Below are 57046 nucleotides of genomic sequence, written 5' to 3' on the forward strand. Positions count from 1 at the left end.
CAGCGCCTTGCGCTGCGCCATGTCGGTGATGAGGCGGGCGTCGTTCAGCGCCTTATCGGCATCGGTATTGGCCCAGACGCTGTAGTTCTGCGGCGCGTTGCTGTGCATGAACACGTAGCTGTTGCCGTCGGGATCGATGCGGCCGCTCCAGGACAGCATGTAGGCCTGATAGTCGCCGGACTCGGCCTGCTTCAGCGAGGTCGCGAACTCCGTCACCCGGATCTTCATGTCGAAGCCGGCCTCGGCGGCCATCGACTGCACGACCTGGGCGACGGCCTCGGTCTCGGCGCCCTTCGGCACCAGGAAGTCGACCGCGACCGGCAGCGTGACGCCGGCCTCCTTCAACAGCGCCTTGGCCTTCTCGACATCGCGCGCGCGGATCGGGAACGCCTTCTGATAATAGGGGTGCGAGGGATTGACCCACTGGTTGCCCGGCATGAACTCGCCGTTGAACACGACCTGGTTCAGCGCCTCGCGATCGATCGCGAGATCCAGCGCCTGCCGGACCTTGGCCGACTGGCTGAGCGGACCCTTGGCCTTGTCCTTGCCGATGTTGAGCGTGATGCCCTGATAGCCGAGCTCGATCGCCGTCGACAGCGCGAGCTTGGAGTCCGCGCGGACGTCCTTGATGTCGGTCGCGAGCACGCGCTCGATCAGGTCGAGGCCGCCGGACTTCAGGTTGGCCAGCCGCACCGTGGCATCGACGATCGGCTGGTAGACGATCTTGTCGATGAAGACGTTGTCCTTGTTCCAGTAGTCGGCGAACTTCTCGAATACGATGCGGTCCTGCTGGACGCGCTCGACGAATTTGTACGGACCGGCGCAGACCGGGCGCAGGCCGAACTTGTCGCCGGCCTCCTTGGCCGCCTTCGGCGACACCATCATGCCGGCGCGGTCGGTGAGCTGGGCAATCAGCGGCGAGAACGGCGCCTTCAGCACCAGCTTGATGGTGAGAGGATCAACCACGTCGACATGATCGACCGAGGCGAGCTCGGGCTTGCGGAACGAGCCGGGGAAGGTGAGGTGGCGGTCGATCGAGAATTTTGCCGCTTCGGCGTCGAACGGCTCACCGTCGTGAAACTTCACGCCCGACCGCAGCTTGATCGTGACTTCCTTGCCGTCGGCGGAGGTCTCGTGCGACAGCGCCAGTTGCGGCACGATGTTGAGCTTGTCGTCGATGTCGAACAGCTTGTCGCAGGTTGCCGCGAAGACGATGCGGCCGACATAGGTGCGCGCCATCGTCGGATCGAGCACGTCGGGGTCTTCGGCGAGACCGATGCGCAACGTGGTCTGCGCCTGCGCGGCAGCAGCGCAAGAGGCCATGAGAACAGCCGCGAGAGCGGCCAAGCACCAGTTCTTCCTCAGCATACGAAGTCCCCTACGAAATGCAGCCAGTGTCGTTGCACTATCCATACCAACCCCGGTCAGAGGCGGTCCTTCCGGAACTCAAGTCGGGTTCGCGAGCGCCGCCGCGATGCCGGCATCGATCGTTGCGCGATCGGTGACGCCGGCCGGGTTGTCGCGCGTCGGCATGAACTGGCGGAACACCGCCCAATGCCTGCGGCTCACGCTCTCCAGCCGTTCGAGCTCGCTAAGCGGATCGGGATGATCGTCGACGCGCAGGTCGAGCTCCGACCATTCGTCCTTGCCGTGGATCAGCAGCGCAGCCGACTGCTTGCCGCGCTTGTCGCCGCCGGCGGCCTCGCCCGCTCTCATCGCCGCGATCAGCCGCTGCGCGAAGGGCTGGGCGCTGTTGGCGAGATACGCGTTCGCAGTCTCGTTCAGCACCTGCGGGCCGGCGAGCATGTTGCCGGCGATCGAAAAGCCCTGGCCTTCGAGATGGCCGCACCAGTCGATGCAGTCGCGGCCGGTATGCGCCGCGATCTGGCCGTTGAGATCGAGGATGTGAACCTGCCGGCTCTCGCGGCCGGGATCGGCTGCTGTGAGGAGCTGCACGATCTCGCGCGGGTGGCGGCCATCGCGCAGCAGCGTCGCGCCGTCGATGCCGTAGTAGGGATTGACCAGCGCCTGCGTGGCGATGCCGCCGCGACCGGCGACGATGAATGGCACGCGTGCGCCGACGGCGAAGAAGCGCGTGGCGACAGCGATGCCGATCCGGCCGGTGGCATCGTCCTTGGCAATGATCGACCAAGTCATCGTCGGCCCTCAGCGTCCCGCGGCGTAGCCCTGCATGCCCCGCGGATTGGCTGCGGCGCGGCGGCGGCGGCCGACTCGCGAAGCGGCCGTCAGGCGGCCCTCCGACCAGTCCGGGCCGACTTCGACGACATGGCCGCGGCGGCGCAGCTCCTCGATAGTGGCTTTGGGCACGCGGCCCTCGACCACCAGCACGCCGGGGCGCGCGGTGCGCGGCCAGAACGAGATCGGGAAATGCTCGGAGTGCCAGGCGGGTGCGTCGATCGATTCCTGCAGGTTCATGCCGGCATGGACGTGGCGCAGGAAGAACTGCGTGTTCCACTGGTCCTGCTGGTCGCCGCCGGGCGAGCCCCAGGCGACGTAGGGCTCGCCGTCGCGCAGCGCCATGGTCGGCGACAAGGTCGTGCGTGGCCGCTTGCCGGGCACCAGCGCGGCCGGATGATTCTCCTCCAGCCAGAACATCTGCGCGCGGGTGCCGAGGCAGAAGCCGAGCTCGGGGATGACCGGCGAGGATTGCAGCCAGCCGCCGGACGGCGTCGCCGAGATCATGTTGCCGTCGCGGTCAATGATGTCGAAATGCACGGTGTCGCCGCGCACCTCGCCGAAGCGGCCGACGGTCGGCTCGCCCGAACCCATCGCGCCGACCGCCTCGCGGTTGCCTGCCGCCTCGCGCAGCTTCACCTCGGCGCCGTAGCCGTCGAGCTTGCCGGGCCGCAGTTCCAGCGACGCCTTCTCCGTGATCAGCTTGCGCCGCTCGTCGTTATAGGCATCCGACAGCAGCGCCTCGATCGGGATGTCGGCAAAGTTCGGATCGCCGTAGAACGCCTCGCGATCGGCGAAGGCGAGCTTCGCAGCCTCGATCTGCCAATGGATGAAATCGGGGCCGGTCGGGTCGAGGCCGTCGAGAGCAAAGCCCTTGAGCAGCGCGAGTTGCTGCAAGAGTACCGGACCCTGGCTCCAGACGCCGGCCTTGCAGACGGTGTAGCGGCCGTACTGATAGGTCAGCGGCGCCTCGATGGTCGGCTGCCAACGCGCCATGTCGTCGGCCGTCAGCACGCCCTTGTGGCGCGACCCCGAGACGTCCATCACCTCCTGAGTCCGACAGAAGCGATCGATGGCTTCGGCAACAAAGCCCTGCGACCACGCCTTGCGGGCGCGCTCGATCTGCGCGTCGCGATCACTGCCCGCGCTCTCGCCTTCGCTGAGGATCCGCGCGTAGGTCTCGGCGAGCTTGGGATTGGTGAACAGCGTGCCGGGACGTGGCACCTCGCCGTTCGGCAAATACAGCGCGGCAGAGGTCGGCCAATGCGTCTTGAACAACTGCTCGACGGTCTGGATCGTCGCCGAGACGCGCTCGACCAGCGGATAGCCGTCGCGGGCGTAGGAAATCGCCGGCTCCAGCACGTCGCGCAGCCGCATCGTGCCGTAGTCGCGCAGCAGCAGCATCCAGGACTCGAAGGTGCCGGGGACGCAGGCCGCGAGCAGTCCGGTGCCGGGCACCATGTCGAGGCCCTCGCGCTTGTAGTGCGCGATGGTGGCGCCTGCCGGCGCGGGGCCCTGGCCGCAAATCACCTCGGTGCGGCCGCGCTTCACGTCGTGCAGGATGATCGGCACGTCACCGCCGGGGCCGTTGAGATGCGGCTCGACCACCTGCAAGGTAAAGGCGGCCGCGACGCCGGCGTCGAACGCGTTGCCGCCGCGCTCCAGCATCGCCATGCCGACCGCGGTCGCGAGCCAGTGCGTCGACGTGACGACGCCGAAGGTGCCGTCGATCTCGGGGCGGGTGGTGAAGGGATCGGGATTGATGAAGCTCATGGCGCGTTTTGATCTGTCCTAATTACGCGCCGTCATTGCGAGCGAAGCGAAGCAATCCAGGGCCGTGGGTGACGCCCCTGGATTGCTTCGTCGCTTCGCTCCTCGCAATGACGACCCATTTGAATTCCGTCGTCTCGCTTCACGCAACCGATGCCGTCGGAACGGCCGTCGCTGCCGGCTGGTTCACTGCGTGGCAGGCGACGCCGCCGATCAACTCCGGCGACTTCTGCCGGCACAGATCGAACGCGAGCGGACAACGCGGATTGAACGTGCAGCCGGACGGCGGATTGATCGGGTTCGGGATCTCGCCCTTGACCGGGATGCGCTGGCGGCCGGACATCGACAGATCCGGCACCGCGCCGAGCAGCATCCTGGTGTAGGGCATGCGCGGATCGTTGAAGAGCTGGCGCCCCTCCGCGATCTCGACGATGCGGCCGAGATACATCACGCCGATGCGGCTCGCCATGTGGCGGACGACCGCGAGATTGTGGCTGATGAACAGATAGGTCAGGCCGAACTTGTCCTGCAGGTCGCGCATCAGATTGAGGATCTGCGCTTGCACGGATACGTCGAGCGCCGAGGTCGGCTCGTCGCAGACGATGAAGTCGGCCTCCGAGGCGAGTGCGCGCGCGATCGCGATGCGCTGGCGCTGGCCGCCGGAAAATTCGTGAGGGAATTTCTGGCCGTCATCCGGATGCAGGCCGACCAGCGTCAGGAGCTCGCCGACTCGGTCCCTGATCTGGCGCTCGCCCTCGATCACGTTGAAGGCGCGGATCGGCTCGGCGATGATGGATTCGACGCGGAAGCGCGGATTGAGGCTGGCATAGGGATCCTGGAACACCATCTGAATGCGCCGGCGCAGCTTGCGCCGCGCCTGCGCCTGACGTGCTTCGCTCATCGACACGCCGTCGATGATGACCTCGCCGGAGGTCGGCGCCAGCAGCCCGACCACCATGCGCGCGACCGTCGTCTTGCCGGAGCCGGACTCGCCGACCAGCGCGAAGGTCTCGCCCTTCCGGATGCCGAAGCTGACGCCGTCGACCGCCTTCAGGAATTCCTGAGGCTGGCGTTCGATCATGCGGTTGAGCCAGGGTTTCGAGACGTCGAACACCCGGCGGAGATCCTTGACCTCGACGAAATCGCTCATGCCGCGGTCTCCGTCGCGCGATCATACAGATGGCAGGCGACCGCCTGCGTGCCCCGCTGCTGCGGATCGGGCCTGTCGATGCGGCAGCGGTCGAAGGCGGCGTTGCAACGTGGATTGAACGAGCAGCCCGCGGGGATCGCCGACAGCCGCGGCATCGAGCCGGGGATCTGCACCAGCCGCTTGTCCTCGCCCGCGAGAGTCGGGATCGCGCCCATCAGGCCCTTGGCGTAGGGGTGCAGTGGGTTCTTGATGACCTCCTGCACCGGCCCGATCTCGGCGACGCGGCCGGCATACATCACCGCGACGCGGTCGCAGGTCTCGGCGATCACGCCCATGTCGTGGGTCACCAGCATCACGGCGGTGCCGTGGTCGCGGCCGAGCCGCTTGATCAGCGAGATGATCTGCGCCTGCACGGAGACGTCGAGCGCGGTGGTCGGCTCGTCGGCGATGATCAGTTCGGGCTCGGCGCACAGCGCGAGCGCGATCACGACGCGCTGGCGCATGCCGCCGGAGAATTCGTGCGGATAGCCGTCGATGCGCTTCTCGGGGGCGGGGATGCCGACCTCGGCGAGCAGGTCGATGGCGCGCTTGCGCGCCTGCTGGTCGGTAAGGTTGGTGTGGGTCTTGATGGTCTCGATGATCTGGTCGCCGACGCGGTACAGCGGATTGAGCGAGGTCAGCGGATCCTGGAAGATCATGCCGATGCGCTTGCCGCGCACCTTGCGCATCTCCTCCGGCGGCAGGTTGTCGATGCGCAGGCCGGAGAGCAGGATCTCGCCGCCGGAGATGCGGCCGGGGCGGTCGATCAGGCCGATCACGGCAAGGCCCGTGACGGACTTGCCGGCGCCGGATTCGCCGACCACGCCGAGCACCTCGCCCTTGGCGATGTCGTAGGAGACGCCGTCGATCGCGCGCAGGGTGCCGCGCCTTGTCTCGAACTCGACCTGCAGGTTGCGCACGGACAGAACGGGGGCGGTCATGAGGTTGAGACCTTCATACGCAGGAGCGGGGTCATCGCAGTTTCGGGTTGAGCGCGTCGCGCAGCCAGTCGCCGAGCAGGTTGATCGACAGGATCAGCCCGGCCAGCGCGATGCCGGGGAAGGCGACGATCCACCATTCGCCGGCGAACAGATAGTTGTTGCCGATCCGGATCAGGGTGCCGAGCGAGGGCATCGTCTCCGGCATGCCGGAACCGAGGAACGACAAGGTCGCCTCGGTGATGATCGCGAGCGCCAGGTTGATGGTCGCGATGACCAGCACCGGGCCTGTCGTGTTGGGCAGCACGTGGCGCAGCATGATGACCGGCGCCGGCAGGCCGATCAGTTGCGCTGCCGCGACGTAGTCCTTGTTCTTCTCGACCATCACGGAGCTGCGCACCGTGCGCGCATATTGCACCCAGAAGGAGAGGCCGATGGCGAACACGAGAACGCCCAGCATGCTCAGCCATTCCAGGTGATTGCCGGAGACCGACTTGGCGATGCCGTTGACCAGCAGCGCGATCAGGATCGGCGGGAAGGTGAGCTGCACGTCCGCGATGCGCATGATCACGGTGTCGACGCGGCCGCCGAAATAGCCGGCGACGAGACCGAGCGTGATGCCGAGCGCGCCGGAGAACACGACGCCGAGAATGCCGACCAGCAGCGAGATGCGCAGGCCGTAGAGGATGGCCGAGAGCACGTCGCGGCCCTGCTCGTCGGTGCCGAGCAGGAACGGGCTCTGCCCGTCGGCGGTCCATAGCGGCGAGATGCGCGAGTTCAGCAGCTGCAGCTGCGCGGGATCGAACGGGTTCTGCGGCGACAGCAGCGGCGCGAAGATCGCGAGCAGGAAGAACACGAGCGTGATCACGGCCGCCGCCACGGTGAGCTTGGAGCGCCGGAACGAATAGAACAGGTCGCTGGCGAGCGCGCGCTTCAGCCAGCCATCCGCGGCTCTGTGCGGCGCTTCGGTGGGGGCGGGGTGGGGCAGGGCTGCGTCGCTCATGATCAGGCCGGACGGCTGATGGTCGCGCGCAGGCGCGGATCGACCACGGTGTAGAGGATATCAACCACGAGATTGATGGTGACGAAGATCAGCGACACCATCATCAGATAGGCCGCCATGATCGGGATGTCGACATTCTGCACCGCCTGCACGAACAAGAGGCCCATGCCCGGCCATTGGAACACCTGCTCGGTGATGATGGAGAAGGCGATGACCGAGCCGAACTGCAGGCCGACCACGGTGATGACCGGCACCAGGGTGTTGCGCAGGGCGTGGCCGAAATGGATGGCGCGGGTGGTGAGGCCGCGGGCGCGGGCGAAGCGGATGTAGTCGGTGCGCAGCACCTCCAGCATCTCGGCGCGCACCAGCCGCATGATCAGGGTCATCTGGAACAGGCCGAGCGTGATCGAGGGCATGATCAGCGCTTTCCAGCCCGACAATGTGAACAGGCCGCTGCTCCACCAGCCGAGCTTGACGACGTCCCCGCGGCCGAACGAGGGCAGCCAGCCGAGCGTCACCGAGAACAGGTAGATCAAGAGGATGCCGATCAGGAAGGTCGGAAGCGAGATGCCGATCAGCGACACCATCTGGAACAGCTTGGCCAGCAGCGAGTCCCGGCGCAGGGCCGAGAACACGCCCATCAGGATGCCGAAGAAGAGTGACAGGATGGTCGCGCAGATCGCAAGCTCCAGCGTCGCGGGCATCCGCTCCTTGAGGAGATCCGAGACCGGCTGCCGGAACTGGTAGGACACGCCGAACTTGAACTGGGCCGCATTGTAGAGATAGCGGCCGAACTGCACGATGAAAGGATCGTCCAGACCCAGGGATTCGCGGATGCTGGCGCGCTCCGCCGCCGAGGCATCGATGGCGACCAGCTGGTTCACCGGGTCGCCGGCGAAGCGGAACATGGCGAACGAGATGATTCCGACGGCGATCATCACGCCGATGGCCTGGATCGCTCGGCGAAGCGCGAAGGCGAGCATCTGACCCTTTCAGGACTTGCGAGACGCGGCGGCGGGTAGCACCTGCCGCAGGAAATGAAAAGTCCCGAAAAGCAGTTCTGCTTTCCGGGACTTTGGCGTGCGGTATCGACTACTCGGTCTTGGTGGCGAGGAACAGCAGCACGGCGTTGTCGGCGCGCAGCGGGATCTTCACCTTCTTCGAGACGCCCCAGGCGACGGCCTGCTGGTGCAGCGGGATGTAGCCGTAGTCCTTGATGCCGATCTCGAACGCCTGCTTGATCAGCTGATTGCGCTTGGCGGTGTCGGTCTCGACCAAGACCTTGTCGGTCAGCGCATCGAACTCCTTGTTGCAGTAGTTGCCGAGATTGGCTTCACCGCGGGTCGGATCCTTGGGGTCCTCGCGGCAGCCCATGATGTCGTGCATCACGTTGTGCGCGTCCATCGAGGAGGGGGTCCAGCCGAGCAGGAAGAACGAGGTGTTGTAGCCGCCCGGCTTCAGCACCTTGGCGAAGTACTGCGCCTTGGGCTGCGCGTTCAGGCTCACCTTGACGCCGATGCGGGCGAGCATGCCGACGACGGCCTGGCAGATCGCGGCGTCGTTGACATAGCGATCGTTGGGGCAGTCCATCGTCACCTCGAAGCCGTCGGGATAGCCGGCTTCGGTCAGGAGCTTCTTGGCGGCGTCGGGATCGTATTTTGGCCGCGTGAACTCCTTGGACAGCGGGAACAGCTCGGGGGCGATCATGAGCGCCGACGGCGTCGACAGGCCGCGCATGACGCGGGTCTTGATCAGCTCGACGTCAACAGCCTTGTAGAAGGCCTCGCGGACGCGGACGTCCTTGAACGGGTTCTTGCCCTTGATGTTCGAGTACAAGAGCTCGTCGCGGGTCTGGTCCATGCCGAGGAAGATGGTGCGCAGCTCCGGTCCCTTCAGGACCTGTGCGTTCGGGCTGGAATCGACGCGGCCGATGTCCTGCACGGGAACCGGCTCGATGATGTCGACCTCGCCCGACAGCAGCGCGGCGACGCGCGTGGCGTCGGAGGAGATGGTGGTGAACACGATCTCCTTCAGATTATGCTCGGGCTTGCCCCACCAGTTCGGATTGACCTTGAACACGGTCTTCACGCCCGGCTGATGGCTCTCGATGATGAAGGGGCCGGTGCCGTTCTCGTGCAGCGCGGCGTAGCTCGGCGTAGTTGCCGACACCGGCGTCGGCGCGACGGAGTTGTTCTCCTCGCACCACTTCTTGCTCATGATGTACCACGTGTCCCACTGCGAGATCAGGATGGGATTGGGCGCATCGAGCTTCACGTCGACGGTGTAGTCGTCGACCTTGATGAATTTCGCGTCGGGTGGAACGTTCGACAGGAAGTTCGAGCCGGTGGCGCGGACGCGTTCGGCGGAGAAGATCACGTCGTCGGCGGTGAAGGGTTCACCGTTGTGGAACTTGACGCCCTTGCGCAGGTGGAAGCGCCAGCGGGTCGGCTCGGGCGTCTCCCAGCTCTCGGCCAGCGCGGGGATGATCTTGAGATCCTTGTCGCGCGCGGTGAGCCCCTCATAGACGTGGGCGTGGTGCGCAATCGTGGTCGATTCCTTGAAGGTGTAGGGATCGAGCGACTTCAGAGTGCCCTGGTTGGCATAGCGCAGGGTCTGGGCCGAAGCCGGCATGACGGCGAGGCCGAATGCCACCGCCGCCGCGATGAGCAGGGATTTGCGTCCCGACATATGTCCAAATTCTCCGCGTTTGACGCTTGTTTTCGCGGCAGGCGCGATTGATCCGGCCTGCCTTGCTTGAAGTTCTTGACTCGAAGTTCGTGAAGTCTGCAGCGCCTCTTGCACGAACTTCAAGAAACAACAAGACGCCGGGCGATATGCTTGCAAGTCTGATGCCGCACCGGAACGGAGCGATCCGGAGACTGTCGGCTGGCGGTGCGCCGTATGACCAGCGGCACATCGATGGAATCATGTTGCCAGAGTTCATCGGCGGCACACAAGTGCAGTTTGTTTAAGCCTAAACGATATGGTTATGGGCCGGCGCCGCTGTGCAGCGCACGCGGCGACCCGGTCGCGACACGGCGGCGCCTGGATTGACCATCTCCCGGGAATTGCGCACCTGCAGCAACGCGCCGCTTGCTAGAGGGGGGCTCGCGCGGTGATACTGTACGCCTGACCTGCCGAGTCCGGGACACCTTGCGGTACCGGGACATGGCGGGAGACGGTGTGGGCGTCGTTTGAACAGCGCGGAGCGGATATGAAAGTCAATATCGAGATCGATTGCACCCCGCTCGAGGCGCGGCAGTTTTTCGGACTTCCCGATGTCGGTCCGATGCAGTCGGCGGTGATGGACCGGCTGCAGCACCAGATGACCAGCAATATCGACAAGCTGACGCCGGAGGCGATCATGCAGAGCTGGTTCACCTTCGATCCGCGCCTGGCTGAGCGGTTTCAGGACCTGATGCTGACCATGACGGGCCTCGGCGGCAGCCGGTCGAGCGACAAGAAGTCGGCCTGACCGAAAGCGGTCCTCGGCGACATCAGCGCGGAACTCGCGGGGCGAGGCGCGCCACACCAGCAGGCTCGGAGCAAGCCTCCTTGCCGTCGTCAGACTGGCCAGCATAGGCCGGCTGACCCATTCAGGGAGGTTGCATGAGCGATCCGATTGGGATGCCGCCGCTGCAATTCGCGCAGACGAACGGCATACGGATGGGATTCTACGAGGCGGGCCCGGCGACGGATCGGCCGCCGTTGATACTCTGCCATGGCTGGCCGGAACTGGCCTTCTCCTGGCGGCACCAGATCAAGGCGCTGGCGAACGCCGGCATCCGCGTCATTGCGCCGGACCAGCGCGGCTATGGCGCCACCGACCGGCCGGAGCCGGTCGAGGCCTATGATCTCGAACATCTCACCGCGGACCTCGTCGGACTGCTGGATCATCTCGCAATCGACAAGGCGATCTTCGTCGGCCACGACTGGGGCGGCTTCGTCGTCTGGCAGATGCCGCTGCGGCATCCGGACCGCGTCGCCGGCGTGGTGGGCATCAACACGCCGCATTTGCCGCGCGCGCCCGCCGATCCGATTGCCATCATGCGCAAGCGCTTCGGCGACATGATGTACATCGTGCAGTTCCAGGATCCCGCGCGCGAGCCCGACCGGATCTTTGGCAGCCGCGTCGAGCAGACCTTCGACGCCTTCATGCGCAAGCCGCTGCCGCGCAACGATCCTCCATCGACCGAGCCGCCGGCCGGCGGGATCGCGGCGTCGCCCTCGCTCAATCTGGCGTTCCCCCAGATGATCGCGGCTTATGATGCCGCCCAGGATAAGCGGCGGCCGATCCTGTCAGATGACGAGAAGCAGGTGTTCGTCGAGACGTTCTCGCGCACCGGCTTCACCGGCGGCATCAACTGGTATCGCAACATGACCCGCAACTGGCTGCGATCGGAAGAACTCGACCACACCGTGCGGGTGCCGTCGCTGATGATCATGGCCGAGAACGACGCCGTGCTGCCGCCCTCGGCCGCTGACGGAATGGAGAAGCTGGTGCCGGACCTCGAGAAGCACCTCGTCCGCGACAGCGGCCATTGGACGCAGCAGGAGCAGCCCGAAGAGGTCAGCGCCAAGCTGATCGAATGGCGAAGGCGTAGGTTCGGGTAGGGCACGGCGGTTCGTTGTCAGACGGACGGCGGGAAAGCCGCCAAGCAATTGGCGACAGCCGAGCCAAACAACCGGTGTCATCCCGGACAAGCCTGCCGACGCAACGCGTCGGCGGGCGCCGATCCGGGATCCATAGCCACCGCCCCTGATGGTGCAAGCGAGCCGGAGCCACAGCGCGTCGCAAACACCACCGCCGGTGGTTATGGGTCCCGGCTTTCGCCGGGACGACAGCTGAGCGCTTGGCGGGGAGCTTGCCCCAGACCCTTCGCGCAGCCCCACGACCCTTCGCGCTGATGCTACGCCGCCTGCGCGTTCGCGCCGTGCGCGTGCTCGGCGATCGCCTCGATGATCACGGGCCAGGTCGGCGTCGGGATGGCATGGCCCATCTTGTCGAGCATCAGCAGCCTGGCGTTCGGGATCGACTCCGCAGTGTCCTTTCCAGCCGTGTGATGCACCAGCGGATCGACCCTGCCGTGGATCACCAGCGTGGGCGCCGTGACGCTGTGCAGCCGCGGCTTGCGGCTGCCGGAGGCGAGGATCGCGCGCAGCTGGCGGCCGACGCCGGCGGGGCTGGGGCCACGGGCGAAACAGCGCTCCGCCAACTCGACGTCGCGGGCCTCGTCCTCGGGGAACGAGCCGGCGCGCAGCACCTTCCAGGTCTTGAGGAAGCGCCTGATGTATTCGTCCTTCGTCCGGGGCGGCGGCGCCATCAGCAGCATCGCGACCTCGCGGGTCGGCGGTGGAAGGCGCGGATTGCCGGTGGTCGACATGATCGAGGTCAGCGAGCGCACGCGATGCGGGAAGCTGATCGCGATCTCCTGCGCGATCATGCCGCCCATGGACGCGCCGACCAGATGCGCCGACTTGATGTCGAGCGCGTCCATCAGCCCGACCGTGTCCTTGGCCATGTCGAGAAGCTTGTAGGGCGCTGACACCGGGATGTTGAAGAAGCGCAGCTTGAGCAGCTCGAACGGAGTCAGGCGACGCCCGCCATGCAGCTTGCTGGATTGCCCGACGTCGCGATTGTCGAAACGGATGACATGGAAACCGCGGTTTGCGAGCTGTTCGCAGAACTCGTCGTACCAGATGACCATCTGGCCGCCCAAGCCCATAATCAGCAGCAGCGGGGGCGCCGTGGGATCGCCGAAGGTTTCGTAGCAGATGTCGATACCGTTGGCGCGCGCGATCTGCGGCGGCTGATGAGCGGTGATAGTCACAGGAATCCTCTTTCAGGGCCAACGGGTCTTCTATGCCACGGTTCCGCTGATGGAGAGAAGCAGACCGCGTCTCCCGCATTGCAACGTAACCGTGCTATGAGAGGTTGTGCTTTGAGTCTCCGCGTGGCCTGAAGGAGTGTGCCGATGACCAACAAATCCGGCGACCCGATCGCGTTCTGGCAGCAGATGGTCGGTGAGATGCAGAAGAGCTTCACGGCCTTCACACGATTGCGTCCGATGGGCGCGGCGACCGGCACCTCCAATGATCCCGCAACTTCTGGAAACGGACAGAAGCCCATGGCCGATCTAATGGAAAACTACTTTGCCGGCATGAATGTGCCGAGTCGTGGCCAGCTCACCGCCTTGAGCGAGCGGCTGACCTCGATCGAGAGCGAGCTGGCGGAGACGCGGGCGCTGCTGAAGGAGTTGCTGGCCGCGACCAAGGTGCCAGCACCGACGGTGAAGCCTGCCCCCGATCTCGCCCCGCAGTTGAGCGAGATCAAGGGTTTGCTCGACGTGCTGGTCGCGACGTCCAAGGTCCCGCCGTCCGTCGCCCCGGCGCCGGTGGACGTCACGCCCGAACTCCACGAGATCAAGGCTTTGCTGGGCGAGCTTGTTGCCGCATCCAAGGCACCTCGGCCGGACGTGAAACCGCCCGTCGATCTCACGCCCCAGTTGAGCGAGATCAAGGCGCTGCTCGACCAACTTCTGAACGGTGCGCCGGCGCAGGAACCTGCGGCCGCTGCCTCGATCGAGGTGGAGTTGCGCGAGATCCGGTCGGCGCTCGATGTGCTGGTGAAGCAGACCCGGCATGCGGGGGAGGGGGCCGAAGCGACTGAGGTTCCGCCTCCGACCGAGGTTCCGCCTAAAACCGAGGCTCCTGCGTCGGCCGAAGCCGCCCCGAAAGCCGCCGAGCCGGTTCGCCACGGCAAGTCGCGCAACAAGAAGCACGGCGGCGGCTGAGCCGCATTCCCTATCCTCCCGCAATGGTGCGCTGCAACATAAGTGTTGCGATGCACCATTTTTGTGGTATGGTTGAGTTACTCCGGTTTTCTTAGGGACGGAGCGAGAGCCATAGCTCAGACGAGGATGGAGACGACCATGACCACCGAGACCAACAAAGTGTTCGAGACCGTCAAGGATGCCTTCGCGCCGATGACGGACGCGCTGAAGAACCTGCAGACGATGGAAGTGCCGGAATCCGCGCGGGAGTTCGTCAAGAAGACCGCGTCGACCGCCAAGGAGCGCGCTGCGGAGGCCCTCGCCGGCTCCGAGAAGGTGACCTCGGCGATCGAGACCGCCGTGTTCGACGGCGTCACCGAGGCCGGCAAGATCAGCCGCAACATCCAGCAGGCGCTGTACCAGGACACCGAGGCGTTCTTCGACGGCCTGGACAAGCTGGCGTCCGCCAAGTCGATCAGCGAAGCCGTTGCGATCCAGGGTGAGCTGGCCCGTGCCCGCGGCGAGGCGCTCGTCGCCCGCGCCAAGTCGACCAGCGAGTATGTCGGCAAGCTGGTCACCGAGGGTGCCAAGGTTGCCCAGGAAAACATGGCCAAGGCCTACAACAAGACCGCCTGATCGCGCCTCACGCGTCAGTGGAACGATCTTCAAGGCCCGCGTCTCGCGGGCCTTTTCTTTTGTGCTTAAGCGAAACCGGCTAAAGCCATGGCCATGCCGCAGCCGCTGTCCCGCATCGTTAACGAGCTGAAGAGCGAGCCGTCGCGCACGGGCTCGCTGATCATCACCGTGTTCGGCGACGCCATCGTGCCGCGCGGCGGCAGCGTCTGGCTGGGCAGCCTGCTCGCCTTCTTCGAGGGGCTCGCGATCGACGGCAGTGTCGTGCGCACGGCGATGTCGCGGCTGACCGCGGAGGGCTGGTTCGAGCGGACGAAGAGCGGCCGCAACAGCTTCTATCGCCTGACCCGGCGCGGCGAGCAGACCTTCGCCGGCGCCACCCGGCACATCTACGATGCGCCGCCGGCCGAATGGAACGGCAGCTTCGAGCTGGTGCTGACCGGCAGTGCCGATGACCGCGAGCAGGCACGGACAGCGCTGCGCGATGCGGGCTTCGGCAGCCCGCTGCCCGGCGTGTTCGTGGCGCCATCGAGCATCGCCGTGCCCGACGCGGTGGAGGGCGCGATCCGGCTGCAGGCCTCCGCGGGCTCGGAGATGGCGCGACGGCTGGTGGCGGAGAGCTGGGCGCTGGAACGGACGGCAGAAGCCTATCGCAAGTTCAGCGCCTCCTTTGCGCCGCTCAAGGCCAGCATCGAGCGCGGCGAGGCGCTGTCCGACGGCCAGGCCTTCACCGCCCGCATCCTGCTGATCCACCACTACCGCCGCATCGTGCTGCGCGATCCGCTGCTGCCGGCGGAACTGCTGCCCGGGGACTGGCCGGGGCGGCAGGCGCGGGCGCTGTGCGGCGAAATCTACCGGCTGCTGCTGCCCGGCGCCGAGCGCTGGCTTGATGCCCATGCGATCAACGAGGACGGGTCGCTGCCGGCGGCGGATGTGGCGCTGACGCGGCGGTTCACCGACACGGATGAGGCGCGTTGATATATTACGGAATTCGATTGCATTGCTCGAATTTTGTAATATGTTGGCGGCAACCAAGTCCTGGGAGGATGCCGCCGCATGTATACGCAGGCGCTTAACTCGCCCGAGGAGGGCAGCCACGCCGAGGACGCCGTGCGCGCCCAACGCTTTCAGGCCCGCATTGATGCCGAGGAGCGCATCGAGCCCAACGACTGGATGCCGGCGGCCTATCGCAAGACGCTGGTCCGGCAGATCTCCCAGCACGCCCATTCCGAAATCGTCGGCATGCTGCCCGAGGGCAACTGGATCACGCGCGCGCCGAGCCTGCGCCGCAAGGCGGCGCTGCTCGCCAAGGTCCAGGACGAATGCGGCCACGGGCTCTATCTCTACGCCGCCGCAGAGACGCTCGGCGCCTCCCGCGAGGAGCTGGTCGACGCGATGCTGGCTGGCAAGGCCAAGTACTCCTCGATCTTCAACTACCCGACACTGACCTGGGCGGATATCGGCGTGATCGGCTGGCTGGTCGACGGCGCCGCGATCATGAACCAGATCCCGCTCTGCCGCTGCTCCTACGGTCCTTACGCGCGCGCGATGATCCGCGTCTGCAAGGAGGAGTCGTTCCACCAGCGCCAGGGCTACGAGATCATGCTGACCTTGTGCCGCGGCACGGCCGAGCAGAAGGCGATGGCGCAGGATGCGCTGAACCGCTGGTGGTGGCCGGTGCTGATGATGTTCGGTCCGCCGGATCAGGCGAGCCAGCACAGCGACACGTCGACGAAATGGAAGATCAAGCGCTTCTCGAATGACGAGCTGCGCCAGAAGTTCATCGATGCCACTGTGCCGCAGGCGCAGTATCTCGGGCTGACGAAGCCTGATCCTGAGATGACGCAGGACGAGCAGGGCCACTGGCGGCACGGTCCGATCGACTGGAACGAGTTCAAGCAGGTGCTCGCCGGCAACGGGCCGTGCAATCGCGATCGGCTGGCGGCGCGCCGTAAGGCGCATGCCGACGGCGCCTGGGTGCGCGAGGCGGCCGCGGCCTATGCCGAGAAGCGTGCGCGACGCCACATGGCGCAGGCCGCCGAATAGAACAGGGAGAGCGAGATGGCGACGCCAAACACGCCGTTGTGGGAGGTCTTCATCCGCAGCCGCAACGGGCTTGCGCACAAGCATTGCGGCTCGCTGCATGCGCCCGACGCCACCATGGCGCTGCAGGCCGCGCGCGACCTCTACACCCGCCGCGGCGAAGGCCTGTCGATCTGGGTGGTGCCGTCGAGCGCGATCACCGCGTCCGACCCCGCCGACAAGGGCATGATGTTCGAGCCGGCGGAGACGAAGATCTATCGCCATCCGACGTTCTACGAAGTGCCGGACGAAGTCGGGCACATGTGAGTGGGCACGGCTACTAGCCGTCGTCATTGCGAGCGCAGCGAAGCAATCCAGACTGCACGCTCGGATGTATCCCTGGATTGCTTCGCTGCGCTCGCAATGACGGAGGTCGTGGCGAGCCGACCGGATCTCAACCATGACCGCGCCCTCAATCACCGTCTCCGAAACGCCGCTGGTGCTGTACACGCTGCGTCGCGCCGACGATGCGCTGATCCTCGGCCATCGCCTGTCCGAATGGTGCGGCCACGCGCCCATGCTCGAAGAGGATATGGCGCTGTCCAACATGGCGCTCGACCTGATCGGCCAGGCACGCGAGCTCTATAGCTATGCCGCGAAGGTCGAGGGCCGCGACAATGACGAGGACAAGCTCGCTTATCTCCGCGACGTCAGACAGTACCGCAACCTGCTGCTGGTCGAGCGGCCCAACGGCGACTTCGCGCAGACGATGGTGCGGCAGCTGTTCTATGCGGCGTTCGCCGATCTGTATTGGCGCGGCATGATGGGCTCGACCGATGCGACCTTGGCGGCGATCGCCGCCAAGTCGGAGAAGGAGTTCGCCTATCATCTGCGCCATTCCAGCGAATGGGTGATCCGGTTGGGCGATGGCACCGACGAGAGCCATGCCCGCGCGCAAGGAGCGGTTGACGATCTCTGGGCGTATACTGGCGAGATGTTCAGCGTCGACGAAAGCGAGCGCGGCCTGATCGATGCCGGCATCGCGATCGATCCGACGATGCTGCTGCCGGAATGGCTGTCGATCGTCTCGCATGTCGCGCGCGAGGCGACGCTCGTGCTGCCCGAGAACGACTGGATGCAGCAGGGCGGCCGCGACGGCCGCCACAGCGAGCATCTCGGCCATCTCCTGAGCGAGCTGCAAACCATGCAGCGCAGCTTTCCCGGTGCGACGTGGTAGTCGCCGACACCAGCCCGGCCGAGCTGCGCCAGCGCGCCTGGGAGGCGGCGGCGTCGGTGGCTGATCCGGAAATCCCGGTGCTGACGATCGACGATCTCGGGGTGCTGCGCGCGGTCGAGGTGGTCGGCGACCGCGTCGAGGTCGCGATCACGCCGACCTATTCCGGTTGCCCCGCGATGAACATGATCGCGCTGGAGATCGAGCTCGCGCTGGAGCGCGCCGGTTTTCGCGAGGCCAGCGTCCGCACTGTGTTGTCGCCGGCCTGGACCACCGACTGGATGAGCGAGGAGGGCCGGCGCAAGCTGCGAGACTATGGCATCGCGCCGCCGCAGCCGTCGAGCGGACGCCGCGCGCTGTTCGGCGTCGCCGCGGTGGCGTGCCCGCAATGCGGCTCTGATGACACCGAGCAACTCGCCGAGTTCGGCTCGACCTCCTGCAAGGCGCTGTGGCGCTGCAAATCGTGCCGCGAGCCGTTCGATTACTTCAAGTGCCACTGATGCCGCCACATCCGTCATCGCGAGCGCAGCGACGCGATCCAGGGGCACGTCCGGAGCCCTGGATTGCTTCGTCGCTTCGCTCCTCGCAATGACGCGGGGATAGAACCGATGTCGACAACGCCACGCTTCCATCGTCTTGCCGTCCGTGACTTGCGCCGCGAGGCGCCGGATGCGGTGTCGCTGACGTTTGCCATTCCAAGCGAGCTGGCTGCCGACTATCAGTTCGCCCCCGGGCAATATCTCACGCTGAAGACCACGCTTGGCGGCGAAGAGGTCCGGCGCTCCTATTCGATCTGCTCCGGCCCCGATGACGACGAGATCCGCATCGCCGTGAAGCGCGTCGATGGCGGCGCGTTCTCCAGCTTCGTCACCGACGAGTTGAAGCGCGGCGACGAGATCGACGTGATGACGCCGACCGGCCGCTTTGGCGTGGCGCTCGATCCGGCGGCGGCGCGGACCCATGTCGGCTTCGCGGCGGGCTCGGGCATCACGCCGATCCTGTCGATCGTGAAGGCGGTGCTGGCGCGCGAGCCGGACAGCCGATTTTTCCTGTTCTATGGCAACCGCACGACCGCGGGCATGCTGTTCCGCGAAGAGCTCGAGGAGCTGAAGGACCGCTTCCTGCCGCGCTTCTCGGTGTTCCACGTCATCTCGGGCGAGGAGCAGGATCTGCCGATCCTGCATGGCCGCCTCGACGGCGAGAAGGTGCGCCTGCTGTTGCGTTCGCTGGTGCCGGCCGAGAGCGTCGATCACGTCTTCATCTGCGGCCCCACCGGGATGAGCGAGGACATCGAGGCCGCCTGCCGTGCGCTCGGCATCGCCGAGGACCGCGTCCATGTCGAGCGTTTCGTCTCCGGCGCCGGCGGCAAGCCGCGGCCGAAATTGGTTGTGCCGGACTCGGCTCCGCCCAAGGCGATCGCCGCCCTGATCATCGACGGCAAGCGCCGCGAGGTGCCTGTCGCCGAGGGCGAGGCCATCCTCGACGCCGCGCTCCGCGCCGGTGTCGATCTGCCTTTCGCCTGCAAGGGCGGCATGTGCTCCACCTGCCGCGCCAAGCTGGTCGAGGGCAGGGCCGAGATGGAGCTGAACTACTCGCTCGAGCCGTGGGAATTGCAGGCCGGCTTCGTGCTGACCTGCCAGGCGAAGCCGGTGACGGAGCGGGTGGTGGTGGACTACGATCATATGTGAGAGGGTGCGCCACCACTGATACTCCTCACCCTGAGGAGCCCGCCAGAGGCGGGCGTCTCGAAGGGCGAGGCCCGGATTGTGGCCTCATGGTTCGAGACGCGCCGCGCACGACCACTTGTGCAGAGTGGCTGCCTGATCGGCGCGGCGCTCCTCACCATGAGGGGCAACAGCAGGCGGCACTGCACACCGACCATGAACATGCCGAGAGGGGTGTGTTCATGGAGAGGGTTGAGACTGCGGCGCTCTGATCCATCACTCCAGCGGCCTCTTATCCTTGATCCGCTTCGCCTTGCCCGCCGAGCGCTCCAGCGTATCGGGCGGCACCGCCTTCACCTTCGCCGTCACGCCGATCGTATTCTTGATGTGGATCGAGATCCGCTCCGCGTGCTCGCTTAAGCCCGTCTCGTCCCAATGCTCCGGCCGCGACTCCGCGTAGATCGTCAGCTCGTCCATGCGGCCTTCGCGCGTGAGCTCGAGCAGGAAATGGCCGCCACACCATTCGGTGGTCAGCAGGATCTCCTCGATCTGTGACGGGAACAGGTTGACGCCGCGCAGGATGATCATGTCGTCGGAGCGGCCGGTAACCTTCTCCATCCGCCGCATGCCCGGCCGCGCGGTGCCCGGCAGCAGCCGCGTGAGGTCGCGGGTGCGATAGCGGATCACGGGGAAGGCCTCCTTGGTCAGCGAGGTGAACACCAGCTCGCCCATCTCGCCGTCGGGCAGCACACGGCCGGTGTCGGGGTCGACGATCTCCGGGTAGAAATGATCCTCCCAGATGTGCAGACCGTCCTTGGTCTCCAGGCACTCCTGCGCGACGCCGGGGCCGATCACCTCCGACAGGCCGTAGATGTCGGTGGCGTCCATGGCGAAGGCGTCCTCGATCTCGGCGCGCATCGCGTTGGTCCAGGGCTCGGCGCCGAAGATGCCGATTTTGAGCGAGCTCTGGCGCGGGTCCAGCCCCTGGCGCCTGAACTCGTCGAGGATCGCCAGCATGTAGCTCGGCGTCACCGTGATGATCTCGGGACGGAAGTCATTGATGAGCTGCACCTGCCGCTCGGTCATGCCGCCGGAGATCGGCACCACGGTGCAGCCGAGCTCTTCGGCGCCGTAATGCACGCCGAGGCCGCCGGTGAACAGGCCATAGCCATAGGCATTGTGGATGATCATGCCGCTGCGCCCGCCGGCGGCGCGGATCGAACGCGCCATCACGGACGACCAGGTCGCGATGTCGTTCCTCGTATAGCCGACCACGATCGGCTTGCCGGTCGTCCCCGAGGAGGCGTGTACGCGCACCAGTTGCTCGCGCGGCACGGCGAACATGTTGAACGGATAGTTGTCGCGCAGGTCGGTCTTCACCGTGAAAGGAAATTTGGCGAGGTCGGCGAGCTCGCGGAAGTCCGAGGGATGCACGCCGGCCTTGTCGAAGGCCTGCCGGTAATGGGCGACGTTGTCATAGGCGTGCTTCAGCGACCAGGCGAGGCGCTCGGTCTGCAGCGCCATGATCTCGTCGCGCGAGGCGCGCTCGGCCGCGTCCATCTCGGGCACGTAGCTGCCGGCCGATTGATGCTTGGTCATGGGTCAGGTCCTCCGGCGGATCAGCTTGCGGCCTCGTGCGTGCCGGCCGGCACCAGCGTGCCGCCGATGCTGCGGGAATGGCCGCGGAATTCTGCGATGATGGTCTCGCCCGCGGTGACGCGGACGTCGTAGATGCCGGAGCGGCCGCTGCGCGACACTTCGTGGGCGCGGGCGGTCAGGACATCGCCGAGCTTGCCCGGGCGGATGAAGCTGATGCTGCCTTGCGCCGCGACGGTGCGGTCGTTGTGGGAGTTGCAGGCGAAGGCGAAGGCGGAATCCGCCAGCGTGAAGATGAAGCCGCCATGGGCGATGCCATGGCCGTTGACCATGTGCGGCTGGATCGTCATCCGCAGGGTCGCGCGGCCCGGACCGATCTCGACGATCTGCATGCCCAGCCCCTGGCTGGCGCGATCATCCTGCCACATCGCGTCTGCACAGGCCCGGGCGAGGGCGTCGGGGGAGAGGGGCGCCGCTCCGCTCATCGGCCGGCCTCCGGCCGTGCGCAAGCCAAGACTGGCGCAACAAGGTGCGCAGGTGAAACCACGGCGTTCTCTCCCGGTGATGCTTGTTGGAACAAGCATTCTGAACTAGTTAAGCGCAATATCGTGGCGAATATTCCGCGCGCGTCAAGCGAAAGCGAAGCTTGCGCAGCCCGCGTGCCGCCGCCCTTTTTCCGCAACCAGAAGGACTCCCGCGCGTGCCGGAAGCTGCTGATGTGGCCATCATGGCCGGCCTCGGGATTGGCCTCGTCTATGGCGTGGTCGGACTGCTCAGCGGCTTCTGCATGATGAGCAGCCTGCGCGGCTGGTGGGCGGACGGCGACGGTCGGCTGGTGCGCACCTACGCGCTGGCGATGGGCATCGCGGTGGTCGCCACGCAGCTGCTCGCGGCCAACGGCGCCGTCGACCTCGGCAAGTCGATCTATCTGCAGCCGACGTTCTCGCTGCCGTTGATGTTCGCCGGCGGTGTGCTGTTCGGCTACGGCATGGTGCTGGCCAATGGCTGCGGCTCGCGCGCGCTGGTGCTGCTGGGACGCGGCAATCTGCGCTCCTTCGTCGTTGTCACCGTGCTGGCGATCGCGGCGGAGATGACGCTGAAGGGCCTGATCGCGCCGCTGCGTATTGTGCTGCTGCAGGGCTCGCAGACCAATGCGACGGCGACGTCGCTGCCGGCGCTGCTCTCGATCGGTGGCCTGCACGGCGCACCGGCGCGGCTGCTGCCGGCGCTCGCGCTCGGCGGCGCGCTGCTCGTCTTCGCCTTTGCGCATGCACCGTTCCGGCGCGCGCCGGGGCAGATGCTCGCGGGCCTCATCGTCGGTCTGCTGATCGCCGGCGGCTGGTTTGCGACCGGATATCTCGGCGCTGATGATTTCAACCCTGTGCCGGTGGCATCCCTGACCTTCGTCGCGCCGATCGCCGATGCCCTGCAATACGTGATGCTGTCGACCGGCTCGACGGTGAATTTCGGCATCGCGACCGTGGCCGGCGTATTGGCCGGCAGTCTCGTGACCGCACTCGTCACGCGCCGCTTCAAGCTCGAAGGCTTTCATTCGCCTCAGCACATGCTGCGCTCGGCCGGCGGTGCCGCGCTGATGGGGATCGGCGGCGTCATGGCGCTGGGCTGCTCGGTCGGGCAGGGGCTCACGGGACTGTCGACCCTGGCGCTGCCGTCGTTCGTGGCGATCGGCGGCATTTTCATCGGTACGGCAGTTGCCCTGCGCGGCGCGTTGCGCGTGCGGCCGTTGAAGATCGAGCCGCAGCCGGCGCATTAGTTCACTTCCGTCACCGCCACGGTCATTCCGGGGCAATCGTCGATGCGCGCTTGCGCATCGGCGATTGAACCCGGAATCTCGAGATGGTCGGACATGAACGCAAGACAAACTCGGGATTCCGGGTTCAAGGCCTTGCGGCCTTGCCCCGGAATGACGGTGAGTGGGACGCGGTCGAATGCTCACTCCACCGCGCGGGTGACGATGCGGATCTCCGAGGTGAGCGTCCGGTGCACCGGGCATTTGTCGGCGATCTCCATCAGCTTCCTGCGCTGCTCATCATCGAGCGCGCCGTCCAGGTGGATCTCGCGTTCGAGCTGATCGATCAGTCCGACCTTGGTCTCGCATTCCGCGCAGTCCTCCGCATGAATCTTGCTGTGGCGGAGTGTCACGGTGATGCGGTCGAGCGGCAGGAACTTGCGATCGGCATAGAGCCGCATCGTCATCGAGGTGCAGGCGCCGAGCGCGGCGAGCAGCAGATCATAGGGGCCTGGACCGGTATCCTGGCCGCCGACCGAGAGCGGCTCATCGGCCGTGAGACTGTGCGGGCCGAGCGCGATGCTTTGCTGCAGCTTGCTGGAGCGGGTCTCGCGCACGACGACGTCGCGCGGACCATCCGTGGTGGCGGGCTCAGGCGTTGCCGGCGCGACATAGCGGCTGGCCCAGCTCGCGATCACCTCCGCAATGTAAGCGGCATCCTGCTTGTTGCTGATCAGATGATCGGCATGGTCGAGCGAGATGAAGCTCTTCGGATGCTTGGCGGCGACGAAGATGTGGGTCGCGTTGTCGATCCCCACGGTGTCGTCGACGGGCGAGTGCATCACCAAGAGCGCCTTGTGCAGATGCTTGACATTGTCGAGCAGGCGCTGCTCGGCGACGTCGTCGAGAAACGAGCTGCTGATGCGGAACGGGCGGCCCGCCAGCGACACCTCAGCCGAGCCGTCGCGGCGGATCGCTTCGAGGCTGTCCTTGAACATGTCGGTGACATGCGCCGGATCGGACGGAGCGGCGATCGTCACCACGGCCTTCGCATCCGGGATGTCGCCGGCCGCGGCGAGCACGGCGGCGCCGCCGAGGCTGTGGCCGATCAGGATCGACGGCGCCTGCCGGGTCTCGCGCAGATGATCGGCGGCGCGGACGAGGTCGGCGACATTGGAGGAGAACGTCGTGTTGGCGAAATCGCCCTCGCTGGAGCCGAGACCGGTGAAGTCGAAGCGCAGCACCGCGATGCCATGCGCCGTCAGCGCCATCGCAATGCGCCGCGCCGCATGCGTGTCCTTGCCGCAGGAGAAGCAATGCGCGAACAGCGCATAGGCGCGCGGCGACCCGTCGGGCATGTCGAGGGCCGCGGACAGTTTGTCGCCGCTTGCGCCGTCAAACTGGAAACGTTCGGTCGGCATGATGTGGTCCCCCCTCTTGTTGTCCACTTGCGGCGATGACGCCTCACATCCTGATATAGCAGATCGGGCCTGCATGTGTCGGTGCCCGGAAACGACCGGCACCTTTCGTGCGGCCCCTGGATTGCTTCGCTGCGCTCGCAATGACGGTCGTGGCGGGCAGCGGGTGCTCCACAAACTCCGTCATCGCGAGCGCAAGCGAAGCGATCCAGGGGCTCAGCAATCACGCGATGACGTCAGCAACGACACCCCGTGCTGCGTCTGCATCAACCGCGGATATGATGGTGCCATCTCGCGGCCTGCGCGGCCCGAGTTGTGCGGATCGTCGCGCCTCTCACAAGCGAGAGGGCGCAGGGAAGGTCGGGAGCCTGCCGCCCCCATGGCCCGCCTGCGGAAAAAGTGCAGGCGGCAGGTACCACAGGTTCGGCCAAAGGACATCCCGGCCTTCCCTGCGCAATGGTTGGAACGGCTTATACGTGCTCTCTCCGGGGAACGGCTGTCTTGCCCCCGTCACCGCGATGCACGTCATTGCACCGCGATTTGACGCCAGCGCCGCGGCGTCAAGACCACACGATTTCGCCGTGCGCACCGGACCGTTCGTCCGCATGGAGACCCACGCTGCGACCCGCTACGCCCACCGCATCCCGCGCTCCACGTCCGTGACGATCGCGATCCGTCCCTCTGCAACGAGGCGGGATGGCGGGGAGTAAATCACGATTTTCAGAAATGGTCAAGAGGGAGTTTGGGCAGGGCTTGCGCGCGCCTGTCTCCGCATCGTCATGGCCGGGCTTGTCCCGGCCATCCACGTCGCTCGGAGTGCTCGGACCGACGTGGATGGCCGGGACGAGCCCGGGCATGACGGAGTGACTCACTGACGGATCGTTCGTTGAGACAGCCCGTTATCTCTCCATGCGATTGATCTGCGGTCTGATTGACCGACAATATCGCACGCGAAGCGTCACTCCCGCTCAGGGATCAGCTCGATCACCTGTTCGCCGTTCCGGATCGCCGTCGGCAGGTCCTGGGCGACGAGATCGGAAATCCATCGGACCAGCGTCGGAAGGCCTTCCTCCTTCGCCAGCTTGCGAAGCGGGGGCAGGTCGCGCTCGTGCGCGGTGCCGACCTTGATGTTGAGGCGCTCATAGGGAATGTCGCCGTCGGGCGGCCGGTAGCGCGCGTCGAACAGTCGCCTTCCGTGGCTGCGCACGAGATGGATGCGGATGCCGCCGAGATCCTGCGCGGTCAGCGCGGCGAGGATGACGGAAGGCTTCAGCAGATACCCATAGCCCTTGGGAATCTTGCCGGTCTCTGAGGTGAACTCCATGCTGGGTCTCTGGCACGTTCGGATATGACGATCAGATCGTCAGCCTGCTGGTCATGACTGCGCCCTCTCCCCTTGTGGAAGAGGGCATGTAGGAAAGTGCTGCGGGCTCGGTTGGGTGAGGGGTATGCCGCGAGCGAGGTATTCGTGGAGAGAGACCCCTCACCCAATCGAATGATTGGATAGGCCGGAGATGCCCTCTCCCACAAGGGGACAAGGCGCTGTATCGCGCAGCCGCTCTGGAATGTTAGCAGCGATTCGGCGAGTAGGGCGGGCAAAGCTACGCGTGCCACCCCACGAGTCGGTTAGGCCCATCACTCCGAATAGCGCTGCTCGGCCCAGGGGTCGCCGCGGTTGTGATAGCCGCGGACTTCCCAATAGCCGGGCTTGTCGGCCTCGAGAAACTCGATGGCCTTCAGCCATTTCGCGCTCTTCCAGAAATACAGATGCGGCACGACGACGCGGACCGGGCCGCCATGCTCTCCCGTGATCGGCGCGCCGGACCAGCTGTGCGCGAGCAGGGCGTCCTCAGCGGCGAAATCCTCCAATGTCAGATTGGTTGTGTAGCCGTCATAGGAATGCAGCACGACGAAATTGGCGGACTCGCGCGGCCGGCAGGCGGCGAGCAGGTCGCGCGTTGCGAGCCCCTCCCACTGATTGTCGTAGCGCGACCAGGTCGTGACGCAATGGATGTCGGAGACGAACTGGCGTTGCTCCTGGGCGAGGAACGCGGGCATATCCCAGAACAGCGGATTCTCGACCGCGCCGTAGACGTCGAGCCGCCAGCGCTCGCGCGTAATGGTCGGCGTCAGGCCGAGGTCGAGCACCGGCCAGTCGCGGGTCAGATGCTGGCCGGGCGGCAGGCGCTCATCCTCCGGCCGCACGATCCGGCCGGTCAGGAATTTGCCCTCGCGCGCCCAGCGCTCCTTGCTGCGGGTCAGCTTGCTCTCGGGCGGCAGCCCGGATTCGTCGGCCATCTCAGCACCTCGTCAGTCTGCGGGGATCATCCATGCAGGCTCATTCATGCCTGTGCATGGCGGACGCATGCTTGGTGTCGCGCATGGTCGCATAGATCAGCAGCGAGAGGAAGATGACGCCCGACAGGTAATAATAGAACCAGGTCTCGTGCCCGATGCTCTTGAAGTACAGCGCGATCGCAGGCGCAGTGCCGCCGAACAGCGACACGGTGATCGCATAGGGCAGGCCGACGCCGAGCGCGCGGATGTTGGTGGGGAACAGCTCGGCCTTCACCACCGCGTTGATCGAGGTGTAGCCGGCGGTGAAGATCCAGGCGCCGCAGATCAGCAGGAAGGCTGTCAACGGCTCCTTGGTGCCCTTCAGCGCGGTCAGGATCGGGATCGTCGACAGCGTGCCGGCGATGCCGAAGAAGATCAGGAGCGGCTTGCGGCCGATGCGGTCGGAGATCGCGCCGTACAGCGGCTGCAGCACGCAGGCGAACAAGAGCGAGCCGAAGATCACCATCGTGGTCTGGTCCTCGGTCAGGCCGACCGAGAGCTTGACGAAGGTCTGCATGTAGGTGGTGAAGGTGTAGAACGCCGCGGTGCCGCCGGCGGTGAGGCCGACGACGAGCAGGAGCTCGCGCGGATATCTGAACAGCGCCGCCATCGAGCTGGACGAGCCCGCCTTCTTCTTCGCCTCCACGAACGCCTCGGTCTCGTGCAGATTCCGCCGCATCACTGCGACGAAGATCGCAAGGCAGGCGCCGATGAAGAAGGGAATGCGCCAGCCCCAGGCCTTTAGTTCCTCGGTGGTGAGAAACACCTTCTGCAGCAGCAGGAGCACGATGATCGCGGTGAGCTGGCCGCCGATCAAAGTGACGTATTGGAAGCTCGAATAGAAGCCGCGATGCCTGGCGTCGGCGACCTCCGACAGATAGGTGGCGCTGGCGCCATATTCGCCGCCGAGGCTAAGGCCCTCGATGACGCGGGCCAGCGCCAGGATGATCGGCGCGGCGATGCCGATCGTGGCATAGGTCGGCGTCACCGCGATGATCAGCGAGCCGAAGCACATGCAGAGCACGGAGACGGTCAGCGACAATCTGCGGCCATACTGGTCGGCGAGATAGCCGAACAGCCAGCCGCCGAGCGGGCGCATCAGGAAAGTCGCGGCGAACACCACGGCGGCGTTGAGCTGCTCGACGACCGGGTCCTTCGAGGGAAAGAAGGCGGGTGCGAAATACAGCGCGAACGCGGTGTAGGCGTAGAAATCGTACCATTCGACGAGGTTGCCGGCGGAGCCGATCAGGATCGCCTTGATGCGGCGCTCGACGTCGGCGATCGACGTGGCGGGCTCTACGGCAGGCTCGATCGCCTGGTCTGTCATTTCCGGTCTCCGGGCAAGCATGATTTTCCGGCCCTTCTACGGAAGCCGCGGCTATTGCCAATATGGAATAAGGGCGGGGGTGGTATGTTCCTGATGGCGGAACTTTATGCGCCCGGAGGAATCGTGCGAAGGGGCCTCGCCCTTCGAGACGCCCGCCTTCGGCGGGCTCCTCAGGGTGAGGGGTGAGAGTCGTTGCGAAGATCGCAAGGGGGGAGCCGCCGGTCGCGCGGCTCTCTCTACGGGCGCTGCCTACTGCAATCCGCAGCGTCGACGTCGAACTCGACCCTCATGGTGAGGAGCGCCGAGGGCGCGTCTCGAACCATGAGGCCACCGTCCGGGCCTCACCCTTCGAGATGCTGCTGCGCGGCTCCTCAGGGTGAGGAGGTCAACATCACTTCGGCGCGCGGGGATCGATCGGGGTGGAACTGGCGACGCCGAGGACATCTTCCAGCACCTTGGCCCCCGCCAGCAGACCGGCGTCGTTGCGCGGGCGCGCGATCACCTGCAGGCCGACCGGCAGGCCGGAGGCGGTGAAGCCGCAGGGCAGCGACAGCGCCGGGCAGCAGGCCAGCGTAATGGCGTAGACGATGCCGAGCCATTGCACGTAGTTGTCGAATGTGTGCCCTGCGCATTCGGCAACGTAGCGGTTCTCGACCGGGAAGGGCGGCACGATCGTCGCGGGCGCCAGCAGCAGGTCATAGGTCGCGAAGAACTTCACCGCGCGCGCGGTGATGGCGACGCGCTGAGCCTCGGCGCGCGCGATCTGCGCGACCGTGAGCTTCAGGCCTTCCTCGATGTTCCAGATCACCTCGGGCTTGAGCAGGTCGCGCTTGGTGCGCAGCAGCTCCTGCTTGCTCATCGCGAAATCGAGCGCGCGCAGCACGTGGAAGCATTCATGCGCCTCGCTGAAATCCGGATGCGCCTCCTCGACGATGACGCCGAGCTCGGCGAAGCGCTGTGCCGCCTTGCGGGTCACGGCGATCACTTCGGGATCGACCGGCGTGATGCCGAGATCGGGTGAGTAGGCGATGCGCACCGGCTTCTTGCCCGAGCGGGCCGCCGCCAGGAACGAGGTCGCGGGCGAGGGCAGCGAGATCGGGTCGGCGGCGAGTTCGCCGCTCATCGCGTCGAGCAACAGCGCGAGGTCTTCGACGGTCCGGGCCATCGGGCCCTGGACGCCGAGGTTGCGGTCGACGGCGACCGCCGGCGTATGCGCGACGCGGCCGAAGCTCGGCCGCAGGCCGACGATGCCGCAGAAGCTCGCGGGGTTGCGCAGCGAGCCGCCCATGTCGGAGCCATGCGCCAGCCAAGCCATGCCGGTGGCGAGCGCGACCGCGGCGCCGCCGGAGGAGCCGGCGGCCGAACGGGACGTGTCCCAGGGATTGCGCGTCGCGCCGAACACCTCGTTGAAGGTGTTGGCGCCGGCGCCGAACTCCGGCGTGTTCGACTTGGCGTAGATCACGCCGCCATTGGCCTCGAGATGCTCGACCATGAGATCGGAGCGTTCCGGAATCCGGTCCTTGAAGATCGGCGAGCCCTGCGTCGTGAGCACGCCCGCGACATCGGTGAGATCCTTGATCGGCACAGGCAACCCTGCGAGCAGGCCGCGCTCACCGGCCGGCTTCTGCATCAGCGCCTTGGCATGATCACGGGCGCGATCGAAGCACAGGGTCGGCAGCGCATTGACCTTGTCGTCGACTGCCTTGATGCGCGCCTCCAGCGCGTCGAGGCAGTCGAGCGGGGTGACCTCGCCGGCCTTCAATTTGTCGACGACGGCGCAGGCGGTCTCGCGGATCAATCCCTGGTCGGCCAAAGCTTGGTTCTCCTGATTGGAAGCATCCCGGCGCCGTCTCCTAGACCACGTTTCGTCCGGTGTGGAAAGGTCGCGGCGCTCAACCCCACCCTGCGCTGATGCCGCCATCGACGGTATAGATCACGCCCGACGTGTAGCCGGCGCGGTCGGACGCCAGGAACGCCATGAGGTCTGCGATCTCGCGCGGATGGGCCGGGCGGCCGAGCGGCAGGCCTTTCTGGAATTCCGTGTAACGGCTCTCGTCGCCGAACTGCTGTTTGGCGCGGGTCTTCAGCAAGATGACGTGACGATCGGTGCCGACCGGGCCCGGATTGATGCCGACGACGCGGATGTTGTCGGCAAGGCTCTTGGAGCCGAGCGCGCGGGTGAAGGCCATCAGCGCCGCGTTGCCGGCGCTGCCGCAGATGTAGTTGGCGTCGAACTTCTCGCCCGCCGCCCCGATGTCGTTGACGATGACGCCCGAGCCGCGCGCCTTCATCTGCGCGTACACCAGGCGCGTCAGGTTGATGAAGCCGAACACCTTCAGGTCCCAGGCGTGCCGCCACGCCGCCTCGTCGATCTTGTCGATCGGCCCGCCCGGAATGTCGCCGGCATTGTTGACGAGGATGTCGATGTCGGCCGCCTCCTGCGCCAGCCGCGTGACATCCTCGGATTTGCGCAGGTCGACGACATGCGCTGCCGCATCGATCTGGTGCTTGGAGCGGAGCTGCTCGACCAGCGCCGACAGCCGGTCGGCGCTGCGCGCGGCGAGGCGGACATGACAGCCTTCCTCGGCGAATGCTTCCGCCGCCGCGGCGCCGATTCCCTTCGAGGCGCCGGTGATGAGAACGCGCTTGCCGCGCAGGTGAAGATCCATGGAGGGCTCTCGCTGAAAGGGAGGGAGACCGGATTGTCTTGCGCGATTGTCTTGCGCGTCAGCCATGCGGTCAATCCCGCACCGCAGCGTTGCACCCGGGCGTGGTTTGGTCCATTCAGGCGATCGACGATTTCGGCCGGGACCAACCGGCGACAACGCAAGGATCCGCTCGATGAGCAAGAAGCCCTATCGCATCGCAGTCATTCCCGGCGACGGCATCGGCAAGGAGGTCATGCCCGAGGGGCTGCGCGTGATCGAGGCGGCCGCCAAGAAGCACGGCGTCGCGGTGCAGTTCGATCATTTCGACTTCTCGAGCTACGACTATTACGAGAAGCACGGCCAGATGATGCCGGACGACTGGAAGACGCAGATCGGCAGCCATGACGCGATCTATTTCGGCGCGGTCGGCTGGCCGGCCAAGATCGCCGACCACGTCTCGCTGTGGGGCTCGCTGATCAAGTTCCGCCGCGAGTTCGATCAGTACGTCAATCTGCGCCCGGTGCGTTTGATGCCCGGCGTGCCGTCGCCGCTGGCGGGGCGCAAGCCCGGTGACATCGATTTCTGGGTGGTGCGCGAGAACACCGAAGGCGAGTACTCCTCCGTCGGCGGCCGCATGTTCCCGGATACCGACCGCGAGTTCGTCACGCAGCAGACGGTGATGACCCGCACCGGCGTCGACCGCATCCTGAAGTTCGCGTTCGAGCTGGCGCAGTCGCGTCCGAAGAAGCATCTGACCTCGGCGACCAAGTCCAACGGCATCTCGATCACGATGCCGTATTGGGACGAGCGGGTCGAGGCGATGGCCAAGAACTATCCCGGCGTGAAGTGGGACAAGTACCACATCGACATCCTCACGGCGAACTTCGTGCTGCATCCGGACTGGTTCGACGTCGTGGTCGGCTCCAACCTGTTCGGCGACATCCTGTCCGATCTCGGCCCGGCCTGCACCGGCACCATCGGCATCGCGCCGTCGGGCAACATCAACCCGGAACGCAATTTCCCGTCGGTGTTCGAGCCGGTGCACGGCTCGGCGCCTGATATCGCGGGGCAGGGGATCGCCAATCCGATCGGCATGATCTGGTCGGGCGCGATGATGCTGGAGCATCTGGGGGAGAAGACCGCGGCGCAGTCGATCGTCGGCGCGATCGAGCGGACGCTCGCCGAGCGGACGCTGCGGACGCGGGATCTCGGCGGGAATGCGGATACGGTCGCGTGCGGCAAGGCTGTCGCGGAGATGGTGGATTAGTTTCGTTGGCGTCGGTCGCCCCGGCGAACGCCGGGGCCCATAACCACCGGCCGTTGTTGTGGCTACCGGTCTCTGCCACCGTTCGCTCCTGATCAATCACGCGGCATGGGTCCCGGCGTTCGCCGGGACGACCGTGGTTGTTCAGGTCGCAACTCGGCCCACAGCGTCATTGCGAGGAGCGCAGCGACGAAGCAATCCAGGGGCCTCGGCGGGACTCTGGATTGCTTCGCTGCGCTCGCAATGACGAAGAGGTCGTAGGGTGGGCAAAGGCGCGGCTCTGCTGCATCTCCACACGCAGTCGCAGTGGCGCCGTGCCCACCGTCTTGCCGCGAGTGCGCTGATCGATGGTGGGCACGCTGCCGCCTGCGGCGGCTGCTTTGCCTACCCTACACGTCAACAACTACGACTTCGCGACGCGACGGCAATGCTCCCAAGCCGCATGGATCAGGTTCTCGCTCGCCTCGGGCGTGCGGAAGGCGGAATGCGCCGACAGCGTCACGTTGGGGATCGTCGTCAGCACGTGATCTCCGGGCAGCGGCTCGGTGTTGAACACGTCGAGGCCGGCGTGGCGGATGTGGCCGGAGCGGAGCGCCTCGATCATCGCGGTTTCGTCGACGATGGCGGCGCGGGCGGTGTTGATGAAGATGACGCCGTTGCGCATCTGCGCGATGCGCTCGCGCGAGAGGAAGCCGCGGGTGTCGTCGTTGAGCAGGAGATGCAGCGACACGACGTGGCTGGTCGCCAGCAACTGATCGAGTGACACGAACTCCACACCCGGATGGCTTTTCGGCGAGCGGTTCCAGGCGATCACCTTCATGCCGCTGCCGGACGCGATGCGCGCGACCTCGGCGGCGATGCCGCCGAAGCCGATCAGGCCGAGCGTCTTGCCGGTGAGCTGCATGCCGTCGTCGCGCAGCCAGTTGCCGGCGCGCATCTCGCGGTCCATCTGCGCGATACCGCGGGCCGAGGCCCACATCAGCGCGATGGCGGCCTCCGCCACAGCGGTGTCGCCATAGCCCTTGATCAGGTGGACGGTGATGCCGAGCTCGGCCAGCTCGTCCGGGTTCATGTAGCTGCGCGCGCCGGTGCCGAGGAAGACGACGTGCTTCAGGTTCTTGCACTGCTTGGCGACATCGGTCGGCAGCGCGGTGTGGTCGACGATGCCGATCTCGGCGCCGTCGAGAATGGCCGGCCAGTCCTCCGGCTTGATATCGGGATCGAGATGCACGCGCATCTCGGGATCGCCGGGCTGGCGCTGGCGGTCGAAGATCTCGGCGAGCGACGAGTTGGCGTCGATGAATACTCCGCGCACGGGGTGGTCTCCTCAGTTTGAGCCGAGCTAAAACCGCGAAGGCGGTGCGCTCCCTCCCCCCTTGCGGGGGAGGGTCGGGGAGGGGGGTGCCCCAGGCGAAACCGCCCGTGTGGACCCCCACCCCCGACCCCTCCCCGCAAGGGGGAGGGGAGCTCAGTGTGCCCGCGCGATCGAGAGCTGTGTTCGATCAATGATAGTTGGAAGACGTCAGAACTAACAGCCCGTCACGACGCCACGCCCGCGAGCGACAGCACCGTGTGCAGCAGCACGTTGGCTCCCGCCGCACAGTCGGACTGGGTGGCATCCTCCAGCTCGTTGTGGCTGATGCCGTCCTTGCAGGGGACGAACACCATCGCGGCCGGCATGATGGTGTTGAGGTTGCAGGCGTCGTGGCCGGCGCCGGAGGTGATGCGGCGGTGGGAATAGCCGAGCGTGCCGGCGGCGCGCTCCACCGCATCGACCAGCTTGGGATCGAAATGCGTCGGCGGCTTGCGCCAGACCTGGTCGATCGCGATCTCGACCTTGCGCTTCTTCGCAATCTCACCGGCCGCCGCGCGCAGGCTGGCGTCGAGCGCCTCAAGCGTATCGGCATTGGCGCTGCGGCAATCGATGGTGAAGGCGATCTCGCCGGGGATGACGTTGCGCGAGGGATTGGCGATCACGGCCTCGCCGATGGTGGCGACCGCATTCGGCCCGAGCTTGATCGCGATCTGCTCCAGGGTCAGCGCGAACTCCGACAGCGTCAGCAGCGCGTCGCGGCGCAGCGGCATCGGCGTCGAGCCGGCATGGCTCTCGAAGCCCGTGATCTTGCCGTCGTACCAGAACACGCCCTGGCCGTGATCGACCACGCCGATGGTCTTGTTCTCGGCCTCCAGGATCGGGCCCTGCTCGATATGCAGCTCGACGAACCCTGAGAATTTCTGCGTGCCGACCTTGGTCTCGCCGCGATAGCCGATGCCATCCAGCGCCTCGCCGACCGTGACGCCTTCGGCGTCCTTGCGCGACAGAATGTCCTCGACGGTGAAGTCGCCGACGTATGCGGCCGAGGCCATCATCGCCGGGGCGAAGCGCGAGCCTTCCTCGTTGGTCCAGTTGACGATGCACAGCGGCGCGTCGGTCTCTATGCCGGCGTCATTCAGCGTGCGGATCACTTCGAGCGCGCCGAGCGTGCCGAGAATGCCGTCGAACTTGCCGCCGGTCGGCTGGGTGTCGAGATGCGAGCCGAGGCCGACAGGGGCTTTCGACATGTCGCGGCCCTTGCGCACGCCAAACATCGAGCCGAGCGCGTCGACGTGCACTTCAAGCCCGGCGTCCTCGCACGCCTTCCGGAACCAGTCGCGGACCTGCTTGTCCTCCTGGCTCAGGGTCAGCCGGCGCACGCCGCCCTTGGGCGTGCCGCCGAACTTGGCGGTCTCGTGGATGCTGTCCCAGAGGCGGGCGGAATCGATCTGCAGATTGGTGACGGCGCGGCTCATGCTTGACATCCCTGTACTCCGGCATCCTGTCCATCGCGCGCCGCGACGAGCGCGTCAACCGATGCCGTGGGATGGCTGGCCGTCTGCGCCGTCCGGGCTGCCAACTCGGCAACGCGCTCGATCGCGACCATCTCGGGCGACGACAGCCAGCTCGCGGTGAAGGTCAGCGGCGGAATGCGCAGGTCGGTTTTCAGCTCCTGCAGGCGCCCGCTCTCGATCTCATGCGCCACGATCGCAGCGGGAATCACGGCGACGCCGAGGCCCTCGATCGCCATGTGGATCACCGTCGCGAGCGAGGCGCTGGCGTGCAGCCGCATCGGCGGCAGATGCGGGCGATTGAACAGCGAGCGCACATTGTCATAGGGCTGGGTGTTGCGCGGGAAGGTGATGATCGGGAAGCGCGCCATCTGCTCGGCGGTGACCACGCCCGTGCCGAAGCCCAGCGCAGGGCTGGCCAGGAAGCTGATCGGATAGTCGCACAGCACCCGGCTGCGGATGCCCGACTCCGAGGGCGCGCCGAGCGCGAAGGCGAGCTCGATCTCCTGGGCCAAAAGCCGCGCGTGCAGATGGGGCGTGACGTCGACCTCGATCTCCAGCGACAGGTTCGGATAGCTCTCGTTGACGCTCTTGATCAGCCGCGGCAGCCAGTCGTGGACGATGGTCTCGGCGACGCCGAGCCGGAGCACGCCGCGCATCGCCGAGCGGTCGCCGACCTCGGCCAGCATCTCCGCGCGCAGCCCGATCAGCTTCTCGGCATAGACCAGCATCTGTCGTCCGACGGCGGTCGGCGAGGCCACGCGGTGGTCGCGGTTGAGCAGCTTGACGCCGAGCTCACGCTCGAGCTGGGCGATGCGCTGGGAAATCGCCGGCTGGGTGGTGTTGAGGCGCTGCGCGGCGCCGCGGAAGCTGCCGAGCTTGACCACCCAGAGAAAGGTCTCGATGGAACGGAAATCCAACATCAGGCCCGCCTCGGATCAATTTGTTTTATCGATCCTGATTAAAAACGAAGATTAGACTTTATAGCATGGCTGATGTTGAGTGAGTTTGTCGAGATATTAGGCAAATGGCTCAAATGACTGTTTCTGCGGCATTGCAGCAATCGGCTGGCGAAGGGGGGCTTCTCCCGAGCCACCAGGCCCGCCTGGATTATCGCACCGGCAAGGGCTGGAGCACGGCCGGGGTTGCCAATGGCTTCGTCCAGGGCAATCTGGCGATCATTCCCGAGCAGTACGCTGGCGCCTTCCATCGCTTCTGCCAGCTCAATCCCAAGCCGTGCCCGATCATCGGCATGTCCGATCCCGGCAATCCTCATATTCCGGCACTCGGTGCCGATCTCGACATCCGCACCGACGTGCCGCGCTACCGCGTCTGGCGCGACGGCGAGATGGTCGAGGAGCCGACCGATCTGATGGCGCATTGGCGCGACGGCCTCGTCACCTTCGTGCTCGGCTGTTCGTTCTCGTTCGAAGAGGCGCTGATGGCCGACGGCCTGCCGATCCGGCACATCGAGCAGGGCTGCCGCGTGCCGATGTACCGCACCAACATCGCCTGCACGCCGTCCGGCCCGTTCGCCGGTCCCATGGTGGTGTCGATGCGCCCGTTCAAGCCGGCGCAGGCGATTCGCGCGGTGCAGATCACGACGCGATTTCCCGCCGTGCACGGCGCGCCGGTGCATCTCGGCCTGCCGGAGCAGATCGGAATCGCCGATATCAACAAGCCTGATTACGGTGACCCGGTGTCGGTGGGCGCGGACGAAATTCCCGTATTCTGGGCCTGTGGCGTGACTCCGCAGGCGGTGATCGCGGCGGCGAAGCTGCCGTTCGCCATCACGCATGCGCCGGGGCTGATGCTGATTACCGATCTCCGGAACAAGGATCTCGCCGTCCTCTAATCAGGCAGCCATGCTGCTAATTGAGCCTTTACCGCCGACCTCAACCGCTTCATCGATGCGCTTTCATCAGAGGATCTTCTCATGACCATCACGCGCCGTAACGTCCTGCTTGGAGCCACCGCTGCCGCCGCCCTCGGGCCGATCGCCGCCCGCGCGCAGACCTCCGAGGTGAAGATCGGCGTCATCTATCCGTTCTCCGGCGCCAGCGCGCAGATCGGCGTCGACGCGCAGCGCGCGTTCGAGACCGCGGCCGAGATCATCAACGGCAAGTATGATTTCGACCTGCCGCTCGCCCGCACCGAGGGCCTGCCGGGCCTCGGCGGCGCCAAGATCAAGCTGGTGTTCGCCGACCACCAGGCCGACCCCCAGAAGGGCCGCGCCGAGGCCGAGCGCCTGATCACCCAGGAGAAGGTCGCCGCCGTCATCGGTTCCTATCAGAGCGCGGTCGCGGTGACCGCGAGCCAGATCTGCGAGCGCTACCAGATCCCGTATCTCTCGGCCGACAATTCCTCGCCGAGCCTGCATCGTCGTGGCCTGAAGTATTATTTCCGCGCCGCCCCGCATGACGAGATGTTCTCGCAGGCGATGTTCGACTTCTTCGACGCGATGAAGAAGAAGGGCACCAAGATCGAGACCTTGGCGCTGTTCCACGAGGACACCATCTTCGGCACCGATTCGAGCAACGCCCAGCTCAAGCTCGCCCAGGAGCGCGGCTACAAGGTCGTCGCCGACATCAAGTACCGCGCCAACTCGCCGTCGCTGTCGGCCGAGGTGCAGCAGCTCAAGGCCGCGAATGCCGACGTGCTGATGCCCTCGAGCTACACCACCGACGGCATCCTCCTGGTCAAGACGATGGCCGAGCTCGGCTACAAGCCGAATGCGATCGTCGCCCAGGACGCCGGCTTCTCGGAGAAGGCGCTGTATGACGCGGTCGGCGACAAGCTCGAAGGCGTGATCTCGCGAGGCTCGTTCTCGCTCGACCTCGCCGCCAAGCGGCCGATGGTCGGCAAGATCAACGACATGTTCAAGGCCAAGTCGGGCAAGGACTTCAACGACTACTCGTCGCGCCAGTTCATGGGCCTGATCGTGATGGCCGACGCCATCAACCGCGCCAAGTCCACCGACGGCGAGAAGATCCGCGACGCGCTGGCCGCCACCGACATGCCGGGCGACCAGACCATCATGCCGTGGAAGCGGGTGAAGTTCGACGAGAACGGCCAGAACAACGACGCCGACCCTGTGCTGCTGCAATATGTCGGCGGCAAGTTCGTCACGATCTTCCCGACCCAGGCCGCCGTGGCGGAAGCCAGCTGGCCGATGAAGTAACGAACTCCCGCCCGAGGGGCGGGAAGACCATGACGGAGCATCTGTCGTGCTCCGTCATTGCGAGGAGCGTAGCGACGAAGCAATCCAGGGCCGCAGAGAAGGTCTGGATTGCTTCGCTTCGCTCGCAATGACGGGGGAGCAAGTGAAGTGACAGCAGAAACAATCATCCAAAGTCTCGCCAGCGGCCTGCTGATGGGCCTGCTCTACGGCCTGATCGCCGTCGGCCTGGCCCTCATCTTCGGCCTGATGGACGTCGTGAACTTCGCCCATGGCGAGTTCCTGATGATCGCGATGTATGCAACCTTCTTCCTGTTCGCCTATTTCGCGCTCGATCCGCTGCTGTCGGCGCCGATCGTCGCGGCCGGATTGTTCGTGTTCGGCGCGGTCGTCTATCTGCTGATTGTCAGATTTGCCGTCCGCGCCAAGGCCAATACCGGCATGGTGCAGATCTTCTCCACCTTCGGCCTAGCCGTCCTGATGCGCGGCGTCGCGCAGTACTTCTTCACCCCGGACTATCGCAGCATTCCGCACTCCTATCTGGGCGGCAAGACGATCTCGATCGCCGGCATCTATCTGCCGCAGCCGCAACTGGTCGGCGCGCTCATCGCGATCGCGGCGTTCGCCGGCCTCTACTTCTTCATCCACCGCACCGATTTCGGCCGCGCGCTGGAGGCAACGCGTGAGGATGCCGGCGCGGTGGCGCTGGTCGGCATCGACAAGAACAAGGTGTTCGCGCTCGGCTGGGGTCTTGGCGCGGCGCTGGTCGGCCTCGCAGGCGCGGTCATGGCGATCTTCTTCTACGTCTTCCCCGACGTCGGCGCGTCGTTCGCGACCATCGCCTATGTCACGGTGGCGCTCGGCGGCTTCGGCAGCGTGTTCGGCGCCTTCGCGGGCGGCATCGTGGTCGGCCTCGTCGAGGCCATCACCACGCTCATCCTGCCGCCGTCGCTGAAGACCGTCGGCATCTACGGCGTCTATCTCCTCGTCGTGTTCGTCCGCCCGCGCGGCCTGTTCGGATCGATCTGATGGACAAGGCATTCATTCAACGTCGCCGGCGCGACCTCATCCTTGCCGCCTTCCTTGCGGCGATCGCCGCGGCCGTGCCGTTCTTCGTCAAGGACGTGTACGTCCAGAACATCATGGTGCTGACCCTGATGTACGCGGCGCTGTCGCAGAGCTGGAACATTCTGTCCGGCTATTGCGGCCAGATCTCGCTCGGGCACGCGCTGTACTTTGGCCTCGGCGCCTATACGACCGCGATCCTGTTCACCAAGTTCGGCGTGCTGCCGTGGTTCGGCATGCTCGCCGGCGGCCTGATCTCGGCTGTGATTGCGATGGCGCTGGGCTATCCCTGCTTCCGGCTCGGCGGCCATTACTTCGTCATCGCCACCATCGTCATCGCCGAGATCACGCTGCTCCTGTTCCAGAACTGGGACTGGGCGGGGGCCGCGCTCGGCATCGATATTCCGGTGCGGCGCGACTCCTGGCTGACGTTCCAGTTCACCCGCTCCAAGCTGCCGTATTTCTACTTCGCGCTGGCGCTCGCCTGCGTCGCCTGGTTCGTCACCTGGTGGCTGGAGGATTCAAAATGGGGCTATTGGTGGCGTGCGGTGAAGGACAATCCCGTCGCGGCCGAAAGCCTCGGCGTCGACGTCTTCAACTCCAAGATGGGCGCCGCGGCCGTCTCCGCCTTCCTGGTCGCGATCGGCGGCAGCTTCTACGCGCAGTTCGTCTCCTATATCGATCCCGAGAGCGTGATGGGCTTCCAGTTCTCGCTGCTGATGGCGCTGCCGGCCGTGCTCGGCGGGATCGGCACCCTGTGGGGCCCGATGCTCGGCGCCGTGATCCTGATCCCGCTGACCGAGCTGACGCGCTCCTATATCGGCGGCTCCGGCCGTGGCGTCGACCTGATCGTCTATGGCGGCCTGATCATCGCGATCTCGCTGGCGCGGCCGCAGGGGCTGGTCAGCCTGTTCTCCCGCAAGCCGAAGCCGGCCACGCAGCCGGCGCGAGAGGCGGTGGCGTCATGACCGCGTTGTTGGAAACCCGCAACATCACCCAGCGCTTCTCGGGCCTGACGGCGAACTCCGACGTCTCGATCTCGATCGGGCGCGGCGAGATCGTCGGCCTGATCGGGCCGAACGGCGCCGGCAAGTCGACCCTGTTCAATCTGATCGCCGGCGCGTTCAAGCCGACGGAAGGCCAGATCCTGTTCGACGGCGAGGACGTCACCGCGCTGCCGGCGGCCGAACGCTGCCAGCGCGGCATCGGCCGCACCTTCCAGGTCGTCAAGAGCTTCGAGAGCATGACGGTGATCGAGAACGTCATCGTCGGCTCCCTGGTGCGCACCACCAACATGCGCGACGCCCGCCGCAAGGCGCATGAGGTGCTGGCGTTCTGCGGCCTCGATGCGCGCGCCGACGTGCTGGCGAGCGATCTCGTGCCCTCGGAGAAGCGCCGCCTCGAAGTGGCGCGCGCGCTCGCGACCGAGCCGAAGCTCTTGCTGCTCGACGAGGTGCTGACCGGCCTGACGCCGGTCGAATCGCAGAAGGGCGTCGAGCTCGTGCGCCGCGTGCGCGACACCGGCATCACGGTGCTGATGGTCGAGCACGTCATGGAGATCGTGATGCCGTTGGTCGATCGCGCCATCGTGCTCGACCTCGGCAAGGTGCTGATCGAGGGCAGCCCCAAGGATGTCGTCCGCGATCCCAAAGTCATTTCCGCCTATCTTGGAGACCGCCATGCTGTCGGTGCGTGACGTCACCACCGCCTATCAGGGCCTGGTCGCGATCTCGAACGTCTCGCTCGACGTCGAGAAGGGCGAGATCGTCTGCGTCGCCGGCGCCAATGGCGCGGGCAAGTCGACCTTGCTGAAATCGATCGCCGGCGCCGAGCGGCCGCGCGCCGGCAGCGTCACCTTCGACGGCCACCGCATCGACGGCATGGCGCAGCATCTGATCACGGGGAAGGGCATCGCCTATGTGCCGGAGAACCGCCGGCTTTTCCCGCGGCTCTCGGTGCGCGACAATCTCCGGCTCGGCAGCTACCTCTATCGCAGCGAGGCCAACCGCGAGGAGCCGCTGGAGTTCGTGTTCAAGCTGTTCCCGCGCTTGTCGGAGCGGCTGGAGCAGCGCGCCGAGACCTTGTCCGGCGGCGAGCAGCAGATGCTGGCGATCGGCCGCGCGCTGATGACCAGGCCCCGGCTTTTGATGCTCGACGAGCCGTCGCAGGGCATCATGCCGAAACTGGTCGACGAGATCTTCCAGGCCGTGAAGAAAATCCGCGACGCCGGCATGACCGTGCTGATCGTCGAGCAGCGCATGGCGGAGTGTTTGGAGATCGCGGATAGGGCGTACATCCTGCAGACGGGCCGCGTGCTGATGCAGGGCACGGCCGCGGAGATCAGCGGCAACAAGGACGTGCGGAAGGCATATCTGGGGCTGTGAGGCGCGTTGCGCTGCGCCAGGAGTCCTGTCGCAATCGCGAGTGTAGCGAAGCAATCCAGGGTCGTTCCTGTCGCCCCTGGATCGCGTCGCTTCGCTCGCGATGACGGAGTATGAGGGACGTTCGGTGCCCGCCACAACCGTCATTGCGAGCGTAGCGAAGCAATCCAGGAATGCCTCACCAGTCAAAGGTCCTGGTGGTCTCGCCGATGTCTTGGACAACGGTCTGAAGGATCAGATGACCGTGTCATACAAGTCATTCCACTGCGGATTGAGAGCTTCAATCAGCGCCAACTTCTTCCTTCGGCTGCCGGACTTGATCTGCTTCTCGCGTTCGATGGCAGCTATCATCGTTTCGTGCGGTTCGTACCACACCAGCAGCTTGCAGCCGTGGGTCTTGGTAAAGCCGGGCACGAGGCCTTCGCGATGCTGATAGGCCCGGTTCGGCAGATCGCTCGTCACGCCCACGTAGAGCGTTCCGTTCCGGCGGCTTGCCATGATGTACACGTAAGGCTGTTTCATCGGCGTATCCGATGCATCGAGCGGGAGCGACGCAGCATCAAACAAAGTCTTTGCTGCAGCCCCTGGATCGCGTCGCTGCGCTCGCGATGACGGAGTATGAGGGACATTCGGTGCCCACCACAACCGTCATTGCGAGCGTAGCGAAGCAATCCAGGGGCCAAGGTAAAGGTCTCTTTGGCGAGGATGCGAGCGACGCTGGCGACCGAACGATCAGCCGACCCGTCTCACACCATCCCCTTGCCGGCATCCGAGCCCTGCCGCCGCTGGCGGGCCTGCAGCACCAAAATGACCGACAGCGCTGCGAAGATCACCACGAAGGACACCGCCGAGGTCAGCGTGCCCAGCGCGTAGATGTCGGGCTTGGTCACGGTCGTCGTCAGGCCCTGCAATTCCAGCGGCAGCGTGTTCACCGAGCCGATGGCCTGGCTCGAACGGGCGAGTTCATCCCAGGACAGCGTGAAGCCGAACAGGCCGATGCCGACGACCGACGGCAGGATGATCGGCAGCACGACGTGGCGGAAGGTCTGCCAGGGGGTGGCGCCGAGGTCGCGGGCGGCTTCTTCGAGGCGGCCGTCGAAGCGGTTGAAGATCGCGAACATGATGAGGAGGCCGAACGGCAATGTCCACGTCAGGTGCGCCCCTAAGCCCGACGTGAACAGGCCCATCGCCGTGGTATGGCCCTCGGCCAGCCAGCCCAGGCCGTAATCGGCGGCGTGCTTGTTGATGAAATCGTCGATCAGGCGGAATTCCAGCGCAATGCCGAGCGAGGTGATGATCGAGGGCATGATCAGGCTCGCGATCGCCGTATAGAAAACAATCGAGGCGCCGCGGAACGGCTTTCGGAATGCCATGCCGGCGGCGACCGACAGCACCACGGTGATGACCATCACCACGAGGCCGAGCGCCAGCGAGCGCTTGAAGGCGGCGCCGATGTCGACGATGCCGCCGCCGGAAAACACTTTTCCGAACCAGGTCAGCGACACGCCGTTCATCGGGAACGTCAGACCACCGTCGGGGCCCTGGAACGACAGGATGTAGATCGCGATCATCGGGCCGTACAGGAACAGCACATAGGCCGTGAAGAACAGCGCGAGGATGTAGAAGGAGCGGGGGCGCTTGTCTCCCATCTCTCAGAGCTCCTTGCGCACGTCGACGATCCGCGTCAGCGCGGAGATGATGATGATGGTGATGCCGAGCAGGATCACGGCGTTGGCCGCGGCGGCGGGGAACTGCAGCGCCGACAGGCGCGCCTCGATGATCTTGCCGGCGGAGGCGATCTGCTGGCCGCCCATCACGCCGATGGTGACGAAATCGCCCATCACGATGGTGATGACGAAGATCGAGCCGATCACGATGCCGGGCTTCGACAGGGGAATGACGATGTTGACCAGAGTCTGCCAGCCGGACGCGCCGGCGTCATAGGCGGCCTCGATCAGGCGCTTGTCGATGCGGATCATCGAATTGAAGATCGGCACCACCATGAAGAAGGTGAACAGGTGCACCAGCGCCAGCACGACGGAGAATTCGGAGAACAGCAGCCATTCGATCGGCTTGTTGATGACACCGGCGCCGACCAGCCCCTGATTGACCAGGCCGTTGCGGCCGAGCAGGGGGATCCAGGCGATCATGCGGATGACGTTCGAAGTCCAGAACGGGATCGTGCACAGCAAAGACAGCACGATCTGCCAGGTCTTGCTGCGGACATGGAAGGCGAGAAAGTAGGCGACCCAGAAGCCGATCATCAAGGTCAGGGCCCAGGTCAGCAGGCACAGCTTCAAGGTCTTCAGGTAGGTCTTCAGGATGGTGCACAGCTCGGGCAGGTTGGCGACGCAGCCCTCGAACGTATCGGTGTAGCCGCGGAAGCTGAGCGCCGGAATCATCTCATATTCATTGTAGTCCCAGACGCTGACGATCACGACGAGCACGAGCGGCAGCAGGAAGAACAGCGCGAACACCAGCGTCATGGGCCCCGCTTGCAGCCAGGCGATCGAGCGCGTGGTCATCTTGCGCAGCGTGCTCTGCGCGGGCGCGAGCGTTTCGGGCGAATTGTCGATCGTCACGGCCAAGGGAGATACCTGTCGTCTGGTCGCGAATGCCTTGAGCGGCTGAGAAAATCTGCCGCGCCCACGACCAGCGCGGGCGCGGCAGTAATGGCGGTCACATCAGGCGGCGATGAACTCGTTCCACTTGCGGACCATGTAGTCGTTCTCGTCCATGACGGCGTTCCAGCACACGACGCCGCCCATGCGGTCGTCATAGGAGCCGCCGTCGCGCACCGCGCCGGCCTTCTCCATCAGGGTGCCGTCCGGCGCCTTGATGTCGCTCTTCGCCGGCTTGCCTTCCATCCAGTAGCCCCACTCGTCCTCGGTCATGTTGGCCTTGGCGGTGGAGAGCACGGCCGAGTAGTAGCCCTGGCGGTTGAGGTAGGCGCCGGCCCAGCCGGACAGGTACCAGTTGACGAACTCATAGGCCCAGTCGAGCTTCGGGCTGCCGCCGACGGCCTTGGAGACGCAGAAGCCGGAAGCCCAGGAGCGGTAGCCTTCCTTCAGCGGCTGGAAGGTGCAGGCGATGCCCATCGAGCGCACCTTGGTGACGGCCGGCGACCACATCGACTGGATCACCGTCTCGCCCGAAGCCATCAGGTTGACCGACTCGTTGAAGTCCTTCCAGAACGCGCGGAACTGGCCGGCCTTCTTGGCCTCGGTCAGCACCTTCATCGTGAGGTCGATCTCGGCCTTGGTCATGTTGCCCTTGTCGGCATATTTGTATTGGCCGGTCGCCTCGACGACGAGTGCGGCGTCCATGATGCCGATCGAGGGGATGTTGAGGATCGAGGCCTTGCCCTTGAACTCGGGGTTGAGCAGCTCGGCCCAGGAGTTGATGGGACGCTTGATGAGGTCGGGGCGGATGCCGAGCGTGTCGGCGTTGTAGACCGTCGGAATCAGGGTGACGAATTCGGTGGGCGTCGCCGAGAAGGTCTTGGAGTTCGCGCCCTCGAGATACAGCACCTTCCAGGGCGCGGTGCCCTGGCCGCCGATCTTCTTGCCGTTCGGCAGCTCGCCCTTGGTGAACACGGGCGTGATGTTGTTGAACTCCTTGATCTTGCGCGCATCGAGCGGAAAGATGTTGCCCGACGGCACCAGCTTCTTCAGCGAGAAATACTCGGTGTCGAGCACGTCGAACGAGTTCGGCTGGGTGATGACGCGCTTGGTGACGTCGTCGGTCGTCGCCGTGATGTATTCGATCTTGATGCCGGTGTCGGCGAGGCACTTCTTGGCGATCTCGTCGCCCTCGTTCACGGCGGTGCCGAGATAGCGCAGCACCTTCGGATCGGCGGCGTGCACGTAGGGCGCGCTGAGCAGCGTGCCCGTGCCGGCGAGACCGGCGACGCCGGCCGCGCCCTTCAGCAGCGAGCGGCGGCTGATGGGTGTCTTTTTCGATCGATCAGTCATGATCATCTCCTTGATCATCTTCTTGGGATAGAAAACGAGAAAGCGAAATCAGGCGAGAAAATCAGGCCACGAGTTCTGCGGCCGGTGCGGCGGCAGCAGCGGGGCGGGGCGTCAGCGCGTCGGCCTGCGCCGGATTCCAGGTCACGACGACGCGCTCGCCGATCACGTGGGTCTCGGCGTCGAACTCATCGTCGCTGAGCTGGGCCGAAATTTCAGGGCCGCCGTCGGTCGCGACCGCGATCAGCACATACGTGCCCTGATACTCGATCTTGCTGATCGTGCCGGGCACGGCAGGACCGTCGATCGCGGCGTTCGGCGCCTTCAACTGGATTCGGTCGACACGCACGGCGAATGTTTCGCCCTTCAGCGGGATGACGTTGTGGCCGCCGATGAAGCGGGCGGCGAACTCCGTGCGCGGATGATTGAAGATCTCGCGCGGGCTGCCCTGCTGCTCGATCTTGCCGCCGTTCATCAGCACCACGAGATCGGACAGCGCCATCGCCTCGTCCTGGCCGTGGGTGACGTGGATGAAGGTGAGGCCGAGCTCGCGCTGCAGCCGCTTCAGCTCGGCGCGCATGCGCAGCCGCAGGAACGGATCGAGCGCCGACAAGGGCTCGTCGAGCAGCAGGATCTGCGGCGAGGTGATCAGCGCGCGCGCCAGCGCAACGCGCTGCTGCTGGCCGCCGGAGAGCTGCGCCGGCAGGCGGCCGGCATAGCTCTGCATGTCCACGAGATCGAGCAGCTCGCGCGCCTTGGCATGGCGCTCGGGCTTCGACACGCCCTTCATCTTCAGCGCGAAGGCGACGTTGTCGATGACGGAGAGATGCGGAAACAGCGCGTAGGACTGGAACATCATCGCGGTGCCGCGGCCCGCGGGCGGCAGCTCGGTGACGTTCTTGGCGCCGACGATGATGTCGCCCGAGGTGGCGGACTCATGGCCCGCGATCATGCGCAGGGTCGAGGTCTTGCCGCAGCCGGACGGGCCGAGCAGGCAGCAATAGGAGCCGGCGGGAATCCGCAGGTCGATTGCGTCGACGGCGGTGACGTGACCGTACATCTTCGTCACCTTCACCAGTTCCAAGCTTGCGCCCGCCGCCATCCGCCCTCCACATTCTTTCATCGTGATCGAGATCCGGGCATGACTCATGGTCCGCACGTTCGGGTGCCCGGCTCCCGACCTGCGTGGTGTCTGCAACGGATATGCCAATGACCGGCAGCCGGATTGCCATGTGCATAAGGAGCGCGCGCTCGGGGCGACGCGTATGCAACAGGCCAGCGCAAGCCGCTTGCTCCGGCGGCCGTCCGGCTCACGCCGGGCGCTCCCTTCAGAAAACAGCGGCAACCACGGCGTTGTGGAGGCACTTTGCCCATTCCTGTCTGTGCACCAGGCGTGTGAAGCGGGCGTCGCTGCAATCGATGGTGGCGATGCCGGTCGCGCCGCCGCGTCGCATTCGCCGGTGTCTGCCTATCGATCGAGCGGCCGCTGCTGGCCTGCGCAGCCAAGCGTTGCCTCAATATTAGGCATTAAAGCTTTCCGGAGGCAAGGCGGACTGACGAGTGACGTCGCGTCCCACGGCCGTCGTGTCGTCTGAGTGACGGCTCATGAGCCTAGGCGGCCGCTCTCTGCCGCGATCTCAGTCTTACCCTCCCCCTCCAGGGGAGGGTGACAGCGGGGCTGGCCTCCGCGCTGCCGCCGCAGAAGCGCAAACGCGCGACAGGCTGCTTGATGTGACTTTCCAGCTAGCGCAACCTTGTCCCCAGCTTGGCGTGCGCCGCCGCCATCAGCATGCGCTCGGCGATGCCGCGCAACTCGGCGATCCCGATGCGATCGGTTTCGGCAAAGACCTCGTAGGAATCGGTCACGATGGGAAACCAGCGATAGAAGCGCGCCTCCTCGAACAGCACGCGGGCGGCGGCTTCGATCTCGGCGGGCGAAGGTGCAGGGTACTGCATGCGCGTCGGCCGCCGTTCGATCAGTGATGATCGGTGTGATCGGGCAAGGTGAGGCCGAACACCTTGATGAGGTCGTCGACCTGCTGCGGCGACAGATGGCGGGGATTGAGCCCGCGCAGCAGCAGATAGAGCTTGGCCGTCTCCTCCAGCTCCTCCATCGCGAACACCGCGGCCTCGAGCGAGTCGCCGGAGACGACGGGGCCGTGATTGGCGAGCAGCACGGAGGCGTATTTTCCGGCGAGACCCTTGATCGCGTCGGCCACCGCGGGATCTCCCGGACGATGATAGGGCACCAAAGCGGTCTGGCCGCAGCGCATCAAATAGTAAGGTGTCAGCGGCGGCAGCGCGGCGCGCGGGTCGATCTCCGGCAGCATCGAGAGCGCGACCGAATGTGTGGAGTGCAGATGCACCACGGCGCGCGCGGCCTCGCGGGTCTGGTACAGCGCCGTGTGCAGCGGCACCTCCTTGGTCGGCGCATCGCCGGAGACCAGCCTGCCGTCAGCATCGAGCCGCGACAGCTTGGCCGGATCGAGAAAGCCGAGCGAGGCGTTGGTCGGCGTCACCAGCCAGCCGCCGTCGTCGAGCCGCACGCTGATGTTGCCGGACGAGCCGGGCGTCAGCCCGCGCTCGAACAGCGAGCGGCCGAACCGGCAGATGGCCTCGCGAATCGCAGTGTCCGCCACGGAGTCTTCCTCGTTCCCTCGATGCCTTGTCTCACGCTTTGGCAGCGTGGCCAAGCCGTGATACCCAGGGACGAATCGGGCCAACCGGACCTGTCCAGGAAACGCTTCGAGGATCTGCCGCATGTCGTCGCCATCGCAATTGAACGTCGCCGTGATCGGGCTCGGCTCCATGGGCTATGGCATGGCGACCTCGCTCAAGCGCGCCGGCTTCGCGGTGACCGGATGCGATGTCTCGGCGGAGGCGGTGGCCCGCTTCGTGGCCGAGGGCGGCAAGGGCGCGAAGAGCCCGGCTGAGGCAGCCGCGGGCGCCGACATCGTCGTGAGCGTCGTCGTCAATGCGGCGCAGACCGAAGCCATCTTGTTCGGCCCCGGCGGCGCCGCCGAGACGATGCCGAAGGACGCCGTATTCGTGTCCTCCGCGACCATGGATCCGGACGTGGCGCGGCGTCTCGCCAGGCAGCTCGAGGCCACCGGCCGGCATTATCTCGATGCGCCGATCTCCGGCGGCGCGCAGCGCGCCGCGCAGGGCGAACTGACCATCCTGGCCTCGGGCAGCGCGGCGGCGTTTGCCAAGGCGCGTCCGGCGCTCGATGCGATGGCGGCCAAGCTTTATGAGCTCGGCGATGAAGCGGGCCAGGGCGCCGCGTTCAAGATGATCAACCAGCTGCTTGCCGGCGTGCACATCGCCGCCGCCAGCGAGGCGATCGCGTTCGCCGCCAAGCAGGGGCTCGATATCAGGAAGGTCTATGAGGTCATCACCGCCTCGGCCGGCAATTCCTGGATGTTCGAGAACCGCATGCCGCACGTGCTCGACGGCGACTACACGCCGCGCAGCGCGGTCGAGATCTTCGTCAAGGACCTCGGCATTATCCAGGACATGGCGCGCAACCACCGCTTCCCGGTGCCGGTCTCGGCCGCCGCGCTGCAGATGTTCCTGATGACGGCGGCCGCCGGCATGGGCCGCGACGACGATGCCTCGGTGGCGCGGATGTACGCCCAGGTCACCGGCACCACGCTGCCGGGCTCTTCCAAGTAACTTTGCAAGTAACAGCACGAGTTGTCACGCCATGCCGCGCTTTGCCGCCAATCTCTCGATGATGTTCACCGAGCATCCCTTCCTCGACCGCTTCGCGGCCGCCGCCAAGGCCGGCTTCACCGCGGTCGAGTTCCTGTTTCCCTATGATCATCCGGTCGAGGAGGTCGGCAAGCGCCTGCATGGCAACGGCCTGACGCAGGCGCTGTTCAACCTGCCGCCCGGCAATTGGGACGCCGGCGAGAAGGGCTTTGCGGCGCTGCCTCAGCGCTTCGACGATCTGAAAGCAAGCCTGGAGACGGCGCTGCCCTATGCCGAGGCGACCGGCGTGAAGCGGCTGCACATGATGGCCGGAATCGCCGACCGCCACGATGCGAAGGCGGTGGAGGCCTACTACAAATCGGTTGCCTGGGCGGCGGAGTTCTTCGCGCCGCATGGCCTCGACGTCGTGATCGAGCCGATCAATCCGCGCAACGTGCCGGGCTATTTTCTCAATGACTTCGGCTTTGCCCGCGATCTGATCCGCGAGCTGAAAATCCCCAATCTCAAGCTGCAGTTCGACATCTATCACTGCCAGATCATCCATGGCGACGTCACGATGCGGCTGCGCGAGATGATGGACATCACGGGCCATATCCAGATCGCCAGCATTCCCTCGCGCAACGAGCCCGACGGCGAGGAGCTGAACTATCCGTTCCTGTTCGGAGAGCTTGACCGGCTCGGCTATGCCGGCTTCGTCGGCTGCGAATACAATCCGCGCGGCCGCACCGAGGACGGGCTCGGCTGGTTCGAAGCCTACAAGGGAGTGAAGCCGTGACCTTGAAGCTCGGCTGCATCGCCGACGACTACACCGGCGCCTCCGACCTCGCCAACACGCTGACTCGGGCCGGCCTGAGCACCGTGCAGACCATCGGCGTGCCCGCCGCCGACCTCGCCTTGCCCGAGGTCGATGCGGTCGTGGTCTCGTTGAAGAGCCGCTCGATCGAGGCGTCGCTCGCGGTGGCCCGCTCGCGCGAGGCCGACGCTTGGCTGCGCGCGCGTGGCGCTGACCATGTCTTGTTCAAGATCTGCTCGACCTTCGACTCCACCGACGCCGGCAATATCGGTCCGGTCATGGACGCGCTGGCGGGTGATGCCGGTGACGGCATCGTGCTCGTGACCCCTGCGTTCCCCGAGACCAAGCGTACCGTCTATCAGGGCAATCTGTTCGTCGCCGGCGTGCCGTTGAATGAGAGCCCGCTGAAGGATCATCCGCTCAACCCGATGCATGACGCCAATCTGGTGCGCGTGCTCGCAAGGCAGAGCCGCCGCAAGATCGGCCTGGTCGATCTCGCCGCGGTGGTGCACGGACCCGAAGCGATCAGCCACCGCCTCGCCGAACTGGCGGGGCAGGGCATCGGCGCAGCCATCGTCGACGCCGTGTTCGACGCCGATCTGACCGCGATCGGCGCGGCGGCCTTGCAGCACAAGGTTTCGGTCGGTGCCTCCGGCATCGGGCTCGGGCTGGCGCGGGCGCTGGTCGAGGCCGGGCACGGGCCTGCGCATGGCCTCGGCCATCACCACGACGCGCCGGTCGGCGGCCTCGCGGCGTGCCTGGCCGGCAGCTGCTCGCAAGCCACTCTGCAGCAGATCGCGCAGGCCGAGACGATCATGCCGGTCTTGCATCTCGACGCCGCGGGCCTGGTCGCCGGCCCCGACGAGGCGCGGCGGGCGCTCGCCTGGGCGCGCGAGCGTATCGGCAAGGGCCCGGTGCTGATTGCCTCCAGCGCGACGCCGGATCAGGTCAGCGCGCTGCAGGCGAGGCACGGCCGCGAGGCCGCGGGGCACGCCATCGAACAGGCGATGGCCGATCTCGCGGAGGGACTGATCGAGGCCGGTGTGCGGCGGCTGATCGTCGCCGGCGGCGAGACCTCCGGCGCGGTCGTTGACCGGCTCAGGATTCCCGGCTTCCTCGTCGGGCCGGAGATCGCCGCGGGCGTCCCCGTGCTGCGCGCGATCGGCGCTCAGGGTGAGATGCTGCTGGCGCTGAAGTCCGGCAATTTCGGCGGACCAACATTCTTTGCCGACGCGCTGGGGTTGATGCGCTAGCGGTCGCATCGATGCGTTCCGGATTTCGGAACGCCGCGCCGGATCGCAAGGCCATCTGCATCATCCGTGAGCCCTCGAACGGTGCGGTCACATGCCGTGCCTCGATAAGCATCGGAGCGCACACAGAAAATGCAGAAGAATCTCGCGTGTGGAGCGCAAAGACACCCGTAAATTAACGGAGTAGAGGGACCTCACCTCTATACCACCCCTATGGGACCGCGGCGTGGTGGGTCCTTCTGTGGGTAGGGCAATGAAACTGAATCGGATCGGCTACAAACTCGGACTCGCCGGCGCCATCGGCGCCACGCTCGCGGTCGGCATGATCGCCAACCAGATGATGGCCGAGAGAGCCGTCGGCCAGGCCAACCAGCAGGCGGAGCGCGCGCGGCGCGTGGTCGAGAGCGTGTTGTCCGCCAGCATCAACATGCAGCAGACCCAGCTCGGCGGCCGCTCGGCGCGGCTGGCGCGGGCGACGACCGATGCCGAAAAGGCTGCCGCCGACATTCAGCAGTTCTCGACCGCGATGGTCGCCGACATCGACGCGGCCCTCACCAACGTCTCGACATCCGAGGATCGGGCCCGGCTGACCCGGCTCAAGGAGCTGATGACGAACTATGCCGCCGGTGCGGTCGATCTCGCCGAGGCGCAGAAGAAGCTGCTGACGCAGATCGAGAAGCGCAGCGCGGTGTCCAACGACTGGAACACCAGCCTGAAGGCGCTGCTCGCCTCGCCGGCGCTGCCGAACCTCGCTTTTCGCGAGCGGGTCGAGCGTCAGCTTCACGCCGCCGACGCCAAGCTGAACTACATGCGTTCGCAGGCGTGGCGCTTCGGCATGACCGGCGACGCCGCGACCATCGCGACCGTGAAGCAGACCGTGCCCGGGCTGAAGAGCTCGCTCACCGATGCGCGCATGCTGGCAGACGATCGCGAGGTCCAGGCCACGATCGTCAAGCTCAACGGACTCGCGTCCGACTTCGTCGCGGCGAATGACGAGGTGGTGAAGACCGAGGGGATCAAGGAAGCCGTGCTGCGCGACCGCACGCTGGTCTATCTCGGCGAGGCCGGCCAGCTGATGAATGCGGCGATCCAGGACGCCCGCGCGCGCAATGCCAAGGCCAGGTCCGACGCCGACCAGGTGGCCGCGCAGGCGAGCCGCATCACGCTGATCGTCGGTCTCGCCGTTCTGTTGTCGGTGATCGCATCGGTCGTGTTCTCGTTCCTCGGCATCGCGCGGCCGCTGACGCGGCTCAATGCGGCGCTCGGCGAGATGGCCCGCGGCCGTCTCGACATCGAGATCCCCGGCGCGACGCGCGGCGACGAGATCGGCGATCTCGCCAAGACCGTGACCGTCATCCAGAGCAATGCGGAGGAAAAGGCGCGCGCCGAGGCCGAGGAGAAGAACGCGCAGGACGCGGTCGCCGCGCGCCAGCGCAAGGCCGACATGCAGCGGCTGGCCGAGCAGTTCGAGGCCGCGGTCGGCGAGATCGTGAACACGGTGTCGTCGGCGTCGAGCCAGCTCGAACAGTCCGCGACGACCTTGACCCAGGCGGCGACGCGCTCGCAGGGCCTGACCACGGCGGTCGCCTCGGCATCCGAGGAAGCCACCACCAACGTGCAGTCGGTGGCGTCGGCGACCGAGCAGATGGCCTCGTCGGTGACCGAGATCAGCCGCCAGGTGCAGGAATCCGCGCGCATCGCCAACGATGCCGTCGGCCAGGCCCGCACCACCACCGGCCGCGTCAGCGAGCTGTCGAAAGCCGCGACGCGCATCGGCGACGTCGTCGAGCTCATCAACACCATCGCGGGCCAGACCAACCTGCTGGCGCTCAACGCCACCATCGAGGCGGCGCGCGCCGGCGATGCCGGCCGCGGCTTCGCGGTGGTTGCCTCCGAGGTCAAGGCGCTGGCCGAGCAGACCGCGAAGGCGACCGGCGAGATCGGCCAGCAGATCTCCAGCATCCAGGCCGCGACGCAGGAGTCGGTCGGCGCCATCAGGGAGATCTCCTCGACGATCGAGAAGCTCTCCGAAATCTCCTCGACCATCGCGGCGGCGGTCGAAGAGCAGGGCGCGGCGACGCAGGAAATCTCGCGCAACGTCCAGCAGGCCGCGCACGGCACCCAGCAGGTGTCGTCCAACATCGCCGATGTCGAGCGCGGCGCGGCCGAGACCGGCTCGGCCTCGGCGCAGGTGCTCGCGGCGGCGCAAGCATTGTCCGGCGACAGCAGCCGTCTCAAGCGGGAGGTCGCGAGCTTCCTCGGCTCGGTTCGGGCCGCGTAGTCCGGCGCATCGAAGCATTTAACCGAATGACAAAGGCCGGGGCACCACCCCGGCCTTTGCTTTGTCTGACGTGGCCGATACGCCCGTAATTGTCCGTGCTTCGCGTCAATCTGCCGCAGCAGTCCACTCGGTTTCCCGTAAATGCCCGGACGGCGGCGTTAAGCTTTTCCCTACACGCGAGTTCCAATTTGCCAATGTTAAACTTGTGCACATTGGCGCAGCGTCCTCGCTCTCGACCAGGTTTCGGCAGCGCCTCAGCGGAAAAGCGAACAATGAAGTTCAATCGCATCGGATATAAGCTGGGGCTCGCCGGTCTGGCCGGCATGCTGCTGGCGATCGCGGCCCTGGTCAATCAGCAGATGTCGCAGAGCGTGGTCGATGAGGCCACCCGAAATTCGGACCGTCAGCTCGCGATCCGCAAGCTCGCTTTGACCGCGGATGCCGACCTGCGCAGCCTGCAGCTCGCCAATCGTGGCGTGCGGCTGGCGCGCAGCACGGCCGAGGTCGATAAGCTCCTGGATGACGAACACAAGATCGAGACGCGTTTGAGGACGGGTCTCGAAACGGCGCAGACCACTGCGGTCCGCCCGGTCAGCAAGGAGCGCTTCGGCAAGGTCCTCGCGCTCACGGCCGACTACCAGAAGGGCGCCGAGGAGATTGTCCGTATGCAGAAGGAGCTCATCGCGACCAACGCGCTGCGCGACACGCAGGCGGCCGACTGGATCAAGCAGTTCGATCTGCTGATCAAGCTGCCCGCGCTGAAGGAAGCCGCCGACGCGATGGCGCTCGAGCGCGACCTGCATGAGCTCAACACCGCAGGCACCGCGATCCGCACCAATGCCTGGCGCTATCTGGCCACGGGCGACGTGAAGTCCAAGGACGGCATGATCGCCCGTGCCAAGGAGCTCGATCAGAGCTTCGTTCAGATCATCGCGAGGGTGCCGCCGGCGGTGAAGCCGGAAATCGAGAAGCTGCGCGTCGATCTCAAGGCCTACATTGAGTCGTCGACCAAGGCAGCCTCGCTCGAAGAAGCCAAGACGAAGCTGCTGACTGAGAAGATGTTCCCGGTTGCCGACGAGGCCGGCAAGCTGATGACCGAGGCCGTTCAGGCCGCCGACAAGTTCTCGAAGGAAGCGAAGGAGCAGGCGCAGGCGGCGGAGGAGAGCGCGTCGCGCATCAACCTCGCGCTCTCGGTGGTCCTCGTGCTCGTGCTCGTCGGCTCCGTGACGTTCGGCTTCCTCGGCATTTCCCGTCCGATCGTCGCGCTCAACGGCGCGCTCGGCCGCATGGCGTCCGGCGATCTCGACATCCAGATCCCCGGTGCCAGCCGCGGCGACGAGGTCGGCGACATGGCCAAGAACGTCGTGATCATCCGCGAGAATGCCGAGGCCAAGGCGCGGGCTGAGGCCGAGCAGAAGGCCCAGGCGGATGCGATCGCCGCGGAGCAGCGCAAGCGCGACATGCACAATCTGGCTGACTCGTTCGAACGTTCGGTCGGCCAGATCATCGAGACCGTCTCCTCGGCCTCGACCGAGCTGGAGGCCTCCGCGGGCTCGCTGACCCATACCGCCGAACGCTCGCAGCAGATGGCCGTGACCGTCGCGGCGGCCTCGGAGCAGGCGTCCACCAACGTCCAGTCGGTCGCCTCGGCGACCGAGGAGCTGTCGTCCTCGGTCAACGAGATCAGCCGCCAGGTGCAGGAATCGGCCCGCATGGCCACCGAGGCCGTTAGCCAGGCGCGTCAGACCAATGATCAGGTCAGCGAGCTGTCGAAGGCTGCTGCGCGGATCGGCGACGTCGTCGAGCTGATCAACACCATTGCCGGACAGACCAACCTGCTCGCGCTGAACGCGACCATCGAGGCGGCGCGCGCCGGCGAGGCCGGCAAGGGCTTCGCCGTCGTCGCCACCGAGGTGAAGGCGCTGGCCGAGCAGACCTCGAAGGCGACCGGCGAGATCGGCCAGCAGATCGCCAGCATCCAGGCCGCGACGCAGGAGTCGGTGAACGCGATCCGGACCATCTCGGGCACCATCGAGCGGCTGTCGGAGATCTCGTCGACGATCGCGGCCGCGGTCGAAGAGCAGGGCGCGGCGACGCAGGAGATCTCCCGCAACGTCCAGCAGGCCGCGCAGGGCACCCAGCAGGTCTCGTCCAACATCACCGAAGTGCAGCGCGGCGCCAGCGAGACCGGCACCGCCTCCTCGCAGGTGCTGTCGGCGGCGCAGACGCTGTCGACCGACAGCAACCGTCTGAAGCTCGAAGTCAGCCGCTTCCTGCAGACGGTGCGCGCCGCGTAAGCCAGCCGGCTTCGTCACGGCACTCGAGATCCAAGCGGCCGCAGGCGAAAGCCTGCAGCCGCTGTCGTTTGGCGGCGAGTGCGGACTGAGTCCTGGATGCCTTGCGCGCCGGTCGCTCGGGCTGTCCGCAATTCTACGGACCCCTTACTTAAGTCTTTCTAGAACTCTGAATTCGAAATTAGTTCCCGACGGGAACATTTTTTCTGCGGACGGAAACGGACTTTCCAGCCACAGAGTTCAGAAGGCAGTTGACCACATGATGAAGCTCAATCGCATCGGCTACAAATTGGGGGCGGCCGGACTTGCGGGCGTACTCCTCTCCATCGGCATGTTGTTCAATCAGCAATCGGGGCAGAGTGCGGTCGAAGCGGCGATCAAGGCGGCCGAGACGCAGAATACGATCCGCAAGAACGTGCTGATGACGGATGCGGATCTGCGCAATCTGCAGCTTGCGAACCGCGGCGTGCGCATGTCAAAGACCGCCGCCGAGGTCGACGGCTTTCTGAACGAGGAGCAGCAGGCCGTCGCCAAGATCGGCAAGAATCTCGACACAGCCATCGCGCTCGCGCAACGGCCGGAAAACAAGGAGAGGCTCGGCAAGATCAAGTCTCGTGTGCTGGACTACATGCAGGCCGCCGAGGACTTGGCCCGGTTGCAGAAGCAGGTGCTGTCGATGCAGGAGGCCCGCAACGTCGTCTCCGGCGATTGGCGCAAGCAGATCGATGCGCTGCTCGGATCTACCGTGGTGAAGAACGCCGCGGAGGGGGCCGAGATCGAGAAACATGTCTATGCCGCCGACTCCGCGATGACCTCGGTACGCGCCGCGGCGTGGCGCTTTGCAGCCACCGGCGAGCCCGCGCTCAAGGATGAGATCACCAAGCGTTTGAAGATGGCCGGCGACGAATTGGCGTCGGTGTCTCCGAAGCTGCCGGCATCGGCTCAGGCCGATATCGAAAGGCTGCGCGGTCTGCTCAAGAGCTATGGCGACTCGGTGGCGCAGACGGTCGCCGCGGAGGAAAACAAGAACAAGAGCGTGCTGGAAAAGGCGCGCCCTGCTGCAGCCGAGGCCTCCAAGCTGATGGCCGAGGCCATCGCGTCGGCCGAGAAGCTCGCCGCCGAAGCCAAATCCTCGGCCGATACGGAGCTCGAAAGCGCGGGCCGGCTGGCGCTGCTGCTGTCCGGCGTGATGCTGCTCGTGCTGGCAGGCTCGGTCGCCTTCGGCTTCCTGGGCGTGGCCCGCCCGATCACGCGCCTCGACGGCGCGCTCGGCCGGATGGCCTCGGGCGACATCAATATCAGCATTCCCGGCTCCAACCGCGGCGACGAGATCGGCGACATGGCCAAGAACGTTGTCGTGATCCGCGAGAATGCCGAAGCCAAGGCACGCGAGGAGGCCGAAGCCAAGGCCATCGCCGACCACAAGGCGGCCGAGCAGCGCAAGCGCGACATGTATCAGCTCGCCGATGCCTTCGAGGCGTCGGTCGGCCAGATCATCGGCACCGTGTCATCCGCCTCGCACGAGCTCGAA

The 57046-nt window shown here is 65.9% G+C and carries 51 protein-coding genes (2 of these 51 only partly in view); 24 read left to right on the forward strand and 27 right to left on the reverse strand.

The window, feature by feature from the left end:
* The 8 genes from ACQR0Z_RS23745 to ACQR0Z_RS23780 all read right to left on the reverse strand — a co-directional run.
* A protein-coding gene (locus tag ACQR0Z_RS23745) for an ABC transporter substrate-binding protein (RefSeq protein ID WP_434920253.1) crosses the window boundary here: on the reverse strand, positions 1 to 1323 show its 5' portion. 150 nt of this gene lie to the left of the window's left edge; 1323 of the gene's 1473 nt are visible here — the first part of the coding sequence; the start codon lies at positions 1321 to 1323; its stop codon lies off the left edge, out of view.
* Positions 1324 to 1446: 123 nt separating this feature from the next.
* The gene (locus ACQR0Z_RS23750) at positions 1447 to 2157 is read right to left on the reverse strand and encodes a DUF1028 domain-containing protein (protein WP_434875271.1); all 711 of its coding nucleotides are present in this window, start codon (positions 2155 to 2157) and stop codon (positions 1447 to 1449) included.
* A gap of 9 nt (positions 2158 to 2166) precedes the next feature.
* Positions 2167 to 3969 carry a gamma-glutamyltransferase family protein gene (locus tag ACQR0Z_RS23755; protein WP_434920254.1) on the reverse strand — a complete coding sequence of 601 codons (1803 nt, stop codon included), beginning with the start codon at positions 3967 to 3969 and terminating at the stop codon, positions 2167 to 2169.
* Between the two features lie 139 nt (positions 3970 to 4108).
* A complete protein-coding gene (locus ACQR0Z_RS23760) occupies positions 4109 to 5116 on the reverse strand; it encodes an ABC transporter ATP-binding protein (protein ID WP_434920255.1) in 1008 nt (335 codons plus the stop codon).
* Positions 5113 to 6096, reverse strand: a complete 984-nt coding sequence (locus tag ACQR0Z_RS23765; protein WP_434875274.1) for an ABC transporter ATP-binding protein — start codon at positions 6094 to 6096, stop codon at positions 5113 to 5115. Before ACQR0Z_RS23765 ends, ACQR0Z_RS23760 begins: the two co-directional genes overlap by 4 nt.
* Positions 6097 to 6127: 31 nt before the next feature.
* The gene (locus tag ACQR0Z_RS23770; protein WP_434875275.1) at positions 6128 to 7096 is read right to left on the reverse strand and encodes an ABC transporter permease; all 969 of its coding nucleotides are present in this window, start codon (positions 7094 to 7096) and stop codon (positions 6128 to 6130) included.
* A 2-nt stretch (positions 7097 to 7098) separates the two neighbouring features.
* Entirely contained in the window at positions 7099 to 8079 is a 981-nt protein-coding gene (locus ACQR0Z_RS23775; RefSeq protein ID WP_434862067.1) for an ABC transporter permease, read from the reverse strand.
* Between the two features lie 109 nt (positions 8080 to 8188).
* Positions 8189 to 9784, reverse strand: a complete 1596-nt coding sequence (locus ACQR0Z_RS23780) for an ABC transporter substrate-binding protein (protein ID WP_434862066.1) — start codon at positions 9782 to 9784, stop codon at positions 8189 to 8191.
* Positions 9785 to 10310: 526 nt separating this feature from the next.
* Between ACQR0Z_RS23780 and ACQR0Z_RS23785 the strand changes: the two genes are divergently transcribed.
* Positions 10311 to 10571: a DUF6489 family protein gene (locus ACQR0Z_RS23785; RefSeq protein ID WP_006613360.1), complete on the forward strand. Its 261-nt coding sequence runs from the start codon at positions 10311 to 10313 to the stop codon at positions 10569 to 10571.
* Between the two features lie 134 nt (positions 10572 to 10705).
* The gene (locus tag ACQR0Z_RS23790) at positions 10706 to 11710 is read left to right on the forward strand and encodes an alpha/beta fold hydrolase (RefSeq protein WP_434920256.1); all 1005 of its coding nucleotides are present in this window, start codon (positions 10706 to 10708) and stop codon (positions 11708 to 11710) included.
* Between the two features lie 296 nt (positions 11711 to 12006).
* On the opposite strand, the gene ACQR0Z_RS23795 is transcribed toward ACQR0Z_RS23790, so the two are convergent.
* Positions 12007 to 12927: an alpha/beta fold hydrolase gene (locus tag ACQR0Z_RS23795; protein WP_434920257.1), complete on the reverse strand. Its 921-nt coding sequence runs from the start codon at positions 12925 to 12927 to the stop codon at positions 12007 to 12009.
* A 144-nt stretch (positions 12928 to 13071) separates the two neighbouring features.
* Between ACQR0Z_RS23795 and ACQR0Z_RS23800 the strand changes: the two genes are divergently transcribed.
* The 8 genes from ACQR0Z_RS23800 to paaE all read left to right on the forward strand — a co-directional run bounded on the left by ACQR0Z_RS23800 (position 13072) and on the right by paaE (position 19446).
* Positions 13072 to 13890, forward strand: coding sequence for a hypothetical protein (locus ACQR0Z_RS23800; protein WP_434862094.1), 819 nt, complete (start codon positions 13072 to 13074; stop codon positions 13888 to 13890).
* Positions 13891 to 14028: 138 nt separating this feature from the next.
* The gene (locus tag ACQR0Z_RS23805; RefSeq protein WP_257169208.1) at positions 14029 to 14505 is read left to right on the forward strand and encodes a phasin; all 477 of its coding nucleotides are present in this window, start codon (positions 14029 to 14031) and stop codon (positions 14503 to 14505) included.
* 93 nt (positions 14506 to 14598) lie between these two features.
* Positions 14599 to 15480, forward strand: coding sequence for a phenylacetic acid degradation operon negative regulatory protein PaaX (gene paaX / locus ACQR0Z_RS23810; RefSeq protein WP_434920531.1), 882 nt, complete (start codon positions 14599 to 14601; stop codon positions 15478 to 15480).
* Between the two features lie 78 nt (positions 15481 to 15558).
* Positions 15559 to 16548: a 1,2-phenylacetyl-CoA epoxidase subunit PaaA gene (gene paaA, locus ACQR0Z_RS23815; protein ID WP_434920258.1), complete on the forward strand. Its 990-nt coding sequence runs from the start codon at positions 15559 to 15561 to the stop codon at positions 16546 to 16548.
* Positions 16549 to 16563: 15 nt separating this feature from the next.
* A complete protein-coding gene (gene paaB / locus ACQR0Z_RS23820) occupies positions 16564 to 16851 on the forward strand; it encodes a 1,2-phenylacetyl-CoA epoxidase subunit PaaB (RefSeq protein WP_316183427.1) in 288 nt (95 codons plus the stop codon).
* 133 nt (positions 16852 to 16984) lie between these two features.
* Entirely contained in the window at positions 16985 to 17761 is a 777-nt protein-coding gene (gene paaC, locus ACQR0Z_RS23825; protein WP_434920259.1) for a 1,2-phenylacetyl-CoA epoxidase subunit PaaC, read from the forward strand.
* The gene (paaD, locus tag ACQR0Z_RS23830; RefSeq protein ID WP_434920260.1) at positions 17755 to 18258 is read left to right on the forward strand and encodes a 1,2-phenylacetyl-CoA epoxidase subunit PaaD; all 504 of its coding nucleotides are present in this window, start codon (positions 17755 to 17757) and stop codon (positions 18256 to 18258) included. Before paaC ends, paaD begins: the two co-directional genes overlap by 7 nt.
* A gap of 108 nt (positions 18259 to 18366) precedes the next feature.
* Entirely contained in the window at positions 18367 to 19446 is a 1080-nt protein-coding gene (gene paaE, locus ACQR0Z_RS23835; RefSeq protein ID WP_434920261.1) for a 1,2-phenylacetyl-CoA epoxidase subunit PaaE, read from the forward strand.
* Positions 19447 to 19698: 252 nt separating this feature from the next.
* Here paaE and paaK read toward each other — a convergent pair whose 3' ends face one another.
* Both paaK and paaI read right to left on the reverse strand, forming a co-directional pair.
* Positions 19699 to 21021 (reverse strand): phenylacetate--CoA ligase PaaK, encoded by a 1323-nt coding sequence (gene paaK / locus ACQR0Z_RS23840; RefSeq protein WP_434920262.1) that lies wholly within the window; start codon positions 21019 to 21021, stop codon positions 19699 to 19701.
* 20 nt (positions 21022 to 21041) lie between these two features.
* On the reverse strand, positions 21042 to 21503 hold the full coding sequence (paaI, locus tag ACQR0Z_RS23845; protein ID WP_434920263.1) for a hydroxyphenylacetyl-CoA thioesterase PaaI: 462 nt from the start codon (positions 21501 to 21503) through the stop codon (positions 21042 to 21044).
* 242 nt (positions 21504 to 21745) lie between these two features.
* Between paaI and ACQR0Z_RS23850 the strand changes: the two genes are divergently transcribed.
* Complete coding sequence (locus tag ACQR0Z_RS23850) at positions 21746 to 22792, forward strand: YeeE/YedE family protein (RefSeq protein WP_434920532.1); 1047 nt, start codon at positions 21746 to 21748, stop codon at positions 22790 to 22792.
* A gap of 179 nt (positions 22793 to 22971) precedes the next feature.
* Here the strand turns inward: ACQR0Z_RS23850 and ACQR0Z_RS23855 are convergent, their stop codons facing one another.
* The 6 genes from ACQR0Z_RS23855 to ACQR0Z_RS23880 all read right to left on the reverse strand — a co-directional run bounded on the left by ACQR0Z_RS23855 (position 22972) and on the right by ACQR0Z_RS23880 (position 30519).
* The gene (locus ACQR0Z_RS23855; protein WP_434920264.1) at positions 22972 to 24189 is read right to left on the reverse strand and encodes a bifunctional alpha/beta hydrolase/OsmC family protein; all 1218 of its coding nucleotides are present in this window, start codon (positions 24187 to 24189) and stop codon (positions 22972 to 22974) included.
* Between the two features lie 955 nt (positions 24190 to 25144).
* Entirely contained in the window at positions 25145 to 25510 is a 366-nt protein-coding gene (locus tag ACQR0Z_RS23860) for a hypothetical protein (RefSeq protein WP_434862056.1), read from the reverse strand.
* A 311-nt stretch (positions 25511 to 25821) separates the two neighbouring features.
* Positions 25822 to 26484 carry a sulfite oxidase-like oxidoreductase gene (locus ACQR0Z_RS23865; RefSeq protein WP_434875287.1) on the reverse strand — a complete coding sequence of 221 codons (663 nt, stop codon included), beginning with the start codon at positions 26482 to 26484 and terminating at the stop codon, positions 25822 to 25824.
* A 40-nt stretch (positions 26485 to 26524) separates the two neighbouring features.
* Positions 26525 to 27850, reverse strand: coding sequence for an MFS transporter (locus ACQR0Z_RS23870; protein WP_434920265.1), 1326 nt, complete (start codon positions 27848 to 27850; stop codon positions 26525 to 26527).
* A 391-nt stretch (positions 27851 to 28241) separates the two neighbouring features.
* Positions 28242 to 29663, reverse strand: a complete 1422-nt coding sequence (locus ACQR0Z_RS23875; RefSeq protein WP_434862053.1) for an amidase — start codon at positions 29661 to 29663, stop codon at positions 28242 to 28244.
* Positions 29664 to 29742: 79 nt separating this feature from the next.
* Complete coding sequence (locus ACQR0Z_RS23880; RefSeq protein ID WP_434920266.1) at positions 29743 to 30519, reverse strand: SDR family oxidoreductase; 777 nt, start codon at positions 30517 to 30519, stop codon at positions 29743 to 29745.
* 172 nt (positions 30520 to 30691) lie between these two features.
* Here ACQR0Z_RS23880 and ACQR0Z_RS23885 point away from each other — a divergent pair, with 172 nt between their 5' ends.
* Positions 30692 to 31765, forward strand: a complete 1074-nt coding sequence (locus ACQR0Z_RS23885) for a tartrate dehydrogenase (RefSeq protein ID WP_434862051.1) — start codon at positions 30692 to 30694, stop codon at positions 31763 to 31765.
* 400 nt (positions 31766 to 32165) lie between these two features.
* On the opposite strand, the gene ACQR0Z_RS23890 is transcribed toward ACQR0Z_RS23885, so the two are convergent.
* The 3 genes from ACQR0Z_RS23890 to ACQR0Z_RS23900 form a co-directional block, all read right to left on the reverse strand.
* Positions 32166 to 33077, reverse strand: a complete 912-nt coding sequence (locus tag ACQR0Z_RS23890) for an NAD(P)-dependent oxidoreductase (RefSeq protein ID WP_434920267.1) — start codon at positions 33075 to 33077, stop codon at positions 32166 to 32168.
* A gap of 224 nt (positions 33078 to 33301) precedes the next feature.
* Positions 33302 to 34552: a Zn-dependent hydrolase gene (locus ACQR0Z_RS23895; protein ID WP_434920268.1), complete on the reverse strand. Its 1251-nt coding sequence runs from the start codon at positions 34550 to 34552 to the stop codon at positions 33302 to 33304.
* On the reverse strand, positions 34549 to 35511 hold the full coding sequence (locus tag ACQR0Z_RS23900; RefSeq protein ID WP_434920269.1) for a LysR family transcriptional regulator: 963 nt from the start codon (positions 35509 to 35511) through the stop codon (positions 34549 to 34551). Before ACQR0Z_RS23900 ends, ACQR0Z_RS23895 begins: the two co-directional genes overlap by 4 nt.
* A gap of 113 nt (positions 35512 to 35624) precedes the next feature.
* Here ACQR0Z_RS23900 and ACQR0Z_RS23905 point away from each other — a divergent pair, with 113 nt between their 5' ends.
* From ACQR0Z_RS23905 to ACQR0Z_RS23930, 6 genes are all read left to right on the forward strand, one after another.
* Entirely contained in the window at positions 35625 to 36443 is an 819-nt protein-coding gene (locus ACQR0Z_RS23905; protein WP_434920270.1) for a putative hydro-lyase, read from the forward strand.
* 81 nt (positions 36444 to 36524) lie between these two features.
* Positions 36525 to 37769, forward strand: coding sequence for an ABC transporter substrate-binding protein (locus ACQR0Z_RS23910; RefSeq protein ID WP_434920271.1), 1245 nt, complete (start codon positions 36525 to 36527; stop codon positions 37767 to 37769).
* Positions 37770 to 37916: 147 nt separating this feature from the next.
* Entirely contained in the window at positions 37917 to 38795 is an 879-nt protein-coding gene (locus ACQR0Z_RS23915; protein ID WP_434862046.1) for a branched-chain amino acid ABC transporter permease, read from the forward strand.
* Positions 38795 to 39799 carry a branched-chain amino acid ABC transporter permease gene (locus ACQR0Z_RS23920; protein WP_434920272.1) on the forward strand — a complete coding sequence of 335 codons (1005 nt, stop codon included), beginning with the start codon at positions 38795 to 38797 and terminating at the stop codon, positions 39797 to 39799. Before ACQR0Z_RS23915 ends, ACQR0Z_RS23920 begins: the two co-directional genes overlap by 1 nt.
* Positions 39796 to 40527 carry an ABC transporter ATP-binding protein gene (locus tag ACQR0Z_RS23925; RefSeq protein ID WP_434920273.1) on the forward strand — a complete coding sequence of 244 codons (732 nt, stop codon included), beginning with the start codon at positions 39796 to 39798 and terminating at the stop codon, positions 40525 to 40527. The genes ACQR0Z_RS23920 and ACQR0Z_RS23925 overlap by 4 nt, the downstream gene beginning before the upstream one ends.
* Complete coding sequence (locus ACQR0Z_RS23930) at positions 40511 to 41215, forward strand: ABC transporter ATP-binding protein (RefSeq protein ID WP_434920274.1); 705 nt, start codon at positions 40511 to 40513, stop codon at positions 41213 to 41215. The genes ACQR0Z_RS23925 and ACQR0Z_RS23930 overlap by 17 nt, the downstream gene beginning before the upstream one ends.
* Positions 41216 to 41446: 231 nt before the next feature.
* On the opposite strand, the gene ACQR0Z_RS23935 is transcribed toward ACQR0Z_RS23930, so the two are convergent.
* The 7 genes from ACQR0Z_RS23935 to otnC all read right to left on the reverse strand — a co-directional run bounded on the left by ACQR0Z_RS23935 (position 41447) and on the right by otnC (position 47822).
* Positions 41447 to 41734, reverse strand: coding sequence for a GIY-YIG nuclease family protein (locus ACQR0Z_RS23935; RefSeq protein ID WP_434920275.1), 288 nt, complete (start codon positions 41732 to 41734; stop codon positions 41447 to 41449).
* 224 nt (positions 41735 to 41958) lie between these two features.
* Positions 41959 to 42861, reverse strand: coding sequence for an ABC transporter permease (locus tag ACQR0Z_RS23940; RefSeq protein ID WP_434875299.1), 903 nt, complete (start codon positions 42859 to 42861; stop codon positions 41959 to 41961).
* 3 nt (positions 42862 to 42864) lie between these two features.
* The gene (locus ACQR0Z_RS23945) at positions 42865 to 43746 is read right to left on the reverse strand and encodes an ABC transporter permease (protein WP_434862091.1); all 882 of its coding nucleotides are present in this window, start codon (positions 43744 to 43746) and stop codon (positions 42865 to 42867) included.
* Positions 43747 to 43896: 150 nt separating this feature from the next.
* Positions 43897 to 45186, reverse strand: coding sequence for an ABC transporter substrate-binding protein (locus ACQR0Z_RS23950; protein ID WP_434862043.1), 1290 nt, complete (start codon positions 45184 to 45186; stop codon positions 43897 to 43899).
* Positions 45187 to 45247: 61 nt separating this feature from the next.
* Positions 45248 to 46285 carry an ABC transporter ATP-binding protein gene (locus ACQR0Z_RS23955; RefSeq protein ID WP_434875300.1) on the reverse strand — a complete coding sequence of 346 codons (1038 nt, stop codon included), beginning with the start codon at positions 46283 to 46285 and terminating at the stop codon, positions 45248 to 45250.
* Between the two features lie 641 nt (positions 46286 to 46926).
* A complete protein-coding gene (locus ACQR0Z_RS23960) occupies positions 46927 to 47139 on the reverse strand; it encodes a hypothetical protein (RefSeq protein WP_434858306.1) in 213 nt (70 codons plus the stop codon).
* Positions 47140 to 47159: 20 nt separating this feature from the next.
* The gene (otnC, locus tag ACQR0Z_RS23965) at positions 47160 to 47822 is read right to left on the reverse strand and encodes a 3-oxo-tetronate 4-phosphate decarboxylase (RefSeq protein WP_434920276.1); all 663 of its coding nucleotides are present in this window, start codon (positions 47820 to 47822) and stop codon (positions 47160 to 47162) included.
* 121 nt (positions 47823 to 47943) lie between these two features.
* On the opposite strand from otnC, the gene ltnD reads away from it, so the two are divergent.
* From ltnD to ACQR0Z_RS23995, 6 genes are all read left to right on the forward strand, one after another.
* Entirely contained in the window at positions 47944 to 48858 is a 915-nt protein-coding gene (ltnD, locus tag ACQR0Z_RS23970; RefSeq protein ID WP_434920277.1) for an L-threonate dehydrogenase, read from the forward strand.
* A gap of 31 nt (positions 48859 to 48889) precedes the next feature.
* Complete coding sequence (gene otnI / locus ACQR0Z_RS23975; protein WP_434920278.1) at positions 48890 to 49672, forward strand: 2-oxo-tetronate isomerase; 783 nt, start codon at positions 48890 to 48892, stop codon at positions 49670 to 49672.
* Entirely contained in the window at positions 49669 to 50943 is a 1275-nt protein-coding gene (gene otnK / locus ACQR0Z_RS23980) for a 3-oxo-tetronate kinase (protein WP_434920279.1), read from the forward strand. Before otnI ends, otnK begins: the two co-directional genes overlap by 4 nt.
* 250 nt (positions 50944 to 51193) lie before the next feature.
* Positions 51194 to 53221 (forward strand): methyl-accepting chemotaxis protein, encoded by a 2028-nt coding sequence (locus ACQR0Z_RS23985; protein ID WP_434920280.1) that lies wholly within the window; start codon positions 51194 to 51196, stop codon positions 53219 to 53221.
* Between the two features lie 272 nt (positions 53222 to 53493).
* Entirely contained in the window at positions 53494 to 55518 is a 2025-nt protein-coding gene (locus ACQR0Z_RS23990; RefSeq protein ID WP_434920281.1) for a methyl-accepting chemotaxis protein, read from the forward strand.
* Positions 55519 to 55777: 259 nt separating this feature from the next.
* Positions 55778 to 57046, forward strand: the 5' portion of a protein-coding gene (locus ACQR0Z_RS23995; RefSeq protein ID WP_434920533.1) for a methyl-accepting chemotaxis protein. The gene runs 756 nt beyond the window's last position; the window shows 1269 of its 2025 coding nt (coding positions 1–1269); the start codon lies at positions 55778 to 55780; the stop codon falls past the right edge of the window.

This window comes from Bradyrhizobium sp. HKCCYLS3077 (assembly GCF_051167555.1).
Taxonomy (GTDB): Bacteria; Pseudomonadota; Alphaproteobacteria; order Rhizobiales; family Xanthobacteraceae; genus Bradyrhizobium.

Bases quoted from the DNA above. Each gene is read 5' to 3' on its own strand.
- ACQR0Z_RS23800 (WP_434862094.1), top strand. From the start codon at position 13,072: ATGACCAACAAATCCGGCGACCCGATCGCGTTCTGGCAGCAGATGGTC.
- paaA (WP_434920258.1), top strand. From the start codon at position 15,559: ATGTATACGCAGGCGCTTAACTCGCCCGAGGAGGGCAGCCACGCCGAG.
- paaE (WP_434920261.1), top strand. From the start codon at position 18,367: ATGTCGACAACGCCACGCTTCCATCGTCTTGCCGTCCGTGACTTGCGC.
- ACQR0Z_RS23960 (WP_434858306.1), bottom strand. From the start codon at position 47,139: ATGCAGTACCCTGCACCTTCGCCCGCCGAGATCGAAGCCGCCGCCCGC.
- ACQR0Z_RS23850 (WP_434920532.1), top strand. From the start codon at position 21,746: ATGGCCGGCCTCGGGATTGGCCTCGTCTATGGCGTGGTCGGACTGCTC.
- otnI (WP_434920278.1), top strand. From the start codon at position 48,890: ATGCCGCGCTTTGCCGCCAATCTCTCGATGATGTTCACCGAGCATCCC.
- ACQR0Z_RS23880 (WP_434920266.1), bottom strand. From the start codon at position 30,519: ATGGATCTTCACCTGCGCGGCAAGCGCGTTCTCATCACCGGCGCCTCG.
- ACQR0Z_RS23870 (WP_434920265.1), bottom strand. From the start codon at position 27,850: ATGACAGACCAGGCGATCGAGCCTGCCGTAGAGCCCGCCACGTCGATC.
- ACQR0Z_RS23905 (WP_434920270.1), top strand. From the start codon at position 35,625: ATGACTGTTTCTGCGGCATTGCAGCAATCGGCTGGCGAAGGGGGGCTT.
- ACQR0Z_RS23930 (WP_434920274.1), top strand. From the start codon at position 40,511: ATGCTGTCGGTGCGTGACGTCACCACCGCCTATCAGGGCCTGGTCGCG.
- ACQR0Z_RS23950 (WP_434862043.1), bottom strand. From the start codon at position 45,186: ATGACTGATCGATCGAAAAAGACACCCATCAGCCGCCGCTCGCTGCTG.
- paaC (WP_434920259.1), top strand. From the start codon at position 16,985: ATGACCGCGCCCTCAATCACCGTCTCCGAAACGCCGCTGGTGCTGTAC.
- ACQR0Z_RS23860 (WP_434862056.1), bottom strand. From the start codon at position 25,510: ATGGAGTTCACCTCAGAGACCGGCAAGATTCCCAAGGGCTATGGGTAT.
- ACQR0Z_RS23780 (WP_434862066.1), bottom strand. From the start codon at position 9,784: ATGTCGGGACGCAAATCCCTGCTCATCGCGGCGGCGGTGGCATTCGGC.
- ACQR0Z_RS23755 (WP_434920254.1), bottom strand. From the start codon at position 3,969: ATGAGCTTCATCAATCCCGATCCCTTCACCACCCGCCCCGAGATCGAC.
- ACQR0Z_RS23885 (WP_434862051.1), top strand. From the start codon at position 30,692: ATGAGCAAGAAGCCCTATCGCATCGCAGTCATTCCCGGCGACGGCATC.
- paaI (WP_434920263.1), bottom strand. From the start codon at position 21,503: ATGAGCGGAGCGGCGCCCCTCTCCCCCGACGCCCTCGCCCGGGCCTGT.
- paaX (WP_434920531.1), top strand. From the start codon at position 14,599: ATGCCGCAGCCGCTGTCCCGCATCGTTAACGAGCTGAAGAGCGAGCCG.
- ACQR0Z_RS23985 (WP_434920280.1), top strand. From the start codon at position 51,194: ATGAAACTGAATCGGATCGGCTACAAACTCGGACTCGCCGGCGCCATC.
- paaB (WP_316183427.1), top strand. From the start codon at position 16,564: ATGGCGACGCCAAACACGCCGTTGTGGGAGGTCTTCATCCGCAGCCGC.
- ACQR0Z_RS23760 (WP_434920255.1), bottom strand. From the start codon at position 5,116: ATGAGCGATTTCGTCGAGGTCAAGGATCTCCGCCGGGTGTTCGACGTC.
- ACQR0Z_RS23925 (WP_434920273.1), top strand. From the start codon at position 39,796: ATGACCGCGTTGTTGGAAACCCGCAACATCACCCAGCGCTTCTCGGGC.
- ACQR0Z_RS23935 (WP_434920275.1), bottom strand. From the start codon at position 41,734: ATGAAACAGCCTTACGTGTACATCATGGCAAGCCGCCGGAACGGAACG.
- ACQR0Z_RS23785 (WP_006613360.1), top strand. From the start codon at position 10,311: ATGAAAGTCAATATCGAGATCGATTGCACCCCGCTCGAGGCGCGGCAG.
- ACQR0Z_RS23770 (WP_434875275.1), bottom strand. From the start codon at position 7,096: ATGAGCGACGCAGCCCTGCCCCACCCCGCCCCCACCGAAGCGCCGCAC.
- ltnD (WP_434920277.1), top strand. From the start codon at position 47,944: ATGTCGTCGCCATCGCAATTGAACGTCGCCGTGATCGGGCTCGGCTCC.
- ACQR0Z_RS23910 (WP_434920271.1), top strand. From the start codon at position 36,525: ATGACCATCACGCGCCGTAACGTCCTGCTTGGAGCCACCGCTGCCGCC.
- ACQR0Z_RS23790 (WP_434920256.1), top strand. From the start codon at position 10,706: ATGAGCGATCCGATTGGGATGCCGCCGCTGCAATTCGCGCAGACGAAC.
- ACQR0Z_RS23895 (WP_434920268.1), bottom strand. From the start codon at position 34,552: ATGAGCCGCGCCGTCACCAATCTGCAGATCGATTCCGCCCGCCTCTGG.
- ACQR0Z_RS23990 (WP_434920281.1), top strand. From the start codon at position 53,494: ATGAAGTTCAATCGCATCGGATATAAGCTGGGGCTCGCCGGTCTGGCC.
- ACQR0Z_RS23855 (WP_434920264.1), bottom strand. From the start codon at position 24,189: ATGCCGACCGAACGTTTCCAGTTTGACGGCGCAAGCGGCGACAAACTG.
- ACQR0Z_RS23865 (WP_434875287.1), bottom strand. From the start codon at position 26,484: ATGGCCGACGAATCCGGGCTGCCGCCCGAGAGCAAGCTGACCCGCAGC.
- ACQR0Z_RS23750 (WP_434875271.1), bottom strand. From the start codon at position 2,157: ATGACTTGGTCGATCATTGCCAAGGACGATGCCACCGGCCGGATCGGC.
- ACQR0Z_RS23775 (WP_434862067.1), bottom strand. From the start codon at position 8,079: ATGCTCGCCTTCGCGCTTCGCCGAGCGATCCAGGCCATCGGCGTGATG.
- ACQR0Z_RS23955 (WP_434875300.1), bottom strand. From the start codon at position 46,285: ATGGCGGCGGGCGCAAGCTTGGAACTGGTGAAGGTGACGAAGATGTAC.
- ACQR0Z_RS23920 (WP_434920272.1), top strand. From the start codon at position 38,795: ATGGACAAGGCATTCATTCAACGTCGCCGGCGCGACCTCATCCTTGCC.
- ACQR0Z_RS23900 (WP_434920269.1), bottom strand. From the start codon at position 35,511: ATGTTGGATTTCCGTTCCATCGAGACCTTTCTCTGGGTGGTCAAGCTC.
- ACQR0Z_RS23805 (WP_257169208.1), top strand. From the start codon at position 14,029: ATGACCACCGAGACCAACAAAGTGTTCGAGACCGTCAAGGATGCCTTC.
- ACQR0Z_RS23765 (WP_434875274.1), bottom strand. From the start codon at position 6,096: ATGACCGCCCCCGTTCTGTCCGTGCGCAACCTGCAGGTCGAGTTCGAG.
- paaK (WP_434920262.1), bottom strand. From the start codon at position 21,021: ATGACCAAGCATCAATCGGCCGGCAGCTACGTGCCCGAGATGGACGCG.
- ACQR0Z_RS23940 (WP_434875299.1), bottom strand. From the start codon at position 42,861: ATGGGAGACAAGCGCCCCCGCTCCTTCTACATCCTCGCGCTGTTCTTC.